This is a genomic window from Variovorax sp. P4_B10, from assembly GCF_056402375.1.
The window spans coordinates 1-54,425 of record NZ_JBFUHN010000010.1; the positions used below are offsets into that span (position 1 = coordinate 1).

Annotated in this window: 56 protein-coding genes (1 of these 56 running past the window's edge); 24 read left to right on the forward strand and 32 right to left on the reverse strand. The window is 67.0% G+C overall.

Annotated features, from left to right (window positions below; all coding sequences use genetic code 11):
- From AC1DXX_RS07135 to AC1DXX_RS07175, 9 genes are all read right to left on the reverse strand, one after another.
- Positions 1 to 92, reverse strand: a 92-nt coding sequence (locus AC1DXX_RS07135) for a GTP-binding protein (RefSeq protein WP_082519739.1), incomplete at its 3' end; no start/stop codon positions are given.
- Positions 93 to 233: 141 nt separating this feature from the next.
- Complete coding sequence (gene fusA / locus AC1DXX_RS07140) at positions 234 to 2,333, reverse strand: elongation factor G (protein ID WP_478133478.1); 2,100 nt, start codon at positions 2,331 to 2,333, stop codon at positions 234 to 236.
- Between the two features lie 96 nt (positions 2,334 to 2,429).
- Positions 2,430 to 2,903 carry a 30S ribosomal protein S7 gene (gene rpsG / locus AC1DXX_RS07145; protein ID WP_013543947.1) on the reverse strand — a complete coding sequence of 158 codons (474 nt, stop codon included), beginning with the start codon at positions 2,901 to 2,903 and terminating at the stop codon, positions 2,430 to 2,432.
- 150 nt (positions 2,904 to 3,053) lie between these two features.
- Positions 3,054 to 3,431, reverse strand: a complete 378-nt coding sequence (gene rpsL, locus AC1DXX_RS07150; RefSeq protein ID WP_013543948.1) for a 30S ribosomal protein S12 — start codon at positions 3,429 to 3,431, stop codon at positions 3,054 to 3,056.
- A 193-nt stretch (positions 3,432 to 3,624) separates the two neighbouring features.
- Positions 3,625 to 4,794 (reverse strand): D-alanyl-D-alanine carboxypeptidase family protein, encoded by a 1,170-nt coding sequence (locus AC1DXX_RS07155; RefSeq protein WP_478133479.1) that lies wholly within the window; start codon positions 4,792 to 4,794, stop codon positions 3,625 to 3,627.
- Between the two features lie 40 nt (positions 4,795 to 4,834).
- Positions 4,835 to 5,467 carry an alpha/beta hydrolase gene (locus tag AC1DXX_RS07160; RefSeq protein WP_478133480.1) on the reverse strand — a complete coding sequence of 211 codons (633 nt, stop codon included), beginning with the start codon at positions 5,465 to 5,467 and terminating at the stop codon, positions 4,835 to 4,837.
- A gap of 70 nt (positions 5,468 to 5,537) precedes the next feature.
- A complete protein-coding gene (locus AC1DXX_RS07165; RefSeq protein WP_478133481.1) occupies positions 5,538 to 5,891 on the reverse strand; it encodes a (2Fe-2S) ferredoxin domain-containing protein in 354 nt (117 codons plus the stop codon).
- Positions 5,892 to 5,926: 35 nt separating this feature from the next.
- Positions 5,927 to 7,051: a VanZ family protein gene (locus AC1DXX_RS07170; RefSeq protein ID WP_478133482.1), complete on the reverse strand. Its 1,125-nt coding sequence runs from the start codon at positions 7,049 to 7,051 to the stop codon at positions 5,927 to 5,929.
- Between the two features lie 5 nt (positions 7,052 to 7,056).
- A complete protein-coding gene (locus tag AC1DXX_RS07175) occupies positions 7,057 to 7,485 on the reverse strand; it encodes a CopD family protein (protein ID WP_478133483.1) in 429 nt (142 codons plus the stop codon).
- 363 nt (positions 7,486 to 7,848) lie between these two features.
- On the opposite strand from AC1DXX_RS07175, the gene hemB reads away from it, so the two are divergent.
- Both hemB and AC1DXX_RS07185 read left to right on the forward strand, forming a co-directional pair.
- Positions 7,849 to 8,838 carry a porphobilinogen synthase gene (hemB, locus tag AC1DXX_RS07180; protein ID WP_478133586.1) on the forward strand — a complete coding sequence of 330 codons (990 nt, stop codon included), beginning with the start codon at positions 7,849 to 7,851 and terminating at the stop codon, positions 8,836 to 8,838.
- Between the two features lie 62 nt (positions 8,839 to 8,900).
- A complete protein-coding gene (locus tag AC1DXX_RS07185) occupies positions 8,901 to 10,079 on the forward strand; it encodes a magnesium transporter CorA family protein (RefSeq protein WP_478133484.1) in 1,179 nt (392 codons plus the stop codon).
- An 84-nt stretch (positions 10,080 to 10,163) separates the two neighbouring features.
- On the opposite strand, the gene AC1DXX_RS07190 is transcribed toward AC1DXX_RS07185, so the two are convergent.
- Positions 10,164 to 10,532: a DUF4148 domain-containing protein gene (locus AC1DXX_RS07190; RefSeq protein ID WP_478133485.1), complete on the reverse strand. Its 369-nt coding sequence runs from the start codon at positions 10,530 to 10,532 to the stop codon at positions 10,164 to 10,166.
- A 245-nt stretch (positions 10,533 to 10,777) separates the two neighbouring features.
- Positions 10,778 to 11,104 carry an alpha/beta hydrolase gene (locus AC1DXX_RS07195; RefSeq protein ID WP_478133486.1) on the reverse strand — a complete coding sequence of 109 codons (327 nt, stop codon included), beginning with the start codon at positions 11,102 to 11,104 and terminating at the stop codon, positions 10,778 to 10,780.
- 108 nt (positions 11,105 to 11,212) lie between these two features.
- Here AC1DXX_RS07195 and AC1DXX_RS07200 point away from each other — a divergent pair, with 108 nt between their 5' ends.
- Positions 11,213 to 12,115: a LysR family transcriptional regulator gene (locus AC1DXX_RS07200; RefSeq protein WP_478133487.1), complete on the forward strand. Its 903-nt coding sequence runs from the start codon at positions 11,213 to 11,215 to the stop codon at positions 12,113 to 12,115.
- A 42-nt stretch (positions 12,116 to 12,157) separates the two neighbouring features.
- Here the strand turns inward: AC1DXX_RS07200 and AC1DXX_RS07205 are convergent, their stop codons facing one another.
- A complete protein-coding gene (locus AC1DXX_RS07205; RefSeq protein WP_478133488.1) occupies positions 12,158 to 12,841 on the reverse strand; it encodes a dienelactone hydrolase family protein in 684 nt (227 codons plus the stop codon).
- 42 nt (positions 12,842 to 12,883) lie between these two features.
- The gene (locus AC1DXX_RS07210) at positions 12,884 to 13,489 is read right to left on the reverse strand and encodes a DsbA family protein (protein WP_478133489.1); all 606 of its coding nucleotides are present in this window, start codon (positions 13,487 to 13,489) and stop codon (positions 12,884 to 12,886) included.
- A gap of 73 nt (positions 13,490 to 13,562) precedes the next feature.
- Between AC1DXX_RS07210 and AC1DXX_RS07215 the strand changes: the two genes are divergently transcribed.
- Positions 13,563 to 14,309, forward strand: a complete 747-nt coding sequence (locus AC1DXX_RS07215; protein ID WP_478133490.1) for an SDR family oxidoreductase — start codon at positions 13,563 to 13,565, stop codon at positions 14,307 to 14,309.
- A gap of 2 nt (positions 14,310 to 14,311) precedes the next feature.
- Positions 14,312 to 14,965 carry a MarC family protein gene (locus AC1DXX_RS07220; RefSeq protein ID WP_478133491.1) on the forward strand — a complete coding sequence of 218 codons (654 nt, stop codon included), beginning with the start codon at positions 14,312 to 14,314 and terminating at the stop codon, positions 14,963 to 14,965.
- A 6-nt stretch (positions 14,966 to 14,971) separates the two neighbouring features.
- Here AC1DXX_RS07220 and AC1DXX_RS07225 read toward each other — a convergent pair whose 3' ends face one another.
- The 10 genes from AC1DXX_RS07225 to purT all read right to left on the reverse strand — a co-directional run bounded on the left by AC1DXX_RS07225 (position 14,972) and on the right by purT (position 25,388).
- Positions 14,972 to 15,433 (reverse strand): EVE domain-containing protein, encoded by a 462-nt coding sequence (locus AC1DXX_RS07225; RefSeq protein WP_478133492.1) that lies wholly within the window; start codon positions 15,431 to 15,433, stop codon positions 14,972 to 14,974.
- A 64-nt stretch (positions 15,434 to 15,497) separates the two neighbouring features.
- Positions 15,498 to 16,661, reverse strand: coding sequence for an ABC transporter substrate-binding protein (locus AC1DXX_RS07230; protein WP_478133493.1), 1,164 nt, complete (start codon positions 16,659 to 16,661; stop codon positions 15,498 to 15,500).
- A 43-nt stretch (positions 16,662 to 16,704) separates the two neighbouring features.
- Positions 16,705 to 18,585, reverse strand: coding sequence for an AMP-dependent synthetase/ligase (locus tag AC1DXX_RS07235; protein WP_478133494.1), 1,881 nt, complete (start codon positions 18,583 to 18,585; stop codon positions 16,705 to 16,707).
- A gap of 4 nt (positions 18,586 to 18,589) precedes the next feature.
- The gene (locus AC1DXX_RS07240; RefSeq protein WP_478133495.1) at positions 18,590 to 19,363 is read right to left on the reverse strand and encodes an ABC transporter ATP-binding protein; all 774 of its coding nucleotides are present in this window, start codon (positions 19,361 to 19,363) and stop codon (positions 18,590 to 18,592) included.
- Positions 19,364 to 19,418: 55 nt separating this feature from the next.
- Positions 19,419 to 20,246 (reverse strand): ABC transporter ATP-binding protein, encoded by an 828-nt coding sequence (locus AC1DXX_RS07245; protein ID WP_478133496.1) that lies wholly within the window; start codon positions 20,244 to 20,246, stop codon positions 19,419 to 19,421.
- Entirely contained in the window at positions 20,246 to 21,322 is a 1,077-nt protein-coding gene (locus AC1DXX_RS07250) for a branched-chain amino acid ABC transporter permease (RefSeq protein WP_478133497.1), read from the reverse strand. The genes AC1DXX_RS07245 and AC1DXX_RS07250 overlap by 1 nt, the downstream gene beginning before the upstream one ends.
- 6 nt (positions 21,323 to 21,328) lie before the next feature.
- A complete protein-coding gene (locus AC1DXX_RS07255; protein ID WP_354370476.1) occupies positions 21,329 to 22,204 on the reverse strand; it encodes a branched-chain amino acid ABC transporter permease in 876 nt (291 codons plus the stop codon).
- Positions 22,205 to 22,219: 15 nt separating this feature from the next.
- A complete protein-coding gene (locus AC1DXX_RS07260; RefSeq protein WP_478133498.1) occupies positions 22,220 to 23,050 on the reverse strand; it encodes a helix-turn-helix domain-containing protein in 831 nt (276 codons plus the stop codon).
- Positions 23,051 to 23,161: 111 nt separating this feature from the next.
- On the reverse strand, positions 23,162 to 24,103 hold the full coding sequence (locus AC1DXX_RS07265; protein ID WP_478133499.1) for an alpha/beta hydrolase: 942 nt from the start codon (positions 24,101 to 24,103) through the stop codon (positions 23,162 to 23,164).
- An 82-nt stretch (positions 24,104 to 24,185) separates the two neighbouring features.
- Positions 24,186 to 25,388 carry a formate-dependent phosphoribosylglycinamide formyltransferase gene (gene purT, locus AC1DXX_RS07270; protein ID WP_478133500.1) on the reverse strand — a complete coding sequence of 401 codons (1,203 nt, stop codon included), beginning with the start codon at positions 25,386 to 25,388 and terminating at the stop codon, positions 24,186 to 24,188.
- A 187-nt stretch (positions 25,389 to 25,575) separates the two neighbouring features.
- Between purT and AC1DXX_RS07275 the strand changes: the two genes are divergently transcribed.
- From AC1DXX_RS07275 to AC1DXX_RS07285, 3 genes are read left to right on the forward strand one after another with little or no spacing between them, the layout of a single operon-like run.
- Entirely contained in the window at positions 25,576 to 26,424 is an 849-nt protein-coding gene (locus AC1DXX_RS07275) for a 3-hydroxybutyryl-CoA dehydrogenase (RefSeq protein WP_478133501.1), read from the forward strand.
- Between the two features lie 34 nt (positions 26,425 to 26,458).
- Entirely contained in the window at positions 26,459 to 27,274 is an 816-nt protein-coding gene (locus tag AC1DXX_RS07280) for a crotonase/enoyl-CoA hydratase family protein (protein ID WP_478133502.1), read from the forward strand.
- 29 nt (positions 27,275 to 27,303) lie between these two features.
- Positions 27,304 to 28,647 (forward strand): serine hydrolase domain-containing protein, encoded by a 1,344-nt coding sequence (locus AC1DXX_RS07285; protein ID WP_478133503.1) that lies wholly within the window; start codon positions 27,304 to 27,306, stop codon positions 28,645 to 28,647.
- A gap of 7 nt (positions 28,648 to 28,654) precedes the next feature.
- Here AC1DXX_RS07285 and AC1DXX_RS07290 read toward each other — a convergent pair whose 3' ends face one another.
- Entirely contained in the window at positions 28,655 to 29,425 is a 771-nt protein-coding gene (locus AC1DXX_RS07290; RefSeq protein ID WP_478133504.1) for a type III pantothenate kinase, read from the reverse strand.
- Positions 29,426 to 29,559: 134 nt separating this feature from the next.
- Between AC1DXX_RS07290 and lysM the strand changes: the two genes are divergently transcribed.
- Positions 29,560 to 30,021, forward strand: a complete 462-nt coding sequence (lysM, locus tag AC1DXX_RS07295; RefSeq protein WP_478133505.1) for a peptidoglycan-binding protein LysM — start codon at positions 29,560 to 29,562, stop codon at positions 30,019 to 30,021.
- Positions 30,022 to 30,280: 259 nt separating this feature from the next.
- Here the strand turns inward: lysM and AC1DXX_RS07300 are convergent, their stop codons facing one another.
- Positions 30,281 to 30,691, reverse strand: coding sequence for a rhodanese-like domain-containing protein (locus AC1DXX_RS07300; protein ID WP_478133506.1), 411 nt, complete (start codon positions 30,689 to 30,691; stop codon positions 30,281 to 30,283).
- A gap of 221 nt (positions 30,692 to 30,912) precedes the next feature.
- Between AC1DXX_RS07300 and AC1DXX_RS07305 the strand changes: the two genes are divergently transcribed.
- The 4 genes from AC1DXX_RS07305 to AC1DXX_RS07320 all read left to right on the forward strand — a co-directional run bounded on the left by AC1DXX_RS07305 (position 30,913) and on the right by AC1DXX_RS07320 (position 35,070).
- On the forward strand, positions 30,913 to 32,022 hold the full coding sequence (locus tag AC1DXX_RS07305; RefSeq protein ID WP_478133507.1) for a TRAP transporter substrate-binding protein: 1,110 nt from the start codon (positions 30,913 to 30,915) through the stop codon (positions 32,020 to 32,022).
- Positions 32,023 to 32,146: 124 nt separating this feature from the next.
- Entirely contained in the window at positions 32,147 to 32,815 is a 669-nt protein-coding gene (locus AC1DXX_RS07310) for a TRAP transporter small permease subunit (protein WP_478133508.1), read from the forward strand.
- A 61-nt stretch (positions 32,816 to 32,876) separates the two neighbouring features.
- Complete coding sequence (locus AC1DXX_RS07315; protein WP_478133509.1) at positions 32,877 to 34,808, forward strand: TRAP transporter large permease; 1,932 nt, start codon at positions 32,877 to 32,879, stop codon at positions 34,806 to 34,808.
- Position 34,809: 1 nt separating this feature from the next.
- Positions 34,810 to 35,070: a hypothetical protein gene (locus AC1DXX_RS07320; RefSeq protein WP_478133510.1), complete on the forward strand. Its 261-nt coding sequence runs from the start codon at positions 34,810 to 34,812 to the stop codon at positions 35,068 to 35,070.
- A 13-nt stretch (positions 35,071 to 35,083) separates the two neighbouring features.
- Here AC1DXX_RS07320 and AC1DXX_RS07325 read toward each other — a convergent pair whose 3' ends face one another.
- The gene (locus AC1DXX_RS07325; RefSeq protein WP_478133511.1) at positions 35,084 to 37,150 is read right to left on the reverse strand and encodes a PEP/pyruvate-binding domain-containing protein; all 2,067 of its coding nucleotides are present in this window, start codon (positions 37,148 to 37,150) and stop codon (positions 35,084 to 35,086) included.
- A 139-nt stretch (positions 37,151 to 37,289) separates the two neighbouring features.
- Here AC1DXX_RS07325 and AC1DXX_RS07330 point away from each other — a divergent pair, with 139 nt between their 5' ends.
- Together AC1DXX_RS07330 and gorA are read left to right on the forward strand one after the other, a co-directional pair.
- Complete coding sequence (locus tag AC1DXX_RS07330; RefSeq protein ID WP_478133512.1) at positions 37,290 to 39,176, forward strand: DUF6600 domain-containing protein; 1,887 nt, start codon at positions 37,290 to 37,292, stop codon at positions 39,174 to 39,176.
- A gap of 97 nt (positions 39,177 to 39,273) precedes the next feature.
- Positions 39,274 to 40,632, forward strand: a complete 1,359-nt coding sequence (gorA, locus tag AC1DXX_RS07335) for a glutathione-disulfide reductase (RefSeq protein ID WP_478133513.1) — start codon at positions 39,274 to 39,276, stop codon at positions 40,630 to 40,632.
- On the opposite strand, the gene AC1DXX_RS07340 is transcribed toward gorA, so the two are convergent.
- The gene (locus AC1DXX_RS07340; RefSeq protein WP_478133514.1) at positions 40,629 to 41,537 is read right to left on the reverse strand and encodes a ketopantoate reductase family protein; all 909 of its coding nucleotides are present in this window, start codon (positions 41,535 to 41,537) and stop codon (positions 40,629 to 40,631) included. The two genes, gorA and AC1DXX_RS07340, sit on opposite strands and share 4 nt — an antisense overlap.
- 66 nt (positions 41,538 to 41,603) lie before the next feature.
- On the opposite strand from AC1DXX_RS07340, the gene AC1DXX_RS07345 reads away from it, so the two are divergent.
- From AC1DXX_RS07345 to AC1DXX_RS07365, 5 genes are all read left to right on the forward strand, one after another.
- Entirely contained in the window at positions 41,604 to 41,726 is a 123-nt protein-coding gene (locus AC1DXX_RS07345; protein ID WP_478133515.1) for a hypothetical protein, read from the forward strand.
- A 90-nt stretch (positions 41,727 to 41,816) separates the two neighbouring features.
- Positions 41,817 to 42,833: a DUF1444 domain-containing protein gene (locus AC1DXX_RS07350; RefSeq protein WP_478133516.1), complete on the forward strand. Its 1,017-nt coding sequence runs from the start codon at positions 41,817 to 41,819 to the stop codon at positions 42,831 to 42,833.
- A gap of 5 nt (positions 42,834 to 42,838) precedes the next feature.
- Complete coding sequence (locus AC1DXX_RS07355) at positions 42,839 to 43,735, forward strand: hypothetical protein (protein ID WP_478133517.1); 897 nt, start codon at positions 42,839 to 42,841, stop codon at positions 43,733 to 43,735.
- 31 nt (positions 43,736 to 43,766) lie between these two features.
- Positions 43,767 to 45,284: an AMP nucleosidase gene (locus AC1DXX_RS07360; protein WP_478133518.1), complete on the forward strand. Its 1,518-nt coding sequence runs from the start codon at positions 43,767 to 43,769 to the stop codon at positions 45,282 to 45,284.
- 100 nt (positions 45,285 to 45,384) lie between these two features.
- Positions 45,385 to 46,395 carry a Bug family tripartite tricarboxylate transporter substrate binding protein gene (locus AC1DXX_RS07365; protein WP_478133519.1) on the forward strand — a complete coding sequence of 337 codons (1,011 nt, stop codon included), beginning with the start codon at positions 45,385 to 45,387 and terminating at the stop codon, positions 46,393 to 46,395.
- 353 nt (positions 46,396 to 46,748) lie between these two features.
- Here AC1DXX_RS07365 and AC1DXX_RS07370 read toward each other — a convergent pair whose 3' ends face one another.
- Positions 46,749 to 47,456 carry an ArsR/SmtB family transcription factor gene (locus tag AC1DXX_RS07370; protein WP_478133520.1) on the reverse strand — a complete coding sequence of 236 codons (708 nt, stop codon included), beginning with the start codon at positions 47,454 to 47,456 and terminating at the stop codon, positions 46,749 to 46,751.
- A gap of 82 nt (positions 47,457 to 47,538) precedes the next feature.
- On the opposite strand from AC1DXX_RS07370, the gene AC1DXX_RS07375 reads away from it, so the two are divergent.
- Positions 47,539 to 48,726 (forward strand): cytochrome P450, encoded by a 1,188-nt coding sequence (locus tag AC1DXX_RS07375; RefSeq protein WP_478133521.1) that lies wholly within the window; start codon positions 47,539 to 47,541, stop codon positions 48,724 to 48,726.
- Between the two features lie 15 nt (positions 48,727 to 48,741).
- Here the strand turns inward: AC1DXX_RS07375 and AC1DXX_RS07380 are convergent, their stop codons facing one another.
- Both AC1DXX_RS07380 and AC1DXX_RS07385 read right to left on the reverse strand, forming a co-directional pair.
- Positions 48,742 to 49,713 (reverse strand): flavin-nucleotide-binding protein, encoded by a 972-nt coding sequence (locus AC1DXX_RS07380; protein WP_478133522.1) that lies wholly within the window; start codon positions 49,711 to 49,713, stop codon positions 48,742 to 48,744.
- Positions 49,710 to 50,366 (reverse strand): glutathione S-transferase family protein, encoded by a 657-nt coding sequence (locus tag AC1DXX_RS07385; RefSeq protein ID WP_478133523.1) that lies wholly within the window; start codon positions 50,364 to 50,366, stop codon positions 49,710 to 49,712. Before AC1DXX_RS07385 ends, AC1DXX_RS07380 begins: the two co-directional genes overlap by 4 nt.
- 111 nt (positions 50,367 to 50,477) lie before the next feature.
- Between AC1DXX_RS07385 and AC1DXX_RS07390 the strand changes: the two genes are divergently transcribed.
- Positions 50,478 to 51,368, forward strand: coding sequence for a LysR family transcriptional regulator (locus AC1DXX_RS07390; protein WP_478133524.1), 891 nt, complete (start codon positions 50,478 to 50,480; stop codon positions 51,366 to 51,368).
- Between the two features lie 8 nt (positions 51,369 to 51,376).
- On the opposite strand, the gene AC1DXX_RS07395 is transcribed toward AC1DXX_RS07390, so the two are convergent.
- Positions 51,377 to 52,063 (reverse strand): hypothetical protein, encoded by a 687-nt coding sequence (locus AC1DXX_RS07395; RefSeq protein ID WP_478133525.1) that lies wholly within the window; start codon positions 52,061 to 52,063, stop codon positions 51,377 to 51,379.
- Entirely contained in the window at positions 52,060 to 52,902 is an 843-nt protein-coding gene (locus tag AC1DXX_RS07400; protein ID WP_478133526.1) for a hypothetical protein, read from the reverse strand. The genes AC1DXX_RS07395 and AC1DXX_RS07400 overlap by 4 nt, the downstream gene beginning before the upstream one ends.
- Before the next feature lie 89 nt (positions 52,903 to 52,991).
- On the opposite strand from AC1DXX_RS07400, the gene AC1DXX_RS07405 reads away from it, so the two are divergent.
- A complete protein-coding gene (locus AC1DXX_RS07405; RefSeq protein ID WP_478133527.1) occupies positions 52,992 to 53,969 on the forward strand; it encodes an ATP-binding cassette domain-containing protein in 978 nt (325 codons plus the stop codon).
- 9 nt (positions 53,970 to 53,978) lie between these two features.
- Positions 53,979 to 54,425, forward strand: partial view of an ABC transporter permease gene (locus tag AC1DXX_RS07410; RefSeq protein ID WP_478133528.1) — the 5' portion only. It continues 396 nt past the right edge of the window; the window shows 447 of its 843 coding nt (coding positions 1-447); the start codon lies at positions 53,979 to 53,981; its stop codon lies off the right edge, out of view.

The following is a 54,425-nucleotide window of genomic DNA, read 5'->3' on the forward strand; positions in this document are numbered from 1 at the left end:
GCAGCCGTCAGCGTGGTCTTGCCGTGGTCAACGTGACCGATCGTGCCCACGTTCACGTGCGGCTTGGTGCGGGTGAATTTACCTTTTGCCATTTTTCAATCCTTGAAAGAGCATTCCCGTGTATTGGTTTTATGTCTGCACCCGATTGCTGGTTCGCCTCGCACGGGAACGTGGCGGCACCGGATCGCAGACAAAGAGAGCCACGCACTGCGTGGCCCTGCATTCTTCAAAACTTACTTGGCGCGAGCAGCCACGATGGCTTCTGCAACGTTGCGCGGAGCTTCGGCGTAGTGCTTGAACTCCATCGTGTACGTGGCACGGCCTTGCGACATCGAACGCAGCGTGGTCGAGTAGCCGAACATTTCCGACAGCGGCACTTCGGCCTTGATGGCCTTGCCGCCACCGATCATGTCTTCCATGCCCTGCACCATGCCGCGGCGTGAGGACAGGTCGCCCATCACGTTGCCGGCGTAGTCCTCAGGCGTTTCGACTTCCACGGCCATCATCGGCTCGAGAATCACGGGGCTGGCCTTGCGGGCGCCTTCCTTGAAACCGAAGATGGCGGCCATCTTGAACGCCATTTCGTTCGAGTCCACGTCGTGGTACGAGYCGAAGTGCAGCGTGACCTTGACGTCGACGACGGGGTAGCCCGCCAGCACGCCCTGGGTCAGTGCTTCCACAACGCCCTTTTCCACTGCGGGGATGTATTCGCGAGGAACCACACCGCCCTTGATGGCGTCGACGAACTCGAAGCCCTTGCCCGCTTCCTGCGGTTCGAGCTTCAGGATGACGTGACCGTACTGGCCCTTGCCGCCCGACTGGCGAACGAACTTGCCTTCGGCATCTTCGACGGTCTTGCGGATCGTTTCGCGGTAGGCCACCTGGGGCTTGCCCACGTTGGCTTCCACGCCGAACTCGCGCTTCATGCGGTCCACGATGATTTCGAGGTGAAGCTCGCCCATGCCGGCGATGATGGTCTGGCCCGATTCTTCGTCGGTCTTGACGCGGAACGACGGGTCTTCCTGTGCCAGGCGTTGCAGGGCGATGCCCATCTTTTCCTGGTCGACCTTGGTCTTGGGCTCGACGGCCTGGGAGATCACCGATTCCGGGAACACCATGCGCTCGAGCGTCAGGATGGCTGCGGGATCGCACAGGGTTTCGCCCGTGGTCACTTCCTTGAGGCCAATACAGGCAGCGATGTCGCCGGCGCGGATTTCGCTCACTTCGACGCGGTTGTTGGCGTGCATCTGCACGATCCGGCCGATGCGCTCTTTCTTGCCGCGCACCGGGTTGTAGACGCTGTCGCCCTTGGTCAGCACGCCGGAATAGACGCGAACGAAGGTCAGCTGGCCGACGAACGGGTCGGTCATGAGCTTGAACGCGAGCGCGGAGAACTTCTCGTCGTCGTCTGCCTTGCGGGTCGTCGGCACTTCGTCTTCGTCCATGCCCTTGACCGGCGGGATGTCCGTCGGTGCGGGCATGTATTCGACGACGGCGTCGAGCATGGCTTGCACGCCCTTGTTCTTGAAGGCCGAGCCGCACAGCATCGGCTGGATTTCGCCAGCGATGGTGCGTTGGCGGATCGCAGCCTTGATTTCGGCTTCGGTCAGCTCATTGCCTTCGAGGTACTTGTTCATGAGCTCTTCGCTCGCTTCGGCAGCGGCTTCGACGAGCTTTTCGCGGTACTCGGCGCACACCTCGGCCAGGTCGGCCGGGATTTCGCCGTACTTGAAGGTCACGCCCTTTTCTTCGTCCCAGATGATCGACTTCATCTTGACGAGGTCGACGATGCCCTGGAAGCGCTCTTCGGCGCCGATCGGGATCTGGATGACGACGGGGTTGGCCTTCAGGCGGTCCACCATCATCTGGCGCACGCGCAGGAAGTCGGCGCCGGTGCGGTCCATCTTGTTGACGAACGCGAGACGCGGAACCTTGTACTTGTTGGCCTGGCGCCAGACGGTTTCGGACTGGGGCTGCACGCCGCCGACGGCGTCGTACACCATGACAGCGCCGTCCAGCACGCGCATCGAGCGCTCGACTTCAATGGTGAAGTCCACGTGGCCGGGGGTGTCGATGATGTTGATGCGGTGTTCGTCGAACGTGCCCGCCATGCCCTTCCAGAAGCAGGTGGTGGCAGCCGAGGTGATCGTGATGCCGCGCTCTTGCTCTTGCTCCATCCAGTCCATCGTGGCGGCGCCATCGTGCACTTCACCGATCTTGTGGTTCACACCGGTGTAGAACAGGATGCGCTCGGTCGTCGTGGTCTTGCCGGCGTCGATGTGCGCGGAGATGCCGATGTTGCGGTAGCGCTCGATGGGGGTCTTGCGAGACATGATTTACTTTCGGGTTAAATGCGTTGAGCGCTGGGCCTTGAGCACGGGCGACATCGCCCGACACTCAATACCCAACGCCCAAGCGAAGTTTGATTCTTAGAAGCGGAAGTGGCTGAAGGCGCGGTTGGCTTCTGCCATGCGGTGCACTTCATCGCGCTTCTTCATGGCACCGCCACGGCCTTCCGTGGCTTCCATCAGTTCGTTGGCCAGACGCAGGGCCATCGACTTTTCGCCACGCTTGCGGGCGGCTTCCTTGATCCAGCGCATCGACAGCGCCAGACGGCGCACCGGGCGCACTTCGACCGGCACCTGGTAGTTCGCGCCACCGACGCGGCGCGACTTGACTTCGACCATCGGCTTCACGTTGTTGATGGCAACGGTGAAAGCTTCGAGCGGGTCCTTGTCAGGATTCTTCTTTTCGATGAAGTCGAGCGCGCCATAAATGATGCGCTCGGCGATCGCCTTCTTGCCGCCTTCCATGATCACGTTCATGAATTTCGACAGCTCGACATTGCCGTACTTGGGATCCGGCAGGATTTCACGTTTGGGGACTTCGCGACGACGTGGCATGTTACTAACCTCTTTGCTTCAGTTGGCACCGTTTCCGGCACCGCGAGAGCCATTCCGGACTCTCACTTACTCGACCCGACAGTGGGTCACTTCGTTCGATGTGCCCGCCAAGGCAACCGAACACCGTTTTTTTCTTGACGACAGGAAGGCTTAAGCCTTCTTGGGGCGCTTTGCGCCGTACTTGGAACGCGACTGCTTGCGGTCTTTCACGCCTTGCAAGTCGAGCGAACCGCGCACGATGTGGTAGCGAACACCGGGCAAGTCCTTGACACGACCGCCGCGAACCAGCACGACGCTGTGTTCCTGCAGATTGTGGCCTTCGCCGCCGATGTAGGAAATGACTTCGAAGCCGTTGGTCAGACGGACCTTGGCAACTTTACGAAGCGCCGAATTGGGCTTCTTGGGCGTCGTGGTGTAGACGCGGGTGCAGACACCGCGGCGTTGCGGCGAGTTCTGCATGGCAGGGCTCTTCGAATTGATCTTTTCGACCGTTCGACCCTGACGCACCAGTTGATTGATGGTTGGCATGAATGAATTAGTCCCAAAACAACCCGGCCCTGGCTGTGAAGCCGCCCTTGTCGTGACACAAGGAAACCGGGAATAACGAAAACGTGAAACCCTTCGGAAAATTCCGAAAAGCCGACGAGTATAGCAGGCGTGCCTGAAACGGCAAAGTCAGGCGCAGCCAGCGTCGGCTGGCCGCCTCAGCCGCCCGGTGCCCTTACTTGATCCAGAGCCGGATGGCGTCCCAGGCGCGGCCGAAGATGCCCGCCTGTTCGACGGCTTCCAGGGCGACCAGCGGCACATCCGCCACCGGCTGGTCGTCCAGGGTCACCTTGAGCGAACCCACGGGCTGGTATTTGGTGAACGGCGCCACCAGCGGGTCGGGGCGGGCCACCTGGGTCTTGATCTTGCTGGCCGTACCGGCCGGCACCGCCACCACGATGGCGTCCGGGCGGCCCAGCTTGAGGATGTTGGCCTTGCCCTTCCAGACCGCGGGCGTGGCGACCGGCTGGCCGGCGTCGAAGAGACGGACGGCATCGTAGGCCGTGTAGCCCCAGTTCAGCAGCTTCTGCGATTCGTTGGCCCGCACGGTCTCGCCCGAGGTGCCCAGCACGATCGACAGCAGGCGGCGGCCGCCGGTCAGGTTCGGGAAATCGCGCTTGGCGGTGGCGATCATGCAGTAGCCGGCAGCCTCGGTATGGCCGGTCTTCAGGCCGTCGACGGTCGGGTCGCGGAACAGCAGCAGGTTGCGGTTGGTGTCGTTGGTCGACGGCGTGCCCGGGTAGCGGTACTTCTTGATCGCGTAGTACTTGGCTTCTTCCGGGAAGTCGCGCACCAGGCGGGTCGCCAGGATGCTCAGGTCGCGGGCCGTGGTGGTGTGGCCGGGTGCGGTGAGGCCTTCCGGGTTCTTGTAGGCGGTGTTCTTCATGCCCAGCGCCTTGGCCTGGGCGTTCATGAGCTCGACGAAATGCTCCACCGTGCCGCCCACGCCCTCGGCCAGCGCCACCGTGGCGTCGTTGCCGGACTGCACGATCAGCCCCTTGATCAGGTCTTCGACCGGCACCTGCATCTTGGGATCGATGAACATGCGCGAACCGGGCATCTTCCATGCGCGCTGGCTGACCGGGATCGTCTGGGTCAGCGTGATCTTCTTGGCACGCAGCGCATCGAACACGATGTAGGCCGACATCAGCTTGGTGAGCGAAGCCGGCTCGACCGGGCTGTCGATGTCCTTCTGCGCAAGGATCTGGTTCGCCGTCACGTCGAGCAACAGGTAGCTGCGCGCGGCGATTTCAGGCGGCGCCGGCACCTGGGCAGCAGCGATCACGCCGACCGAGGCAGCGGCAGTCAGCACCAGTGCGCGGAGCGCATTGAAAAAACGATTCATGGGGAGGATGGAAAGAGACGAAAACAAGCCTGCAAGGCTTTCATTCGATGCCCGCGCGGAGATGGCGGGCAACCAGACTTTTGAGCAGCGGCAATTGTCCGTGAAAGAAATGGCCGCCCCCGGGAATAACCGTGACAGGAAGTGACTGTGGCCGGGCCCAGTCCATCACGGCCGCGAGCGGCACGGTGTCGTCGGCCTCGCCGTGGACCACCAGCATGCGCTCGTGGGCCTCGGCCGGCAGCGTGGCCACGGAAAAGCGCGAAGCGGCCGTGCCGACCAGCACGAGTTGCCGGATGTCGCGCGCGGCCCAGAGCTTTTCGGCCGCGCCACTTGCAACGAAGGCACCGAACGAGAAGCCGGCAATCGCCAGGGCGCCTTCCGGCGCGAGCTGGCCGACGACATTCAGCATGTCCTCCAGTTCGCCGCGCCCTTCGTCGTGCGCCCCCTCGCTGGCGCCGACGCCGCGGAAGTTGAAGCGCACCGCCGTCCAGCCGGAAGCAACGAAAGCGCGCGCCAGGGTCTGAACCACCTTGTTGTCCATCGTGCCGCCGAACAGCGGGTGCGGATGGGCGATCACCGCGATGCCGCGGGGAGCGCCGGCCGGCAGGTCGCGCTGCACCTCGATCACGCCGGCGGCGCCCTGGAGGCTGATCTTTTCGGTCTGGGAGTTCATGGCACTGTGAATGAGCGGACCGGCAGCGCCGGTCGGGAGCACGGTACGAGCGGCGGGCCCGCGGGAAAGTTCAGCGTCCGACGTCGGCGGGCAGCAAAAGCCGCTCGACGACCTGGCCATTCTTCAGGTGCGACTCGACGATCTCGTCGATGTCGTCGGCATCGACGAAGGTGTACCAGACGGCTTCGGGGTACACCACCGCCACGGGTCCGCCGGCACAGCGATCGAGGCACCCCGCCTTGTTGACCCGCACCTTGCCGGGCCCGGACAGCCCCGCCTCTTTCACCTTTGCCTTGCAGCGATCGAAGCCTTCCTGCGCGTTGTGCATCGAACAGGAGTTTTCGCCGTTCTTGCGCTCGTTGAGGCAGAAGAAGATATGGCGGCCGTAGTAGCCGGACGGCGCGGCAGGGGTGGAACTGGGCATCGGTCGATTTTAGTGACGCCCGCCGTGATGCCCCGCTACGGCGCCAGCCGCCCTTTGCGCGACAGGGCGGCCACCACGTAAGCCAGCACCGCGAAGGGCCATGTCCATCCAAGCCATTGGGCCAGCCCGTGGAAGCGGATGAAGCGCCCCTGCTCCCAGGTGGCCAGGGTCTGCGCGAAGTACGCGCTCTCGGGCGCCTGGTTCAGCAGGCTCAGCTGGAGCACAAGCCCCACCAGCAACAAGGCCGCGCACAGGCGGCGCGGCGCGGCCACGAGCAGCGCGCCGGCAATCAGCGCGGCGGCCATGCCGACCAGGACCGGCAAGTCCAGCCACGCCCACGCATGCGCGGGTCCGTAGCTCAAGGCCGCCGACAGTGCCGAGGCGGCGACGCCCGCCAGAAAGATCAGCGGGAGCAGGATCGCACGATGGACGACCGTGCGCGCCACCAGGTAACCCAGCAGGCACGGCACCAGGGCGCCGAGCATCACGCACAGCAGCTCCACCGCCGGCACCAATGGCTCGAGCTCGAACTGGCGCACCGGCAGCCAGTCGATGAAGGGCGTGTCGAGCAGCCATTCGGATATCGCCACCTCGAGCCGCTCGAACACCTGGCCCAGCCCGAAGGTGACGGCCGCAGGGAACAGCAGGGCAAAGGGCCAGAGCGCAAGCAAGACCAGCGCACCGCGGGACTCCTCGACGAACCAGTGGGAGCGCGCGCGGCTCCAGTGGGCCACCGCGCCCAGGCGCTCCAGCGCCACCGCCAGCACGGCACCCAGGACCGTGCCAGCCGTGTTCAGCCCCAGGTCGACATTGGAAGGAATGCGCGCGGGCAGGTAGCTCTGCAGCGTTTCCATCGCGAAGGCAATCGCCGCCCCCGCCACGGTGGCGCGCAGCACCGCGCGCCAGACACCGGCGGTGCGGCGCGTGCGCAGCACCGCCAGCGCGCACAGGAAGCCGAAAGGCACGTAGCCCGCGACGTTGACCGCGAAGTCGAAGCCCGTCCAGTATTTGGGCCAGGGCGCCGACAGGTAGGCCCAGGGCGCGATGCCCTGGTCGCGCCAGTCGGCAAAGGGATAGAGGCTGGCGTAAACGATCAGCGCCGCATAGGCGAGCGCAAGGGGAAGCGCGGCGGACTTGTGCGGCCTCTCCACCGTGTCCATCGGGTTCAGAACGGCTTGACGACGACCAGGATCACGATGCCGAGCAGCAGCAGCACGGGCAGTTCGTTGAACCAGCGGTACCAGCGAWCGTTGCGCTGGTTGCCCCCTGCCACGAAGCGGCGCAGCAGCACACCGCAGCCATGGTGATAACCGATGGCCACCAGCACCAGCGCCAGCTTGGCGTGCATCCAGCCGTTGCCCGGCCCGCGGCCGATGCCATAGCCCAGCCAGAGCCACAGGCCGAAGCCCAGCGCGGGAACGGCCAGGAAGGTGGTGAAACGCAGCAGCTTGCGCGCCATCAACAACAGGCGCTCGCGCTCGGCAACCGACTCCGGGGGCACCATCGCAAGATTGACGAAGATCCGCGGGAGGTAGAACAACCCCGCGAACCAGCTTGCAACGAAAACGATATGGAGAGATTTGACCCAGAGCATGGCGGCAGTTTAGTGGTGCACCGCGCCCTCGCACCGATCCGCCGCGCCCGCAGGCCCTGGACAAAAAAAAGCCCGACGTCTTCACGTCGGGCTGGGAAGCCCTTTTGCTGTCACACATCAAGGCACCCGCTCAGGGAGGAAAAGCGGGGAGCGGCAAGCCGCCCGCTTCAGAATTTAACAAAGACGAAACAAGGTTTCAAGCGACCAGGACACTTTCTTTGTCATTCACAACTAAATATTTAGAACTATTTTTCTACGAGTTTCCGTAGTTGTCAGACAACTGGCCACACGGGCCACAGTACGACGATTGAATGCTTCAGGCACAATTTTCCGATGATGACGCCCCCCTATTCCCCCCTCGCCATGTACCCCGCCGGCCGTCCGAGACGCCTCCGCCGGGACGCTTTCACCCGGAACCTGGTGCGGGAGAACGCGCTGACGGTCAACGACCTGATCTACCCCGTGTTCGTGCAGGAAGGCGAGAAGCGACGCGATGCCGTGCCCTCGATGCCCGGCGTGGACCGCCTGAGCCTCGACCTGCTGCTGCCGGTTGCCGAGCAGTGCGTGGCGGTCGGCATCCCGGTGATGGCGCTGTTCCCGGTGATCGATGCCAGCCTCAAGACGCCGGCCGGCGACGAAGCCTTCAACCCCGACGGGCTGATCCCCCGCGTGGTGGCCGCGCTCAAGTCGCGCTTCCCCGAACTCGGTGTGATGACCGATGTGGCGCTCGACCCCTACACCAGCCACGGGCAGGACGGCCTGCTCGACGACACCGGCTACATCCTCAACGACGCCACCGTCGAAGTGTTGGTGAAGCAGGCGCTCACACAATCGCAAGCTGGCGTGGACATTGTGGCGCCCAGCGACATGATGGACGGCCGCATTGGCGCCATCCGGGCCGCGCTCGAAGCGCGCGGCGATATTCACACGCGCATCATGGCCTACAGCGCCAAGTACGCCAGCGCGTTCTACGGCCCCTTCCGCGACGCCGTCGGCTCGGCCGCCACGCTCGGCAAGAGCAACAAGAAGGTCTACCAGATGGACCCCGGCAACAGCGACGAGGCGCTGCGCGAGGTGGCCCTGGACATCGCCGAAGGCGCCGACATGGTGATGGTCAAGCCCGGCATGCCTTATCTCGACATCGTGCGCCGCGTGAAGGACGAGTTCCACGTGCCGACCTTCGCCTACCAGGTGAGCGGCGAATACGCGATGCTCAAGGCCGCCGCCCAGAACGGCTGGCTCGACCACGATGCCGTCGTGCTTGAAAGCCTGCTGGCCTTCAAGCGCGCCGGCGCCGATGGCGTGCTCACCTACTTTGCACTCGACGCCGCGCGCCTGCTACAAAAACAGTAGCATTCTGTGCCCGCAGCACAGGGGCTGACCGGGTACGCGACAAGAACAACCAAGGCAGGGTCATGCGCATCTTCGAAATCAACCGTTCGCATGTCGGCGAACATCAGGCGCTCACGCCGCTGGCCGTGCCGGGGGCGTGCGCCGCCAGCGGCTATCTCTGGATCTCGCTCACCCGCGAGGAATTTCGCGCTTCCCTGGCGGAGGTCCAGCAGATCCTGCAGACGCTCTGCCAGACCCAGCTGGTCGATCTGCATGTGGCCGACCTGCTCAACGACCAGTTGCCCTCCCACTACGACTACACCTCGAAGTACGACGTGCTGGTGTTCCGGCGCCTCGCAACCAGCCAGGGCCAGGCGGTACTGGGCAACGGCAACGGCAACGGAAAGGGCAATGGCAACGAAGCCCCACCCAGCCCCGCCGCACCCCAGCCCCGCAGGGGGCCACCGGTGCTGCGCCGCGTCGACACCCGGCCGGTCGGCTTCGCGGTGTTCGACCGGGTGCTGCTGTCGGTGCATCCGGAGGACGGCGCTGTGCGCGACGCCTTTGCCGCGCGGCTGCTGGCGGCCGGGTCGTCCGACGACCGCGGCGCACCTGCGCTGGACGTGCGCGCGACCTCCGCGCGCGTGCCCACGGGGCCTTCGGACCTGATGCTGCGCGTCATCAACCAGATCGTCGACGGCTACCTCGACCTTCGGCGCGAGCTCACCAGGCAGCTCGATCACTGGCAGACCGAGCTGATCGATCCGCGCAGCCGCTTCACCAACTGGGGGGCGCTGATGGAGGCGCGGCAGTCGCTGCACCACCTGGACGAGATCTGCGAAGACCAGCGCGCGGCCATGCAGGACTGGATCGACTCGCTCGAAACCCTGCCTGCGCCCAAGGGCGAGGCCGAACAGCGCGAGCGCGAGCTGACCATGATCCGAAGCCGCGACGTGCTCGAACACATCGAGCGCGTGGTGCACCACGTGCACCGGCTCGAACAGAACGCAGAGACCGCCGTGCAGATGCACTTCAGCGTCCAGGGCCACCGCGCCAACGACATCATGCGGGTCCTCACCGTGCTGACCGCCATCTTCCTGCCGCTCAACCTGATCGCAGGCATCTTCGGCATGAACTTCGAGTTCATTCCGCTGGTGCACAAGGCCGACGGCTTCTGGATCGCGATGACCGCGATGCTCGTCATCGCAGTGCTGCTGGTCGTGATCTTCTGGCGCAAACGCTATCTCGCCCGGACGCGATAGCGACAGCCACCCGCCAAACGAAGAAAGGCCACGCTTTCGCGTGGCCTTTCTTCTTGGGCTGCCTGCCCCGAAGGGCGGGCCTGCTTACTTGGCGGTAGCGCCCGTGCCTTGCTGGGCTTGAACGCGTGCGTCCATCGGGTGGGCCATCGTCGAGATGACCTTGCTGTTGACGCGCGAACCGCCCGTCACGTTCTGGTCGGGAGCGTAAGCGGTGCGAACGGCTTCGGCTTCAACGATGGCGCGGTCCTTCGACACGGCGACCGTTTCCGGGCCGCGCGAACCGCGGGTCACGTTCTGGTTCGGAGCCGATGCTGTGCGCACGGCTTCGGCGTTGACGTCATCGCGGCTCTTGGTCGAGACAGCGGTGTTCACGCCTTCGTAGCTTTCGGCTTGGGCGCCGGTGGCGGCCAGGAGGGTCAGGGCAGCAGCGGCGAGGATGTGCGAGGTCTTCATGTCAGTTCCTTGTGTTTCGTCGGATGGTTCGTTGTCCACCAGGCTTGCTCGTTCGCTTGCCTGTGCCGCGAGTTTCGAGCGGAATTCCTTACATAAAACACTCGGATCAGAGACACCGTGTTTCCTCTATTGAAACAATGACGAAACAATGGTGCGTTCGATGCATGTAAACGACCGAAAGCCGGTCCCGCCTGCGCAGGCCCGGCCTCTGGAAACGGGCGTCTTCCGGCCTGCGGACTCGCGCGCTATCGGCGTGCCTTCTGGTACTGCGACGGCACTTCGCTGTTCACGAAGGCGCGGCGGTCCAGGTTCTGGTTCGGCGCATGCGCGGCGGCGACGGCCTCGGCACGGATCGATGCCCGGTCGAGCGCGCTGGGCCGCACCGTCAAAGGCGATGCAACCACGTCGCCATACACATTGCCGCGGCGCGCGGCAGCAGCCCCTTCGGCCGCCAGCTCGGCGCGGTTGCCACCGATGTCGAGCGGCTGCACGGGTTCAAAGCCCTCGGCATGCGCGCCGGCGGCCGTCAGGAACGACAAGGCGGCTGCAGCGATGATCTTCGAGGTCTTCATGGTTCGGCTCCTTCGGCGCGTATCGGAAGTGTCGCGCAGGTTCGTCCGGAAAAACCCGGGAGAATCGAACCAACGCGTTCCCAAAACGGAAACAATGGGCTCTTTGACATGGACAGTCTCGATCTGATCAGAACCTTCCGCGAAGTCGCCTCCCATGGCAGCTTCTCGCAGGCGGCCAAGAGGCTCGACATGTCGAAGGCCACGGTCAGCAAGTACGTGGCCGAGCTCGAGACACGTTTCGGCGTGCGGCTCCTCAACCGCTCCACGCGCTCCGTGAGCCTCACCGACGCCGGGCAATTGCTCCTCGAGCGCAGCACCCCGGTGCTCGAAATGGTGGAACTCACCCAGGCCGAATTGCAGGAGCGCGCCAGCCAGCCCGGCGGCCGCCTGCGGATCTCGGCCCCGCACGGCATGGGCAACGGCGAATTTCCGAACCTGCTGGCCGACTTCATGCGCTACTACCCGGACGTGAGCATCAGCCTGCAGCTCACCAACCGCACGGTCGATCTCGCGGAAGAAGGCATCGACGTCGACATCCGCACCGGCCCCGTAGCAGACGCCAACCTCATCGTGCGCAAGCTGCGGCTCATGGACATGGTGGTCTGCGCCTCTCCGGTCTACTGGAAAAAGCACGGCAAGCCCGAGCATCCGCGCGATCTGGCCGGGCACGAGGCGCTCACGCATTCCCTGCTGGGCGCACAGCCGGTGTGGCGTTTCGACGAGGGCGGGCAACCCCTCGACGTGCAGGTCAAGAGCCGCATGGACTGCACCGAGGGCGCGCCGCTGATCCGGGTCGCGATGCGCGGCTTCGGCGTGATCTACCTACCCTCGATCCTCGTGCAATCGCACATCGACCACGGCGAACTCGTGCCGGTGCTTCAGGGCTACACGCGCAAGGACATGTGGCTGTCGGCCGCCTACCTTCAGCGGCGCCACAACAGCGCCGCGCTGCGCGCACTGCTCGACTTTCTCCAGACCCGCGTGGGCGAGGGGCCGGGCCTCAAGAAATAATAAACCCGGCACGGGCCGGGTTCTTTTGGCGCCGGCCGGAGGTCAGCCGACGTGCTTGGCAAAGAACGCCAGCGTCCGCGTCCGCGCCAGCTTGGCCGCCTCGGCGTTGTACGAACCGCGCTGGTCGCAATTGAAGCCGTGGCCCGATTCGTAGACGTGCACCTCCACCTCGGGATGCGCCTTCCTGAAGGCCTCGACGGTGTCCAGCGGAATCCAGTGGTCCTGGTTGCCGAAGTGCGCCAGCACCGGCACCTTGGGCTGGCGCGCGGTTTCTTCCGGCGTGGTCATGCCGCCGCCGTAGTACGGCGCCGCGGCAGCGAGGCCCGGCAGCAGGCTGGCGGCACGCCAGACCAGCAGGCCACCCCAGCAGTAGCCCACGATGCCGACCTTGCCGGCCTTCGATGCATAGGCGACGGCCGCCTCGATGTCCTGCAGCACGCCGGGGGCGGGCAGCGCCTCGACCGCGGTCTTGAGGCCGAAGCCGGCCTTCATGTCTTCGTCGCTGTAGCCCAGCTCCACACCGGGCTTGACCCGATGAAAGGTCGATGGCGCAACCGCGAGATAGCCGTCGGCCGCATAGCCGTCGGCCACCGAGCGGATGTGCGAGTTGACGCCGAAGATCTCCGGCACCACGACCACCGCGCCGCGCGGCTTGCCCGCGGGCTCGGCCACGTAGGCGGGAAAGCCGAAGCCGTCCTTGGCGGTGAGATCGATGAATTGGCCCATGGTTGTCTTGCTCCTTGATGGCAAATGAATGAATGTCGTGCGCTACTGGCGCAGCGCCCGCTCGACGAAATCGAGCCGGTCCTGCCCCCAGAAAATCTCGCCGTCGATCACATAGCTCGGCGCGCCGAACACCTGGATGTCGATGGCTTCCTGCGTATAGGCCTCGTAGCGCTCCTGCACCGCCTGGCTCTGCGACTGCTCCGAGCGCTTGGCAGGCAGGCCGCATTCGGCAACCAGCGCTTCGAGCACGTTCGGGTCACCGATGTTGCGCTCCTGCACCCACACCGCGGCAAACACCGCGGCGCACATGCGCATGGCGGCCTCGGTGCCGTCGTTGATGTCGACCGCGATGATGAGACGCGCCGCATCGTCGCTGGCGACCGGAAAGAACTTGGGCTTGGGATTCAGCGGCAGGCCCAGATGGCGTGAGCAGCGTGCCAGGTCGACCAGCCGGTAGGCCTGCCGCTGCGGCGCGCGCTTGCCCAGCGGCAATCCGCCGGAAACCGGAAACACGCTCCCCAGGTCGATCGGCCGCACCCGCACCGTGGCGCCGGCCGCTGCTGCAATCGCCCCGAACCGGGTATGACCCAGATAGGTCCATGGGCTCTGGGGCGCAAAGTAGTAGTCGATCGTCTTGCTGGTGCTCATGCGCGTGCCCTCGATGATGTAATCCAAGCCAACGGTTTTAACTGACGCACAGTTTCTCTGCAGGAGGTAGGTTTTGAACCCAGTGCTATTGATCACCGGCGGCGGGCGGGGCATCGGCGCCGCCACGGCCCTGCTGGCCGCGCAGCGCGGCTACGCGGTGGCCGTCAACTACGCCAGCAACTCGCTGGCGGCCGACGAGGTGGTGCGCACGATCCGCGCGGGCGGCGGCACCGCCATCGCCGTGCAGGCCGACGTGGGCGACGAGGCCCAGGTGATCGCGATGTTCGAGAAGGTCGATGCCAAGCTGGGCCGGCTCACCGCCCTGGTCAACAACGCCGGCGTGGTCGACGTGCAGGCGCGCGTCGACGAAATGAGCGTGGCGCGGCTGGAACGCATGTTCCGAATCAACGTGATCGGCAGTTTCGTCTGCGCCCGCGAAGCCGTGCGCCGCATGAGCACCAAATACGGCGGCGCGGGCGGCGCCATCGTCAACATCTCCAGCGGCGCCGCACGCCTCGGTTCGCCGGGCCAGTACGTCGACTATGCGGCCAGCAAGGCCGCCATCGACACCCTCACCATCGGCCTGGCCAAGGAGGTGGGCGACGAAGGCATCCGCGTCAACGCGGTGCGCCCCGGCCTGATCGACACCGAGATCCATGCCTCCGGCGGCATGCCCGACCGCGCCTTCGAGCTCGCACCCACCGTGCCGATGAAGCGCACCGGCAGCCCCGAGGAAGTCGCGGGCGCCATCCTGTGGCTGCTGTCCGACGAAGCCAGCTACACCACCATGGCCCTGCTCGATGTGACGGGGGGAAGGTAGGCATGAGCACCTCGATGGATCTGATCAAGCCGCTGGTCACGCTGGTGGCCATCGTCAACCCGCTGGCCATCGTGCCCTTCTTCATCCACTACACGCAGGGGTATTCCGATGCGCAGCGCCGGCACACGGTGCGCATGTCGGCCTTCAGCGCGTTCGTCGTCATTGCGGTCAGCGCGCTGATCGGGCTGCAACTGCTGGCTTTCTTCGGCATCTCGATCGCAAGCTTCCAGGTCGGCGGCGGCCTGCTGCTGCTCATGAGCTCGCTGTCGATGCTCAATGCGCAACCAGCCGAGAGCAAGACCAATGTGGAGGAACTGCGGGCTACCGAGGTGAAAGCCTCGATGGGCGCGTCCATCGCGGTGGTGCCGCTCACCATTCCGCTGCTCACCGGGCCGGCCACGATCTCGACCGTGGTGATCTACGCCGACAAGGCACAGCACCTGTGGGAACTGGCGGTGCTGGTGGGCTACGGCGTGGTGGTGGCGCTGGCGACCGCGCTGGCCTTTTCGCTCGCCCAGCCGATCGCGCGCGTGCTCGGCAAGACGGGCATCAACATCATGACGCGGCTGATGGGCCTGATCCTCGCGGCGCTGGCGGTCGAGGTCATGGCGGACGGGCTCGGCAAGCTGTTCCCGATCCTGTCCAAGGTCGCCTGACCGGGCTCAGCCCAGCATCTTCTCGATCACCCGCCAGTGCGCGGGATCGACCGGCGTGATCGACAGGCGATTGCCCTTGCGCAGCACGATCAGCTCCGCCAGTTCGGGCCTGGCGCGCAACTCGGGCAGTGCCAGCAGCCGGGTCTTGCGCACGGCCTGCACATCGACCAGCAGCCAGCGCGGGTCTTCCTTCTTGGCGCCCGCGTCGTAGTACGGCGACTTCGCGTCGAACTGCGTTGGATCGGTCTTGATGCCCGAGGCCACGCGCGCGATGCCGGCAATGCCCGGCTCCGGACAGCTCGAGTGATAGAACAGCACGCCGTCGCCGATCTTCATGCCGTCGCGCATGAAATTGCGTGCTTGGTAGTTGCGCACGCCGGTCCACGCCACGGTGGCGCCGGGCGCGGCGAGCGCATCGTCGATAGAGACCTCGTCGGGTTCGGATTTCATCAACCAGTACTGGGGCATGGCACTCTCGCGAGGGGTTTGGCGACGAAATATAGCCGCCCTCCCCGGTACTGGCGAGTCGGTCTTACGGCGTGACGTAATCCGAGACGACGACCCACTTCCCGTCCTTGATCTGCGACAGCCGCGACAGGTCGTTGCCCAGGCGCTTGGTGGCGGTGTAGCTGCTCTTCGGGCTGCCGAACATGTCGGGCTCGAAGGTCATGCTGTCCATCGCCTTGATGAAGCTGTCGGTCGTCAGGTTCGGGCCGGCCTTCGTCGCCGCCTTGATGAACGAATCGATGATCACGTAGCCGTACACCGAGAACACCGTCGGGTCTTCGTTGAACTTGGTCTTGTACTTGTTGGCCCAGAAGCGCAGCGGCTGCGACTGCTCGTCGGTGTAGGGGTTCTGCACCGTCATGGTGGCGTAGATGCCGTCCATCGCCTTGCCGCCCAGCTTGTGGATTAGGTCGGTATAGGACGCGCTCGAGCCCAGGAAGGTCGGGTTGAAGCCCGTCTTGCGCGACTCGCCCACGGTGCCGATGGTCTCGCGGATGATGGTGCCGAGCACCACGAGGTCGCAATTGGCGGCCTTCATCTTGGCGACCTGCGAGCTGAAGTCGGTGGCGCCGCGCTTGAACGAGGTCTTCTCGGTCAGCTCCAGGCCCGCCGTCTTGAGGCCCGCTTCGGCGCCGCGCTGCACCTCGAGCCCGAACTCGTCGTCCTGGTAGATCGTGCAGACTTTCTTCGCGCCCTTCTCCTTGATCATCTTGGGCAGCGCCAGCCTGATCTGGTCGTAGTAGGTGGCCGCGAACGAGTACTTGAGCCGGTTCAGGGGCTCGTACATTTCGCGCGCCGCGGTGATCGGCATGTAGTTGACGATGTTCTTCTCGAACTGCACCGGCATCGCCGCCATGTTCTGCGCCGTGCCGATGTGGCCGGCCATGATGAAGATCTTTTCCTGGTTGACCAGTTTTTGCGCCGCAAGCACGGCCTTCTTCGGGTCGTAGCCCGAGTCCTCGACGAAGAGCTTGAGCTTGCGGCCGTTGACGTTGCCCTGCTCGTTGAGTTCGTCCACGCGCAGCTGCATGCCGTTGCGCGCCTGCTTGCCGAAGCCCGCGAGCGGACCCGACAGATCCTGGATCGTGCCGATCCGGATCTCGTCCTTGCTCACGCCCTGTTGCTGCGCGGACGCGAACGTCGCGATCAGGCCCAGCACGGCCAGAGTCGTCACTGTCTTGAGCTTCATGCGGTTGTCTCCTCGGGTTGACACACAAAAAACGGGCAGCCGGTCAGCGGTACATGGCCTCGATGCGGTCGGCGTACTTGGTCTGCACCAGCTTGCGCTTGAGCTTCATCGTCGGCGTGAGCTCTTCGTCCTCGGCACTCAACTGCGTTTCGAGCAGGAAGAACTTCTTGATCTGCTCGACCCGCGCAAACTTGGCATTGACGCGGTCGATCTCGCCCTGGATCAGGTCCAGCACCTCTTGCGCACGCGTGAGGCTTTCGTAGTTGCTGAATGGCACATCGTGGTCCTGCGCAAACTTCTCGACGTTCTCCTGATCGATCATCACGATCACCGTCAGGTAGGGCTTCTTGTCGCCGATCACCACCGCATCGGTGATGTAGGGGCTGAACTTGAGTTCGTTCTCCAGCTCGCTCGGCGTGATGTTCTTTCCACCTGCCGTGATGATGATGTCCTTCATGCGGTCGGTGATGCGGAAATACCCTTCCGCGTCGACCAGGCCGACGTCGCCGGTGTGCAGCCAGCCGTCGGCGTCGATGGTTTCGGCGGTCTTTTCGGGCAGGTTGAGGTAACCCATGAAGACATTGGGGCCGCGCACCAGGATCTCGCCGGTCTGCGGGTCGAGGCGCACCTCGTTGTAGCTGGTGGCCGGGCCGATCGAGCCCGGGCTGATGCGCGACGGCGGCACGCCGGTGGAGGCACCGCACGATTCGGTCATGCCCCACACCTCCAGCATGGGCACGCCGAGCGCAAGGTACCAGCGCACGAGATCGGGCGAAATCGGCGCGGCGCCGGTCACCAGGAATCGCGCGCGGTGGATGCCGATGAGCTTGCGCACGTTGTCGAGCGCCAGCCAGCGCGCGATGCGGAACTTGAAGCGCAGCCCCGCTCCTACCGGCTTGCCCTGGAGCACGCGCTCGGCGATCTGCTGGCCGACGCCGATGCTCCAGCCGTAGGCGGCCTGCTGCAGGCGGCTGGCTTCCTTGAGGGCGATCATCACGCCCGAATAGAACTTCTCCCACACGCGCGGCACGGCGGTGAACACCGTGGGCGAAATCTCGCGCACGTTCTCGGGCACGGTCTCGGGGTTCTCGACGAAATTGAGGATCGAGCCGGTGTACATCGCGAAGTATTCGCCGCCCATGCGCTCGGCGATGTGGCACAGCGGCAGGAAGCACATGCGCTCGTCGGTCTCGCCCTGGGCCAGCAGGGTGTTGTAGCCGCGCATGGTGTAGACCAGCCCGCGGTGGCTGTGCATCGCGCCCTTGGGCTTGCCGGTAGTGCCCGAGGTGTAGACGAGGATGGCAAGGTCCTCGGGCCGGCAGCCGGCAATGCGCTGTTCCAGCGCCTGCGGGTGGGCCTGGAGGTGGTCGCGGCCGAGCGCGCGCAAGGCGTCCAGGCTGATGACGCCGGGGTCGTGGAGGTCGCGCAGGCCTTCCATGTCGAACACGATCACCTTGCGCAGCAGCGGCAGCTGACCGCGCACTTCCAGCGCCTTGTCGAGCTGCTCGTCGTCCTCGACGAAGAGCACGGTGGTGCGCGAGTCTTCGCAGAGGTAGGTCACCTGCGAGGCCGCGTCGGTGGGGTAGATGCCGTTCGACACGCCGCCGCAGCTGAGCACGGCGACATCGCACAGCACCCATTCGATGACGGTGTTGGAGAGGATCGACGCGCACTCGCCGTGCCCGAAGCCCAGCGCCAGCAGGCCGCCCGCAATCTCGCGCACGGCCTCGGCGGTCTGCCGCCAGGTCCAGGTGCGCCAGATGCCGAACTCTTTCTGCCGCATCCAGACCTTGTCGCTGCGCAGTTCCACGGCCTTCCAGAACACGGCGGGAATGGTGTCGCCGGGCACGACGACGTCGAGCCGGGGCTGCAGGTGCGCGAGGTCCCAGAGACCGGCAGGAGCGCGCAGGGCCAGTGTGCTCATGTCCTCATCTCCAGTTCTTCTTCTTTTTCCAGCGCCGCTCGCCGCGCACGCCGTCGTCTTTCACGCCGAGGTAGAACTCCTTGATGTCTTCTTTCTCTCTCAGACGGTCGCAGGCATCTTCCATCACGATGCGGCCGTTCTCCAGCACATAGCCGTGATCGGCGGCGTTGAGCGCCATGTTGGCGTTCTGCTCGACCAGGAGGATGGTGGTGCCGCGCTCGCGGTTGATGCGCACGACGATCTCGAAGATCTCCTTGGTCAGCTTGGGGCTGAGGCCAAGGCTGGGCTCGTCGAGCAGGATGAGATGCGGCGCGGCCATGATGGCGCGCGAAATGGCGAGCATCTGCTGCTGTCCACCCGAGAGCAGGCCGGCGTCCTGCGTGGCTCTTTCGCGCAGGATGGGGAAGTAGGTGTAGACGCTCTCCATGTCTCGCGCCACGCCATCGCGGTCCTTGCGGGTGTAGGCACCCATGAGCAGGTTGTCTTTCACCGAGAGCAAGGGGAAGACTTCACGGCCTTCGGGCACGTGGCTCAAGCCCTGCTGGACGATGTGGGCCGGGTCCTTGGCGGTGATGTCCTTGCCCTGGAATTCGATGCTGCCTTTTCGGGGGTCGATGATTCCCGAGATGGTCTTGAGGATCGTTGTCTTGCCCGCGCCGTTGGAGCCGAGAACTGTCACGATCTCGCCCTGCCTGACTTTCAGGCTCACGCCGCGGATGGCCTTGATGGGGCCGTAGGCGCTTTCCACGTTGAGCAGCTGGAGGACGACGTCGCTCATTGGGTAACCTCCGCGCTGCGCGCTGCGGTATTCGCCTTGGGAGCGGCCCGATGGCTCATGCCGCCACCCTCCTCAAGCTGCTCACGTCGTCCACGGTCCCGAGATACGCCTCGATGACACGCTCGTCGGCCTGCACCTCGCGCGGCGTGCCGGTCGCCAGCACCTCGCCCATGTTCATCGCCAGCACGCGGTCGGACACCTTCGACACGAGCGACATGTCGTGCTCGACCATCAGCACCGACACGCCCAGCTCGTGCTGGATGTCCTGGATCCAGAACGCCATGTCGGCCGTCTCTTCGACATTGAGCCCCGACGACGGTTCGTCGAGCAGCAGCAGCTTGGGCTCGGTGCACAGCGCACGCGCCAGCTCCACCACCTTGCGAACGCCGTAAGGCAAACCGGCCACCATCGAATCGCGGTGGTGCTGAAGGTCCAGAAGTTCGATCACCTGCTCCGCCTTCTCGCGCGCCTGGATCTCGGCACGCCGCGTGGCGGGCGTGAAGAACACCTCGCTCCAGAAACCCGTCTGCCGGTGCGTGTGCCGACCGATCAGCAGGTTGTGCAACACGGTCGCGTGCTCGAAGAGCTCGATGTTCTGGAAGGTGCGCGCGATGCCCAGCGCCGCGATGGTGTGCGGGGCTTGCTGCGTCAGCGCAAGCGCTCCGGCCGCCTCGCCGTGCCATGTGATCTCGCCCATGGTCGGCGTGTAGATGCGGCTGATCAGGTTGAACACCGTGGTCTTGCCCGCACCGTTCGGGCCGATCAGCGTGAACACCTCGCCGCGCCGCACGTCGAAGCTCACCTTGTTGACCGCGAGCACGCCGCCGAAGCGCACGCTCAGGTCTTTCGCCGAAAGAAGAATGTCGCCGCTGCCGTTGCTCATCATCTCAACCGGTCTGATTTGGTGAACGACTTCTGCCGCTTGAAAAGGCCCTTGCGGTAGAACGGGAAGAGCTGCAGCCAGGTTCGGATCTTGAGCCAGCGGCCGTACAGGCCCAGCGGCTCGAACAGCACGAAGGCGATCAGCACGAGGCCGTAGACCAGCCCCTGCAGGCCGGGCGCCTGGCCGACGACGGCCGGCAACCAGTCCTTGCCCATCGAGATCAGCTGCGGCATGGCAATCAGGAAAATGGCGCCCAGGAACGCGCCGTGCACCGAGCCGAGCCCGCCGATCACCACCATCAGCAACAGATCGATCGACTGCAGGATGTTGAACTGGTCGGGCGAGATGAAGCTCAGCTTGTGCGCATACAACGCACCGCCCAGCCCCGCGAGCGCGGCCGAGATTGCGAACGACATCGTCTTGTAGCGCGCCAGATGGATGCCCATGCTCTGCGCAGAGATTTCGGAATCGCGAATGGCGACGAAGGCGCGGCCGGTCGGCGAGCGCAGCAGGTTCAGGATGCCGAGCGTGCTGAGCACCGCCACCACCAGGCACAGGAAGTAGAAGCCGTCGCCCGATCCCAGCGACCAGCCGAAGAGCTGCGGCGACTTCACATGCAGCCCCGCATTGCCGCCCGTGACGCTCTCCCAGCGCGCGAACACCTCCTCGACGATGAAGCCGAACGACAGCGTCGCGATGCCGAGGTAGATGCCTTTCACGCGCAGCGCCGGCAGGGCGACCACCACGCCCACCGCCGCCGACAGCGCCGCAGCCGCGAGCAGCGCAATCGGGAACGGCACGCCCATGTTGGTCAGCACGCCCTGCGTATACGCCCCCGCCCCCAGGAACGCCGCATGCCCGATGGAGAACTGCCCCGTGAACCCCGCCAGGAGCATCAACCCCAACCCGACGATGCCGTAGATCAGCACGAAGGTCAGCTGCGCGAGCCAGTACTCGTCGATCACCCACGGCGCGATGACGAGGAACGCCACAAGCAGGCCGTACCAGAACACATGGCCGCCGTGCCGGGCGAGCCGGATGTCCTGGTCGTAGCTGGTCTTGAAAACGAAGCGCATATCGAGCTAAACCTTCTTGCGCAGCTTTTCGCCAAAGAGACCGTTGGGCTTGATCATGAGCATCAGCAGCACCACGATGTAGGGTGCCGTGTCCTTGAAGCCGTCGGGCAAATAGAAACCCGCGAACGATTCGACGATGCCGATCACCAGCCCGCCGACGATCGCGCCCGGCAGGCTGCCGAAACCGCCCACCACCGCGGCCGGAAAGGCCTTGAGCCCGATGAAGCCCATGTTCGCGTGCACGAAAGTGATGGGTGCGAGCAGCATGCCGGCGATGGCCGCAACCGCCGCCGCCAGCCCCCACACCAACCCGTTGAGCCGCTTCACCGGAATGCCCATGTAGTAGGCCGCGAGCTGGTTCTGCGACGACGCCTGCATCGCGATGCCGAGCTTGCTGTAGCGGAACATCGCGAACAGCAGGCCGCACAGGATGGCCGTCGCGATGATGATCGCGAGCTGCTCGAGGTTGACCACCAGCCCGCCCAGCTTCCAGATCTGGTCCTTGTAGGGCACGGCCAGCGTGTGGGTGTCGGTGCCGATGCCCGGCACCATGGTGATGAGGCCGCGCGCCACGTACGCGATGCCGATGGTCAGCATCACGATCGAGAACTGCGGCTGCCCGAGGATCGGGCGGATCACCACCAGTTCGAGCAGCACGCCGAAAGCCGCCATCGCCACCACCGCCAGGATGGCCGCGAGCCAGAACGGCAGGCCGAACAGCGACATGCCGGCAAACGCACCGAAGGCGCCGAGCATCATCAGGTCGCCCTGCGCGAAGCTCACGGTCTCGGTGGCCTTGTAGATCAGCACGAAGCCCAGCGCGATCAGCCCGTAGATGCAACCTTGCGCAATGCCCGACAGCAGGAGTTGGAGGATCTGCATGGGGCCCTTCTGCGCCTAGTGCCTGAAGCCACCGGCCGCGTCGTGCAGCGCAAGGCGGCGCGAGCCGGCCAGGATGTCGCTGGGTTTCAGGCCGTAGACCTGGCGGATCGAATGGCTGAAGTGCGTCGAGTCGGGGTAGCCGGTGTCGAGCGCGATGTCGGTCAGCGTGGTGGTCTGGCGCACATGGCGCAGCAGGCTGCGCGCGCGCTTCCAGGCCCGGAACGCGCGGAACGCCATGCCGGTTTCCTGCTTGAACAGATGCAGGAATCGCGAGAACGACAGGTGCACCGAGGCCGCGCAGTCTTCGGCCGAGGTGGGCGCGGCCGGGTCGGCGACGAGGGCGTCGATGACCTTGCGAATGCGTGCATCGATCGTGCGCGGTGCGAGCGCCTCGCCGAAGAACAGCGTATCGAAGTCGAGGCCATCGAAATTCGTGCCGCGGTCCGAAGCTGCCAGCAGGTGCGCATGGACATCGCGCACACGCTGCACGAAGTACGGCGCATCGACCGGGCCGCAGTGCTGCATGAAGGCGGGCATGCGCGCGGGGTCGATCGACTCCGATTCGATCAGCAGGTTGAAGATCAGCGGATGTTCGCTCTCCACATGGTGCGGCACCTGTGGCGGCACCACGATCAGCTCGCCCGTCTGCCAGGCGCCGCCGCCGATGCGAATGCGAATCGGCGGCACGCCCGCGGGCGCCACGTACACGCCGTGCCCGCCCATCGTGCGCTCGGCGGCGGCGCCGAGCAGCCCGGCGTAGAACACGCGCTGCGGCGTCAGCCACATGAGGCGTTCGCCCTGCCGTACGCCACCGTTTTCCGGCGGCGCAGTCCTCGTTCGCTGCATGGTGTTTGTCTCCTGCATCGGGTCAACTGCCAACCGGGGGATGGCGTCGCGTTCGCTGGATCGTAGCGGCGCGAGCCGGCTGCGCGGCATGCATTTGCGCGGGGACTTTCCCTAGGCCGCGGCCAATGCGCGCCGCAACTCGGTGGCGCAAAGCGCGACGGCGGTGTTGGCTTCGTCGAGCACCTTGCCCATGGTGACGAAGCCATGGATCTGGCGCTCGAAGCAGACGTAGTTCGCGCGGTTGCCCGCGGCGGTGAGCGCCTCGGCATAGGCCAGCCCTTCGTCGCGCAGCGGGTCGTAGCCGGCGGTGATCACCAGCGCCGGCGGCAGGCCCGACAGGTCGGTGTGCAGCAGCGGCGAGGCGCGCCAGTCGAGGTCGTGCTTCGGGTCGGTGATGTAGTGGTCGTGGAAGTACGTCATCGTGTCGCTGGTCAGCAGGTAGCCCTGCCCGTTCGCCTGGTGCGACGGGTGGCCGCGGCGCATGTCGGTGGCGGGATAGATCAGCAGCTGGAAGACGATGGGCAGGTCACCCGCATCGCGCGCCGCGATCGCCACCACGGCCGCGAGGTTGCCGCCGGCGCTGTCGCCCCCGACTGCGAGGCGGCTTGCATCGAGCCCCAGCGTCGCGGCCTCGCGGCGCACCCAGCGGGTGGCGGCCAGCACGTCGTCGACGGCGGCGGGAAAGCGGTGCTCCGGGCCCATGCGGTAGTCGACGGCGACCACCGCGCAGCCCGCGCCGTTGGCCAGCTCGCGGCACAGCACGTCGTGCGTGTCGAGGTCGCCGATGACCCAGCCGCCGCCGTGGTAATACACCAGCACCGGCAGCGGACCGGCGCCCGAGCCCAGCGGCCGGTAGAGGCGCACGGGGATGGTGCCGTGCGGCCCTTCCGCCGCGAGGTCGCGCACTTCGGCCACCTCCGCCGGCAGGGGCTGCGTGGCGGCACGGCGCTCGCGGTAGAAGGCCCGCGCATCGGCGGGCGACAGCGTGTGGGTCGGCGGGATGCCGCGCGCCTCGATGAAGTCGAGCAAGGCGCGGGCCTGGGGGTGCAGCATGGTGTCTCCGGGGGGCGAGTGGATGTCCCTCGATCTTCCCGCACCATGCCCGCGCCCGGCGGGCGCGGCTTGCGGAAACTGGCTAAGCGCGGCGCGGCTTCACGCGCGAGGCGGCTTCCTTGGCGAGCTTGCGGGCCGTGTCGGTGTCGGCCGCATGCACCAGCGCCACGCCCATGCGGCGCTTCGTGAAGCTCTCTGGCTTGCCGAACAGGCGGATGTCGCTGCCCGGCACCTGCAGCGCGTCGGCCACGCCGTCGAAGGCGATGCCGGTGGCGTCGACGCCGCCGTAGATCACCGCGCTGGCGCCCGGGCTCTTGAGCGAGGTGTCGACCGGCAGGCCGAGGATGGCGCGCGCATGCAGTTCGAACTCGTTCTGCCACTGGGTGGCCATGGTGACCATCCCGGTGTCGTGCGGGCGCGGACTGACTTCGCTGAACCAGACCTCGTCGCCCTTCACGAACAGCTCGACGCCGAACAGGCCCTGGCCGCCGAGGTCGGCCGTGACGGCCTGCGCGATCTGTTGCGCCTTCTGCAGCGCGGCCGGCGCCATGGGGTGCGGCTGCCAGCTTTCCACATAGTCGCCGCTCACCTGCACGTGGCCGATGGGGTCGCAGAACTGGGTCTGCACGGCGCCGGCGGCGTCCTTGGCGCGGACGGTCAACAGCGTGATCTCGTAGTCGAAGTCGATGAAGCCCTCGACGATCACGCGCCCGTGGCTCACGCGGCCGCCGGCCATGGCGTAGTCCCAGGCCTTCTGCACGTCGGCCGGGCCGTCGATCTTGCTCTGGCCCTTGCCGGAGCTGCTCATCACGGGCTTGACGATGCAGGGGTACCCAATGCCACCGTCGATGGCGGCCTGCAGCTCGGCCAGCGAGTCGCAGAACTTGTAGGGGCTGGTGGGCACGCCCAGCGTTTCGGCGGCCAGGCGGCGGATGCCTTCGCGGTCCATCGTGAGGCGGGCGGCGCGGGCGGTGGGAATCACGCGAACGACGCCTGCGTCTTCGAGCTGCTGCAGCATCGGCGTGGCGATGGCCTCGATCTCGGGCACCACGAGCGTGGGCTTTTCGGCTTCGATCAACGCCCTGAGCTGCTCGGGGTCGCTCATGGTGATGGTGCGCGCATGGTGCGCCACCTGCTGGCCGGGCGCGTTCTCGTAACGGTCGACCGCGATGGTCTCGACGCCGAGGCGCTGCAGGGCGATCAGCACCTCCTTGCCGAGTTCGCCCGAGCCGAGCAGCATCACGCGGGTGGCGGAAGGGGAAAGAGGGGTACCGAGGGTGGTCATGGTCGAGACAGGAAAGAAGGAGGAAAAAGCAACCGCAGCACTGTAAGCCACCCGTGAACCGCCCGTGTCACGCGCGGCAACGGCGCCCCGGCGGGGCTGCTTCACAATCGATGTCCTGCCGCGGTGGCCGCCTGGCGCCCCACCCGCTCCCCCTTCCCCTTTTTTTTGTTCTTCAAGGAGTTTTCTCATGACTATCCAGACCGTCGGCATCATCGGCGCCGGAACGATGGGCAATGGCATTGCGCAGGCCTGCGCGGTGTCCGGCGTCAACGTGGTGATGATCGACGTCGCCCAGGCGGCTGTCGACAAGGGCCTCGCCACCGTGTCGGGCAGCCTCGACCGGCTGATCAAGAAGGAAAAGCTCACCGCCGAGCAGAAGACCGCGGCGCTCGCGCTGATCAAGGGCTCGACCAACTACGACGACCTCAAGGGCGCGCAGCTCGTGATCGAGGCGGCCACCGAGAACCACGCGCTCAAGCTCAAGATCCTCAAGCAGGTCGACGAGCTGCTGGCGCCCGAGGTGATCATCGCGTCGAACACCTCGTCGATCTCGATCACCCAGCTCGCGGCCGCCACCTCACGTCCCGACCGCTTCATCGGCATGCACTTCTTCAACCCGGTGCCCATGATGGCGCTGGTGGAGCTGATCCGCGGCTACCTCACGAGCGACGCCACGCACGACGCCGTCAAGGCGCTGGCCGAGAAGCTCGGCAAGTCGCCGATCACGGTGAAGAACGCGCCGGGCTTCGTGGTCAACCGCATCCTGGTGCCGATGATCAACGAGGCCTTCTTCGTGCTGTCCGAAGGCATCGCGACCGCCGAAGACATCGACGCCGGCATGAAGCTGGGCTGCAACCAGCCCATCGGCCCGCTGGCGCTGGCCGACATGATCGGCCTGGACGTGTGCCTGGCCGTGATGGAGGTCTACCTCGATCAGTTCGGCGACTCCAAGTACCGCCCCTGCCCGCTCTTGAAGGAAATGGTGGCGGCCGGCCAGCTGGGCCGCAAAACCGGCCGCGGCGTGTATACGTACTGATCCGGCGTCAAACAAAAACAAGGAGACAAACGACATGACCGCCACGCCCACCACCCCACCCGCAGAAGGCTGCATCGACACCCAGGTGATCGACCACGTGCTCTTGATCGGCATCAACCGCCCCGCCAAGCGCAACGGCTGGACGCCGCCGATGTTCAGGCAGCTGGCCGAGGCCTACACCCGGCTCGACGACGACCCGGCGCTGCGCGTGGGCGTGCTGCATGCCTTCGGCGACCACTTCACGGCCGGGCTCGACCTGCCGGCGGTCACCGAGTACATGAAGCGCGGCGAGAAAGCGATTCCGGCGGGCCTGGTGGAACCGCACGACTTCGGCCTGCCCGACTACCGCCGCCGCACCAAGCCGATGGTGGCGGCGGTGAAGGGCATCTGCTTCACGGTCGGCATCGAGCTGATGCTGGGCGCGGACATCGTGGTGGCGGCCGACAACTGCCGCTTCTCGCAGATGGAAGTGCAGCGCGGCATCATGGCCACGGGCGGCGCCACGCTGCGCATGGCCGAACGCGCAGGCGTGGGCAATGCAATGCTGCACCTGCTGACGGCCGACGAGTTCGACAGCGTGGAGGCGTACCGGCTCAACTTCGTGCAGAAGGTGGTGCCGGCCGGGCAGGAGCTCGACGCGGCGCTGGCCATCGCGCAGCGCATCGCGGCGCAAGCACCGCTGGCGGTGGTCGCCACCCGGCTCAATGTGATCAAGGCCATCGAACACGGGCCGCTCGCGGCCGTGTCGGAATTCATCGAGACGCAGAAGCGCCTGTCGAACAGCGAAGACGCCGCCGAAGGCGTGCGCTCCTTCGTCGAGCGCCGGCCGGCGCGGTTCAGCGGTCGTTGATGATGAATTCTGCCGGAGCCTTGTTGACCATGTCCCTCTTCCAACGCACCCAACGCACGGCGCTCGCCGCCGCCTTCACACTCCTTGCCGTGAACACCTCCAACGCCCAGACCGCCGCGCCTGCCGCGCTCCCCGATCCCGCGGCCACCTCGGTCGAGGCCCTGGGCTGGATGAAGGGCTTTCCGCCCCTGCCCGAGAAGCAGATCACCTTCGACAACCCGGCCGGCGGCGCATTTCCGCGCACGCGCTGGAGCTTCTCGCATGTGCGCGAGACGGTGCCCACTGCCAACGTGTGGCGCGGCAGCGGCGCGGCCAGCCCGCTGCCGGTGGCGCTGCGCAACGACATCGAGGCCGTCAGCTTCAAACCCCTGGGCAATGCAGGCAACGACGAGACGGTGACCTTCGCCCAGATGATTCCGCGCACCTACACCGACGGCATCCTCGTGCTGCACCGCGGCCGCGTGGTCTATGAAAAGTATTTCGGCGCGCTCACGCCCGACCGGCCGCACATCGCGATGTCGGTCACCAAGTCCTTCGTCGGCACGCTGGCGGCCATCCTCGCGGACGAAGGCCGGCTCGACCCGTCGGCGCCGGTCACCCGGTACCTGCCCGAACTCAAGGACACCGCCTACGGCGACGCCACCGTGCGCCAGGTGATGGACATGACCATCGGCGTGCACTATTCGGAGAACTACGCCGACCCCAAGGCCGAGATCTGGGACTACGCGCGCGCCGGCGGCATGCTGGTGCAGGGCGCGAACTACACGGGCCCCAAGTCGTTCTACGAATTCCTCGCCACGCTGAAGAAGGAAGGCGCGCACGACGCCGCCTTCGCCTACAAGACGGTGAATGCCGAGGTGCTCGCCTGGATCCTGCGCCGCACCAGCAACCAGTCGCTGGCCGATCTGCTGAGCGAGAAGATCTGGCGCCGCATCGGCGCCGAGCAGGACGCGTACTTCATGGTCGATCGCATCGGCACCGAATCGGGCGGCGGCGGGTTGAACACCGTGCTGCGCGACATCGCGCGCTTCGGCGAGACCATGCGCAACGGCGGCCGCGCGTCCAACGGGCAGCAGGCCATTCCGAAGGCGGTGGTGGAGGACATCCAGCGCGGCGGCGACCCTGCCAAATTCGCCAAGGCCGGCTATGCGCTGCTGCCGGGCTGGTCGTACCGCAACATGTGGTGGGTCACGAACAACCCGCACGGCGCCTACATGGCGCGTGGCATCCACGGCCAGAGCATCTATGTCGATCCGAAGGCGGAAATGGTGATCGTGCGCTACGCCGCGCACCCGGTGGCGGCGAATGCGGGGAACGATCCCTTGACGCTGCCTGCGTTCCAGGCGGTGGCCGAGGCGCTGATGCGCCCCTGATCCGCCCTTAGCCTCGCTCTTTGGCGATCACCAGCAAGCCGTCCATGATCAGGCTCTCGACCAGCTCGAAGTCCCCGTTCATGACGGGTGCCATCTTCCACCCCGCGCCGCCGGTCATGTAGCAGGCCGGCTCGGCGCCGCAGTGCGAACGCACGTGCTGCACCATGCGTTCGACGGCGCCGGCGATGGCGTAGGTACCGCCGCTGGTCAGCGCATCGCTGGTGTTGGTGGGAAATTCGCGCACCTCGCCGGTGGGCACATGCAGCCCGGCCGTGCCCGACTCCAGCGCGCGCAGCATGATGCCGTGGCCCGGCAGGATCAGCCCGCCCAGGAACTTGCCGCTGACGTCGATCGCCTCCACCGTGACGGCCGTACCGATCAGCACCACCACCATCGGCCGCGCCGGCCCTTGCGCGAGCATGCGATGGCGCGCGCCGATCATCGCCACGAAGCGGTCGGCGCCCAGGCGCGTCGGATGGTCGTAGCCGTTCACGATGCCGGCCTCGGCCGCGCTCGACACCACCCACCGCGGTGCGCAGTCGAAGCGCTCGACGATCTGCTCCTCGGCGCGGCGCCGCAGGGTGTCGCCGGCCACCACGCAGCCCAGCATGGCGCCGGGTGCCGGCAGGTCGGCCCAGGGGCCGTCGGCCAGCCGTTCGATGTGGTCGAGAAATTCCGCACCCTGCGCCTGCAACGCGGCGCCCGGATGCGCCCCGTCGTAGAGCGCCCATTTGAGGCGGGTGTTGCCGATGTCGATTGCAAGGAAGGGGGATGCCATGCGCGGGATTATTGCGACTTTGTGGTTATTCCTGCTGGCACGCTGTCGACACACGCGGCGTGGGCCTACGCCGGCGCCCCGCGTTCCACCGCTACATTCGCAAATTCCATCCACCACGGCACAAGGAGAACACCATGGGATTGCTCAGTTTCATCAAGGAAGCCGGAGAAAAACTGTTCGGCGGATCGTCGGCCCAGGCCGCCACGCCCGACGCGAACGCGGCGGCCGCCGCGGCCATCAAGACCTACATCGAGACGCAGAACCTCGGTCTCACCGGCCTCGAGGTGACTTACGTTGCAAGCACCGGCGTGGTCACCCTCGCCGGCCAGGCGCCCTCGCAGGAAGCCAGCGAGAAAGCCTCGCTCGCCGCGGGCAACGTGGCGAACGTCACGAGCGTCGACAACAACCTGGTCGCACCGGCCGCGCCGCCCGCCCAGTACCACGACGTGGTGAAGGGCGACACGCTCTCGGCCATCTCGAAGAAGTACTACGGCGATGCCAACAAGTACAACGCGATCTTCGAGGCGAACAAGCCGATGCTGAGCCACCCGGACAAGATCTATCCGGGCCAGAAGCTGCGCATCCCGGCGCTGTGAGCTGATCCTTTTCGCAGGCGCAACGACAAGGCCCACCGTTTTCGGTGGGCCTTTTTCATTTCTTTCGGGGGCGCTTTTGCTCGGGACGCGTGCACAGGCCACCGGGTACTCCCCTCCGCGAATGTCCCCCGCTTCGCTCCTCCTTTATTTCGCTGCGGGGAGTACCCGGTGCCCTGCGCACGAGGGCACGCTGCCGGTTTGCGGCTGAACAACGACTGCTCTGAGCGATCACGCTGGCGGTGTGAGCGCGCCCCGAATCCTAGTTCTGCCTCCACGGCAGCCCACGCTTGCGCCAGCCGCCGATCTGCCCCCGGTGCCCGTGCTCGTCCGGATTGCCCTCGAAGCCTTCGAGGATGTTGTAGGCCTCCAGGCCCAGTTCGGTGGCGCGCTTCGCGGCGGCGATGGAGCGCACGCCGCTTCGGCACAGCAGCACCAGTTTCTTCCGGCCCTCGCCGGCGGCGCGGATGCCGTCGTCGAAAGCCGGGTTGAGCGCCATGCCCGGCCACTGCTTCCAGGCCAGGGGCACGGCGCCGGGCACGTAGCCGACCCATTCGCGCTCGGCGTCCGTGCGCACGTCGACCAGCACGGCCTCGCCGCTCGCCAGCCATTGCGCAGCCTGCTCGGGCGTCACGTCGCCGGCGTAGCCCTTTTCCCCAACGGGTTCAGTCATTTCTCTGCGTCCTTCCAGTCAATAGGGTTACTTCAAAGGCAGCGGCCACCTTCACGTTGTCCCGTGCCGCGCCGGATGGTGGAATTTTTCACCAGTTCGTGAAAACCCTGTTTGTCGCGCTATCCCGCGCGCCAAAGATGCGGCTTGGGCCTGCCGAACATTACGCCAGGAAGGCGGGCAGGGTTTCTTCGGTCATCAGAACTTGTATGGAGAGAGACAACATGACAGACAGCAAATCACCCCGCCGCCGCAACCTGCTCAAGGGCGCGGCCGTGGCCGCAGGCGCCATGTCGGCGCCGATGGTCAGCATGGCCCAGACCACCTCGCTGCGCTTCCAGAGCACCTGGCCGGCCAAGGACATCTTCCACGAATACGCGAACGACTTCGCCAAGAAGGTCAATGACATGGCCGGCGGGCGCCTCAAGATCGAGGTGCTGCCATCGGGCGCGGTGGTGCCGGCGTTTCAGCTGCTCGAAGCGGTGAACAAGGGCACGCTCGACGGCGGCCATGGCGTGGTGGCCTACCACTACGGCAAGAACTCGGCGCTCGCGCTGTGGGGTTCGGGCCCGGGCTTCGGCATGGACGCCAACACGGTGCTGGCCTGGCACAACTACGGCGGCGGCAAGGTCCTGCTCGAGGAGATCTACAAGAGCCTGAACATGGAGGTGGTGTCGTACCTCTACGGCCCGATGCCCACGCAGCCGCTGGGCTGGTTCAAGAAGCCGGTGGCCAAGGTCGAGGACATGAAGGGACTCAAGTTCCGCACCGTCGGGCTGGCCGTGGACATGTTCACCGAGATGGGCACGGCCGTGAACCCGCTGCCCGGCAGCGAGATCGTGCCTGCGCTCGACCGCGGGCTGATCGATGCCGCCGAGTTCAACAACGCATCGAGCGACCGCACGCTCGGCTTCCCCGACGTGGTGAAGAACTGCATGCTGCAGAGCTTCCACCAGTCAGGCGAGCAGTTCGAGGTGCTGTTCAACAAGGGCAAGTACAGCGCCCTGTCGCAGGAGCTGCGCTCGATCATCGACTACGCCGTACAGGCCGCGAGCGCCGACATGAGCTGGAAGGCGGTGCAGCGCAACTCGCAGGACTATGCCGACATGAAGAAGGCCGGCATCAAGTTCTACAAGACGCCCGATGCGGTGCTGCGCGCGCAGCTCGCGGCCTGGGACAAGACGATCGCCAAGAAGGCCGAGGAGAACCCGCTCTTCAAGAAGGTGCTGGAGTCGCAGCGCGTGTTTGCCGAGCGTGCGCTGCAGTGGCAGAACGACTACGGGGTCGACTTCAAGATGGCCTACAACCACTACTTCAGCAAGAAGAAGGGCTGACCCCCAGTCTTCGCGCACTTCGTGTCGCGCGCGCCTTCCCCCTTCCAGGGGGCAACACCTGTGGCCCGGCGAAGCCGGTTCCACGGTGTTTCACGACCGGTCTTGCTTACCGATATGCCATGACATGAACATTCAACGCTTCCTCCACACCGTCGACAGGTTCAGCATGATCGTCGGCAAGACCTTCTCGTGGCTCATCGTGGTGTTGATGCTGCTGGTGTGCGGCGAGGTCTTCAAGCGCTACGCGCTCAACGCGCCCACCGCCTGGATCTTCGACGCCAACAACATGCTCTACGGCACGCTCTTCATGATGGGCGGGGCCTACACGCTGTCGCAGGCTGGCCATGTGCGCGGCGACTTCCTCTACGGCAGCATGAAGCCGCGCACGCAGGCCGCGCTCGACCTCGTGCTGTTCGCGCTCTTCTTCCTGCCGGGCGTGGTGGCGCTCACCTGGTCGGGCTGGACCTACTTCGGCGAATCGCTCGCGATGCATGAGCAGACCTTCAATGCCGACCCCATCCCTCTCTATCCCTTCAAGTTCGTCATTCCGGTGGCCGGCGCGGTGCTGCTCATACAGGGCATTGCCGAGATGGTGCGCTGCGTGCTGTGCCTGAAGACCGGCGCGTGGACGCCACGCCTGAAGGACGCGGAAGAAATGGACGTGGTCGGCGAGCAGCTCGCCGGCAGCAGCTATGTCGACGAAGCCGACAAGCGCGAGGTGATCGAGCGGGCCAAGGCCATCGAGCAGGCCGCGCAGCAGCGCAAGAGCGACACGACGGGAGGCACCAGATGAGCGCCGCGCCGGGCCGCCCCAAGCAAGCTCGCACCGAAGTGCGAAACACGGAGGTTACCGAATGAGCGAACCCGCACTCGGCCTCTCGATGCTCGGCCTGATCGTGGTCGTGATCATGCTCGGCTTTCCCACGGCGTTCACGCTGATGGGGCTGGGCATGTTCTTCGGCTTCATCGCCTTCTACGACCCCGCGTCGCACTGGCTCGACAACAAGATCTTCGACCTGATGGTGCAGCGCGCCTTCGGTGCCATGACCAACGAGACGCTGCTGTCCATCCCGCTGTTCGTGCTGATGGGCTATGTGATGGAGCGCGGTGCGCTGGTCGACAAGATGTTCCACAGCGTGCAGCTCGCCTTCCGCCGCGTGCCGGGTTCGCTCGCGGTGACGACGCTGATCGTCTGCACCTTCTGGGGCATCGCGAGCGGCCTCGTCGGCGCGGTGGTGGTGCTGATGGGCGTGATCGCGATGCGGCCGATGCTCAACGCCGGCTACGACACGCGCCTCGCAGCCGGCGTGATCACGGCCGGCGGCACGCTCGGCATTCTGATTCCGCCCTCGGTGATGATCATCGTGTACGCGGCCGTCGCCGGACAGTCGGTGGTCAAGCTGTATGCGGCGGCGATGTTCCCAGGCTTCTTCCTCGCCTTTCTCTATTTGATCTACGTGATCGGCTGGGCCGTGCTGCAACCGAAGGTCGCGCCCAAGCTGCCGGCCGACGAGCAGCGCGCGCCGATCTCGCCCTGGGTCGCACACATCGCTGCCAGCTATTCGCCGCGCATGCTGCCTGCGCTCGCCGCGGCCGTGGTGTCGCCGGCGCGCGCGCTGCGCGGCGCGGCCGACGGCGTGCGCATCACCTGGTGGATGCTGCTGCGCAGCCTGCTGAGCGCGCTGGTGCCGCTGGCGCTCGCGGCCGTGACGCTGGGCTCGGTCTGGTGGTACGTGGCGATCTACTCGCAGAAGGACAACAACGCGCCGGTGGCGGAGCAGCAGGCGACACAGAAGGCCGCGGGAACGGCTGCGGCGCTGCCCGAGGCTTCCTCCGGGACCGGGCTCGCCGAGCCGCCGACATCCGAAGAGCCGAAGGAGCCCGCATCGGAAGGCGGCCTGCAGGAGCCGCCCGGCGGCGTCGAGGAGCCACCCGGCAGCGAAGCCGCTTCCTCGGCCCCGACGGCTGCCGAGGGCGGCCTGCAACAGCTCGGCGAAGCGGTCGATGCGCCGAAGACCGCCGCGGTGCCCGAAGCCTTCTACACGGGCTTCCTGGTGGCCAGCCTCTTCACGCTCGTGCTGCTGGCCTGGTACTACTGGCGCATGGATGCGGAGCAGTTCGAGATCCTGCGCATGCTGGTGTCGTCGGTGATGCCGCTCGCCACGCTCACGCTGGTGGTGCTGGGCGTGATCCTGTTCGGCATCACGACCGCCACCGAGTCGGCTGCAGTGGGCGCGGCCGGCGCCTTCCTGATGGCGTGGCAAGCCGGCACGCTGAACTTCAAGAAGACCAAGGAGGCCGTGTTCCTCACGCTCAAGACCACCTCGATGGTCTGCTGGCTGTTCGTGGGCTCGGCGCTGTTCTCGGCGGTGTTCGCGCTGCTCGGCGGCCAGCGCATCATCGAGCAATGGGTGCTGGGCATGGACCTCAGCCCGCTGCAGTTCCTGCTGCTCTCGCAGGCGATCATCTTCATCCTCGGCTGGCCGCTCGAGTGGACCGAGATCATCGTGATCTTCGTGCCCATCTTCCTGCCGCTGCTCGCGCACTTCCAGATCGACCCGCTGCTGTTCGGCGTGCTGGTGTTCGTGAACCTGCAGGCGGCGTTCCTGTCGCCGCCGGTGGCAATGTCGGCCTTCTACCTGAAGGGAGTGTCGCCACCGCACGTGACGCTCAACCAGATCTTCGCGGGGATGATGCCGTACATGCTGATCGTGATCCTGTGCATGGTGTTCATGTACATCTGGCCGGGGTTGACGTTATGGTTGCCGCAGTATTTGTACGGCTGACATGGAAGACAAGGCCGAGATTTTTTGCCCGCATTGCGAATTCAGGCCGCAGCCCGAAGACCGCTGGGACTGCGTTCCCAGTTGCGGGACCACATGGAACACCTTCTGGACCCGCGGCGTCTGCCCGGGTTGCGGCGTGAAATGGCCGAAGACGCAATGCCTGGCATGCGGTGAATGGTCACCGCACGAAGCCTGGTACCACTACAAGGACCCCGGTGAGTCCCAGGACGTCGGGCAGATGCTTGAGAAAAGCGCGCGCTGAACGCGCTTACCCCTCAACGCCGCCGTTCCACATACGGCCGCGCCTGCAACAGCACGATCCTGTCCCCCACCGTCGCCCACTCGATGTCCTGGTCGACCGCATTGAACGTGCGCTTCACGGCCGCCCCCACGTTGGCAAGCCGCACCACCAGCTCGTCGGTCAGCACGTTGCGGCCAAGCTCCACCGGCACCTCCTTCACCCCGCCATCCTTGTCGAGCTGCAGCGCGGTCTCTTCGGCCGACCGGCTCAGCACCTGGATCGCCTTCGACCAGCTCGAATACATCACCTGCTCGGCCACGCGCTGCCCCTCGACCACGCGGATGCCGATGCCGCGCTTGGCCGAGATGTAGGTGACGTGCGGGTGGCCCGCGTCGAAGGGGTCGCGCGTGATCATCACGCCGGCGTTGGTCGAGTCGATGGCGGTCTGCACGAACACGCCCATCAGCACCGACTCGGCGCCGAAACCCGCGGCGCTGCGCGCCTCCCAGGCCTCGGGGTTGAACACCGAGGCCCAGACCTTCTTCACCGCCAGCTCGAGCGCGTCGCCGGTCTTGACGTTGGGCACCGTGGTGTAGAGCCCCGCGCCGCTGAAGCCGGGCAGGTCTTCGGAGTTGGACGAGCTGCGCACGAACACACCGCCGCCGCCCAGTTGCGACTGCCATGCGGCACGCCAGGCCGCCGCGGTGGCGGCATCGACAGGCCATTTCACGATCTCGTCGCGCAGTTGCGCCAGCGCCTTCTGCCGCTGCTGCGGATCGCTCGCGAAACCGGGCTGCTGCTGCATGCGCGCCAGGCGATCGGCCAGGCCGTTCGTTCGCATGAAGCGGTCGTAGTGCGCGAACGGAATGCAGAAACCGTCGGGCACCGTGGTGGACGGAATGCGCGCGGCCAGCATGGCGCCGAGATTGGCGGCCTTGGAACCGCATTGCGCGCTGTTGCGCGCGCGCAGCGAGGCCAGCGGCAGCAGGCGGGTTTCGCGCAGGTCGGGCTTGACGGCCCTGTCGCTGCCGGGCACCGCGCCGGTGGCTGCGCTGCGCACGGCACGCGGCGGCAGTGCCGCGATTTCATCCGCCGTGAGGCGGCGCAGCTGGTAGCCCGAGGCCGCCACCTTGAGCGCCACCCATTGGCCCGCATGCTCGCGCAGCACGGTCGCCGCATCGCGCACATAGGCGTTGGGAATGCCCCAGCCCTTGGCCAGCAGGTTGACGTGCGAGAGCGCGGTCGAGGGCCGCTCGGTCAGCACGCCGGCCACGGGCGGCAGGTTGATCGGCACCTGGCGCAGCACGGCAATGTCGTCGGGCAACAGCGCGTTCAGGCCCGAAGCGTCGTCCACGATGCGCACGCGGCCGGTGGCGGTGCCGAGGTTCATCGGCATGTAGGGCTGTTCGCGGATCAGCGCCTCCTGGCTCACGAAATCGATGCCCGCTTCCTTCGCGACCCGCTCGTGCAGGGTGGAGTTGGTCTTGAACTTCACGGGCGCGAAGAAGCTGGCCTTCACCTGGGCGTCCGCCTGCCGCAGCAGCGGCACGGTGAGCTGGTCGCCCTCCCAGAACTCGTAGGTGAAGCTTCCGATGTTCTGCTGCCAGCTCAGCGTGCCGAACAGGAATCGGCGATCGGGCACGAGGTAGTTGCGGTCGATCTCGCGTTTGCCCGCGCGCGGCGAGAGCCCTGTGTCGCGCACGAAGCGCACATGCAGCTGGTAGCGCGGCGTGTCGATGTAATAGGTGCGCACCGGCCTGGCCTGGCGGTCGACGACGAAGAGCACGTGGGCGAGCTGCATCGGCGTGCCGACATCGTAGACGCGCGCCAGCCTGGCGAAGTCGCCCTGGCTGCCCAGCGCCGGCAGTGACGCCGGCATCGCGGGGCGGGGGACGATCTGCGCGGCAGGTCCCTCGGGTTGCGGCTGGTTCTGCTGCTGGTAGTAGGAGGGCTTGCGCGCGAGTTGCGCGCAAGCCGGCGCGGCCATCAAGGCCATCGCCCCGAGCGCAAGCATGGCCATCCCGCCGGTGCGCAGCCAAGCGCCGCTATTTTTCTGGTAGCGCACTTCACCCGATGGACGGGCATTGCAATCGTTTTTCATCCTGGATCCCTCATTACAAGCAGTTGCCGAATGTGCGCGCGCTTCACCAAGCAGGTGGCAAGCACTGACAGCGGCAGCGGATTCTCGCGCGTTACAAAAATGCATCGCTTCACCCGGTCCCGGGAACCAGAGACAAACCATGAACAGCCCCGCCTCTTCGCCTCTTCATCGCCCGCTGCACCGATGGCTGCTCGGTCTGGCGCTGCTGTGCCTCGGTGTCGCAGCCAGCGCCCAGCAGGATCCGCCGGGTCGCGTGGCCCGCCTCAGCCTCCAGCAGGGCACGGTGAGCTTCTCGCCGGCCGGCGAAGAGAGCTGGTACGACGCACAGCCCAACCGCCCCCTCACCACCGGCGACCGGCTCTGGGCCGACCGCAACGCGCGCGCGGAAATCCACATCGGCTCGGCGGCGCTGCGGCTCGACGGACAGACCCATGTGGAGTTCTCGGAACTCGACGACGACACCGTGCGGCTCACCTCGAACCAGGGCAACCTGCAGTTGCGTGTGCGCGACGACCTCGCAGGCCAGCGCGTCGAAGTCGACACCGGCAACCTCGCGGTGGTGATCGATGCGCCGGGCGAATACCGCATCGCCGCCGACCCGGCCGCCGGCACCACCTGGATCGCGGTGGCCTCGGGCCACGTCACGCTGTATGGCGAGAACGGCGAATCGCAATCGCTGGATGCGCGCCAGCAGCTCACCGTGTCGGGCCGCAACCTGGTCGCCGTGGCCGGCGCCCCGTCGCAGGCCGTCAGCTTCGACGCCTGGGTGGCCGAGCGCAACCGCATCGAGGACCAGTCGGTCTCCGCGCGCTACGTGTCGCGCGAGGTGGTCGGCTACCAGCAGCTCGACAACTACGGCGACTGGCAGAACGACGCCACCTATGGCGACGTCTGGTTCCCGCGCAATGTGGACGCCGACTGGGCGCCTTACCGCGACGGCCAGTGGGTGAACGTGGCGCCCTGGGGCCTGACCTGGGTCGATGCCGCGCCCTGGGGCTTCGCCCCCTTCCACTACGGCCGCTGGGTGCGCGTGGGCCCGCGCTGGGCCTGGGTGCCCGGCCGGCCCCAGGCGCGGCCGGTGTATTCGCCCGCGCTGGTCGGCTTCGTCGGCGGCAGCGGCGGCGCGAATGCAAGCTTCCAGATCGGCAGCGGCCGCAATGGCGTGGGCTGGTTCCCCTTGGCGCCGGGCGAGCCATGGCGGCCCGGCTACAGCGCGAGCCAGCGCTACCTGGACCAGGTGAATCGCATGGCGCTGCGCAACCGGCAGGCCAACGATTTCTATGCCAACCAGCAGATGCCGGGCGCCGTGACCGTGCTGCCGGCCGACCGCTTCGGCCGCGGCCCCTTCAACCGCCGCGACCTGGTGCGGCTGCCGGACGATCGCTTTGCGCGTGTTCCGGTGATGCCCACGCCGGGCATCGCCATCAGCGGCTCCGGCGGCGGCTTCGGCCGGCCGGCCGCTGCGCCGCCGCCGGCGGCGGCGCTGATCGGGCGGCAGCAACAGATGCAGTTCCAGCAGGCGCAACAGCTCCAGCTGATGCAGCAGCGCGCGGCGCAGGCGCAGGCGGCGCAACAACAGCAGCATCAGCAGATGGAATGGCAGCGTCAGCAGGGCGCGCGTCAACAGCAGGAGCCGCGCCAGCAGCAGGAGTGGCAGCAGCAACAACGGCTTCAGCGCCAGCAACAACAACAGGAGGCGCTGCGCCAGCAACAGGAGATGCAGCAGCGTGCCGCCCAGGCACAAGCGCAGCAGCAGCAAGTGCAGATGCAGCAACAGCGCGCGGCGCAACAGGCGCAGGCCCAACAGCAGCTGCTTCGCCAGCAGCAGGAAGCGCAGCAGCGTGCCGCGCAGGTGCAGCAGACCCAGGCCCAGCAACAGAACGCGATGCGTCAGGCCCAGGAAGCCCAGGTGCGCGCAATGCAGCAGCAGCGCGGCTTCGCACCACCGGCACAACCGGCGCAACCGCAACAGGGGCCGCGCGGCGACGACAACCGGCGGCTCTGGACCACGCCGGACCAGCGCTGACCGTTCTGCCGCGCGGTGACGGGCATCGCGCGCAAGCCCCGAAGGCAGCACTGCCTTCGGCCGACCGCTACAGTCGGCCGCAAGGAGCTTCTTTCTCATGCCCACATTCGACTTCGATCTCTTCGTCATCGGCGGCGGCAGCGGTGGCGTGCGCGCCGCGCGCATGGCCGCGCAGACAGGCGCCCGCGTGGCGTTGGCCGAAGCGGCCGAACTCGGCGGCACCTGCGTCAACGTGGGCTGCATCCCGAAAAAGCTCTACAGCTACGCGGCCGGCTATGCCGAGTCGTTCGAGGAAGCCGCGGGCTACGGGTGGAAGCTGGCCTCCGAACCGCAGTTCGACTGGGCACACCTCAAGTCGCAGCGCGCAAAAGAGATCGGGCGGCTCAACGGCATCTACGCCTCGCTGCTGAAGAACTCGGGCGTCACCGTGATCACCGGATGGGCGCAACTGGTCGACGGCCACACGGTGGAAATCGACGGCAAGCGCCACACCGCGCGCCACCTGCTCGTGGCCACCGGCGGCACGCCCTTCGTGCCGGACATTCCGGGCCGCGAGCACATCGTGACATCGGACGCGATGTTCGATCTCGATCCCTTTCCGAAGCGGCTGCTGGTGGTGGGCGGCGGCTACATCGCCTGCGAGTTCGCGTCGATCTTCAACGGCCTGGGCGCCAAGGTGACGCAGCTGCACCGCCGCGCACACCTGCTCACCGGCTTCGACGACGACGTGCGGCAGTTCCTCGCGAACGAGATGGGCAAGGCGGGCGTCGAAGTGCGCCTGAACTGCGAGGCCTCGTCRATCGCGCGCGGTGCGGACGGCCTCGTCGTGACCCTCGCGCGCGGACAGCAGATCGAGGCCGACGCGGTGCTGTTCGCCACCGGCCGCGTGCCCAACACACAGGGCCTCGGCCTCGAAGCGGCGGGCGTGAAGCTCGACGAGAAAGGCGCCATCGCAGTCGATGCGCACTACCGCAGCTCGGTGCCGTCCATCTACGCGGTGGGCGATGTCTCCACGCGCGTGCAACTCACGCCGGTAGCACTGGCCGAGGCGATGGTGGTGGTCGATGCGCTGTTCGGCAAGGGCAAGCGCGGCATGGACTACGAGTTCATCCCGACGGCCGTGTTCACCCACCCGAACATCGGCACCTGCGGCTACACCGAGCTCGACGCGCGCGCGAAGTTCGGCGAGGTCACGGTGTTCTCCAGCGAGTTCAAGTCGCTGCGCCACACGCTCTCGGGCCGCAGCGAGCGCACCTTCATGAAGCTGGTGGTGGACAAGAAGAGCGACCGCGTGGTCGGCCTGCACATGGTGGGCGCGGATGCGGGCGAGGTGGTGCAGGGCTTTGCGGTGGCGATGCGCGCGGGGGCGACGAAGGCGCTGTTCGACAGCACGATCGGCATCCACCCGACTGCCGCCGAAGAGTTCGTGACGATGCGCGAACCGATGCCAGGCTAGCCGCCGGTCTTCTGCTGCTTGCTTTCGAGCAGCTTCACCATCACGAACAGCACGCGGTTCGCGGGCGTGGGCACGCCGAGCGCCTCGCCGCGCCGCACGACCAGGCCGTTGAGGTGGTCGATCTCGCTGAGCTTGCCGCGTGCGAGGTCCTGCGCGGTCGATGAATACTGCGAGGGCATCGACAGCGCGATGCCGCGCACGGCGGCGTCGGTGTCGCCCGGAATGACGACGCCTTCGGCCTTCGCCACGGCCATGCACTCGGCGACCACATCGCGGATCACGTCGGCCACGCCCACGCCCTTCACGAGTTCGCCGTAAGGCAGCTGCGACACCGCCGACAGCGCGTTGTAGGCGCAGTTCAGGATCAGCTTGGCCCAGAGCGAGCCGCGCACGTTGTCGGAAATCTGCATGGGCACGCCGGCGGCGGCCAGATGCTGCGCCACCTGTTCGCTGGTGCGCGAAGGCGCGATCACCAGCTCGCCGCGGCCGTGGTGCTTCACGTGGCCGGGGCCGGCCATCTCGGTGGCCACGTAGACCACGGCGGCGGCCACGTCGTTGGACGGCAGAACCGAACGCACGCGCTCGTCGTTGTCGACACCGTTCTGCAGCGTGAGCACCAGCGCATCGGGTGAAAGATGCGGCTTGATCTGCGCCGCGGCCGATTCGCTGTCGGTGGACTTCACGCAGAACAACACCAGGTCCGCGCCCTGCACGGCGCTCGCTTCGGTGCTCGCACCGAGTCGCACGTATTCATCGAAGGTTTTTGTTTCCAGCCGCAGCCCGTTTGCGCGAACGGCCTCCACGTGCGAGGGCCGGCCGATCAGCACCACCTCGTGCCCCGCGCGCGCCAGCATGGCGCCGTAGTAGCAGCCGACTGCGCCGGCGCCCATGACTGCGACTTTCATCGGTTCACTTCCTTGGTTGTTCAGCTGCAGAGATTAACGAAGACCGGTGCTTCATGCGTCCGCACCGTGCGACTCCAGCCCCTTCGTCCGTCAGCCATTCGCGAAACGCCGCGAACGCCGGCAGGCGCGGTGCAGGCGGCCGACGTGAACGACATGCTCACCAAGGTGCTGGCCTCGCTGCTCGGCTGAGTCGCGGCCGGCAACGGCCCGGGGAACCGGATTGGGCACAATGCGCGCGGCCCAAAAAATCTCCAACCCATTCGCCCCGAGGTTCCTGTCATGAGCGTTTCCGCCCTGCGCCTGCGCGAAAGCCTGTCGGTCGCCTTCCAACGCGCCAGCGGGAGCGAACAGCGCACCGAGCAGCTGGGCGCTCCGGCAACCAGCGGCGACGACGCACCGGCCGTCTATGGCTACCTCGGCGACATGCAGCTGCGCTTCATGTTCACCGCCTCCGATGGCACCAACGCCATCGTCAAGCAGGGCGACCTGGTGCGCCTGAACCTGACGCCGCAGCTCGCGATGCCGCAGGTGGCCGTGAACACGCGCCGCGCGCGCGGCGCGCCCAAGCCCGCGCTGTTTGGCCAGGGCGTCTACCAATTCGCAGGGCGCGGCGACATGGACACCGACGCCAGCTACATGCTGGACCGCGGCTTCTGGCGCACGCAGCTGCAGGCCTTTCCCAAGGGCGTGGTCGCGGCCATCCCGCGGCGCGGCAGCCTGTTCTTCGCGGATGCCGGCGACAGCGCCGCGACGGAAGAACTCGCGCGCATGGCTTCACGCCTGCACCATGYGGCAGGCGAGCACCGGGTATCGAATTTTCTGTACATCTTCGGCGCGCGCGGCTGGGAAGTTCTTGGCGCCCTGCCCGCCGAGGCGCCTGCGCCCACCGCCGCCGCGGGAGGCCGCGCCAGGCCGGCCAGCCGCCAGCCGGCCCGCGAATCCGACGACCTGTACGACGAACAGGAGCTGTCGCTGTCGCTCGTCGCCAGCGGCCAGAAGACCGTCATCTACTGCCTCATCGCGAACTTCGTCCTGTCGGCCGCCGCGCGGGGAGGATCGATCCCGCCGCTGATCGCCTCGGCGCTGTACATCGCGACGGCGGTGGCGAGCCTGTTCGGCATCGTGCGCATCTGCTCGGGGCTGGGCCGGGGCACCTCGGACAAGGTCCTCTTCATGGTGCTGGCCTTCGTGCCGCTGGCCAACCTGGTCGCGCTGGTCTACCTGAGCTCGAAAACCAACCGGCTGCTGCGCGCCAACGGGTGGCGGGTGGGCCCGCTGGGTGCGAAGGCATCGTGACGAACATGTTCTCCATCCCTTCCGGCCAGCAGTTCAGCCTGTGGCTGAGCTATTCCCTGGTGTTGCTGATGCTGCCCGTGTGCGCCRTGGTCGCCGGCGTCGTGGTGGGCATCGCGAACCGGGACCAGGCGCCCGAGGACGGCAGCCTGGTGCGGCAGTTCCTGTTGTTCCTCGCGATCTTCGCGGCGGCGACCTGGGGCATCAGCCGGCTGCCTTCGATCCAGTCGCGCATCAATCCCGAGGTCAAGGTCCGGGAACAGCTGAGTGCGAACCCCGCCTACGAAGCCATCCTGAAATATGCGCCGAGCGATGCGGCCAAGGTACAGGCGGCGCTGGCCAGCGAAGTCGGCAGCGGGGTGAAGCTCGAGGACGCCTTCGTGCGCATTCGCCCCCTGTTCGCGACACTGGTTCGCGAGCGGCTGGGCTTCGTCGACCAGGCCACGGCCGTGGCATGGGCGCACGTCATGCGCGACACGCTGCAGCAGATGAAGGCGGCCGATCCGCAGAAGTGCCTCCGCACGCTGTATCCCGAGCCGGGCGTGCCGCATCCGCTGTCGGAGCGGGTGCTGAACGACGCCGGCGCTGCGGCCTTCCTGCAGGCGGTTGCGGATGTGTACGCCTCCGCTGACGCAGGCATGCGCCGCGACACGGTTCGCACCGATCCGCGTGTCGACCTGCAGGCGCTCCAGACCGAGTACCGCCTGGTGCAGGAGCAGGCGAAGGGCGAGTTCGGCGACGACGCGGGCCGCACCAAGGACCGCCCGTGGCGCGAAGCGAATCCGGCCACCTATTGCGACATCGTGCTGCGCAAGATGCAGCTGATGCTGCAGCGTGAACCGGCCATGGCGGGCTCGCTGCTGCGCCAGTATTTGCGCGGCGACTTTCACCGCGATATCGGCTGATCGGATCGGGCAGGCGTTGCACAATGCCGACATGCCCTACATGCCCACTTTCGTCGCTCCCGCCCGCTTCACCGACGCCGCCGCCGCACTCGACCAGGTCAAGGCCATCTACCAGGGCGGAATCGCCCACCTGCGCGAGTCGATGCTGCGCTTCGTGGCCGGGGAGGCGCTGCCGGGCCGGGTGCGGGCCTGCTACCCCTTCGTGCGGGTGCACACCCACACCGTCTCGCGCCACACGCCGCCGGCCAACGCGGGCCTGAGCTACGGCTTCGTGGCCGGACCGGGCCGCTACGAGACCACGCTGACGCGGCCCGACCTGTTCTCGCGCTACTACCTCGACCAGTTCCGCCTGCTGCTCGAGAACCACCAGGTCGAGCTCGAGGTGGGCACCAGCACGCAGCCGATCCCGATCCATTTCTCCTTCGCCGAGAACGACCACATCGAAGGCACGATGAGCGAAGACCGCCGCGCGCTGATGCGCGACGTGTTCGACCTGCCCGACCTGGGCGTGATGGACGACGGCATCGCCAACGGCACCTTCGAGGCGCGCGACGGCGAGGCGCAGCCGCTGTCGCTCTTCACGGCCGCGCGGGTCGACTACTCGCTGCACCGCCTGCGCCACTACACCGGCACCGCGCCCGAGTGGTTCCAGAACTTCGTGCTGTTCACCAACTACCAGTTCTACATCGACGAATTCGTGCGCCTGGGCCACGAGGCCATGGCCGACGAGAACAGCGAATACATCGCCTTCATCGAGCCCGGCAACGTGATCACGCGCCGGCGCGGGATGGATGCCGGCACGAGCGAGACCTTCGCCCACCTGTTCGACGGCAGCCAGGGCACCGCGCCGCCGCGCCTGCCGCAGATGCCGGCCTACCACCTGGTGCGCGAGGACTACAGCGGCATCACCATGACGAACATCGGCGTGGGTCCGGCCAACGCCAAGACCATCACCGACCACATCGCCGTGCTGCGCCCGCATGCCTGGATGATGCTGGGCCACTGCGCGGGCCTGCGCAACACGCAGCAGCTCGGCGACTACGTGCTGGCCCACGCCTACGTGCGCGAGGACCATGTGCTCGACGAGGAGCTGCCGCTGTGGGTGCCGATTCCGGCGCTGTCGGAGATCCAGCTCGCGCTCGAAAAGGCCGTGGCCGACATCACCCGCTACGAAGGCCCCGACCTCAAGAAGATCATGCGCACCGGCACCGTCGCCAGCACCGACAACCGCAACTGGGAGCTGCTGCCCGGCAACCAGCCGCAGCGCCGCTTCAGCCAGAGCCGGGCGGTGGCGCTCGACATGGAAAGCGCAACCATCGCAGCCAACGGCTTCCGCTTCCGCGTGCCCTACGGCACCCTGCTGTGCGTGAGCGACAAGCCGCTGCACGGCGAGATCAAGCTGCCCGGCATGGCCAACCATTTCTACCGCGAACGCGTGGAACAGCACCTGCGCATCGGCATGCGGGCCATCGACATCCTTCGCGAAGAAGGCTCGACCCGGCTGCACAGCCGCAAGCTGCGCAGCTTCGCGGAGGTCGCTTTTCAGTAATAGTTGGCATTTCCTAGGGTTTTCACCTACTTTCCCGCGTAGGCGGCTGGCACATTTCGCGGACATCATCCGGTTACCTTTTTGAACAACTGGAAACAAAATGCCTAGATCGTTGCCTGCGAGCCTTTCTCGCCGCCAGTTCAGCGCATGGATGGCAGGGGCAGTGGCCGCCGCTGGCGCCGGGCATGCCGCCCTGTGGTCCCGGCCGGCCGGCGCCGCCGAGCCACAGCTCGTTTCCAAATTGCGCATCGTCATCCCGGCCAACGAAGGCGGCGGCTGGGACCAGACCGGCCGTGCGCTCGGCGCGGCACTGCTCGCCTCGGGTGCGGCGGGCGACGTGGTCTACGAGAACATCGGCGGCAAGGGCGGCACCATCGGCCTGGCCAAGTACGTCGAGAAATACGATGCCGACCCCGACACCCTGCTGATGAGCGGCATGGTGATGGTCGGCGCGGTGGCGCTGCAGAAGCCCGCCGTCACCATGGCGCAGGTCGCTCCGGTGGCGCGGCTCACCAGCGACTACGAGGTGGTGGCGGTCAAGGCCGACTCGCCCGTCAAGACGCCCAAGGACCTGATCGCCCAGCTGCGCGCCGATGCGGCCAAGACCGTCATCGCCGGCGGCTCGGCCGGCGGCGTCGACCACATGTACGCGGGCATGCTGGCGCGCGTGGCCGGCAACGCCGCGGGCCTGGTCTATCAGCCGTACTCCGGCGGCGCGCAGGTGGTCGAGGCGCTGGAAACGGGCAAGGCGGTGGCCGGCATTTCCGGCTACAGCGAATTCAGCGAAGGGCTGGCCAGCGGCAAGCTGCGCGCGATCGGCGTGTCGTCGAAGCGGCCCTTCCTCGGCATTCCCTCGGTGCGCGAGCAGGGCGTGGACGCCGACCTCGCCAACTGGCGCGGCGTGCTGACCGGCAAGAAGGTGCCCGCCGACCGCAAGGCCGTGCTGCTCGAAGCCGTGCGCCGCGCCACGGGGGCGGACGTCTGGCAGAAGACCATCAAGCGCAACAACTGGGATGCGTTCTGGATGGCGGGCAAGGATTTCGAAAGCTTCCTCGAGTTGGACCTGGCGATGGCCGGGCCGATGATCTATCTGCTCAAGCTCAAAGCTTGAGAGTCTGTTGGGGCTGCGCTGGGGTGCTGCTGTTCGGGGCGCGATCACGCCGACGGGGTGCCCTGCTCCGCGAATGTCCCCCGGCGCGGCCTAAGGCCGCATGCCTCCTCCTTTATTTCGCYGCGCAGGGCACCCCATCGGCGTGATCGCTCAGAGCAGTCGTTGATCGGCTCGCACAAGCGCTGCGTCCATCGTGCACAGGGCACCGGGTGCTCCCCGCAGCGAAATAAAGGAGGAGCGAAGCGGGGGACATTCGCGGAGGGGAGCACCCGGTGGCCTGTGCACGCGCCCCGAACGGGCCGAGCAACTCACCGACAGGCATCCGCCTCGCGAACAGGCTCTGACGACGGCCTTCAGGCAAACAGCTCAGGCATCTCACGCAGCGCCTTGGGCGTGAGCGCCAGTTCCCGCCCGTCGAGCGCCTGCCGCACCCAGCCGCGGCGCAGCGACAACTGAAGCCAGGCGGCACCGAGCGCGCCGCCCAGATGCGGACGGCGCTCGCTCCAGTCGAGACAAGCGCAGGCAAAGCGCCGCCGCGAGCGGCGCACCGCATCGACCTCGACGCCCAGGCTTTCCAGCGCGATCGCGCCTTGGGACGTCAGCTCGTACGAACCGCTCTGCAGGCCGCTGAGCCAGCCCTGGGCATGCAGCCGGTCGTGCAGCGCGACGCCGGCCGTGCCGGCCATGTGGTCGTAGCAGGTGCGCGCGGTGCGCAAGCGGCTCGGCGTGCTCGGCTTGAACTCCGCGGCACGCGGCGCGCCGGCCACCACCATCAGGCTTTCGAGCGCGGCCGCGACGTTGTCGCCGGCGAGGCGAAAGTAGCGGTGCTTGCCCTGCACCAGCAGCTCGACCAGCCGCTCTTCCTTCAGGCGCGCGAGGTGCGCGCTCGCCGTGGAGGCCGCCACCTCGGCGACGGTGGCGAGCTCGGTCGCCGTGCGCGCATGGCCGTCCATCAGGCAGTTCAGCATGCGGGCCCGTGCCGGCTCGGCGATGGCGCCGGCCAGGCGGGCGAGCTGGAAATCCGCGTTCGGCGATGAGGATGAAGAAGAGGTCGCGTCCATGCGCCAATCGTAAGACGCTGCCGCAATCGACACTTCGTTCGCCGGCGAAGTGTGGTGGCGGCTTCGATTGCACACTGCGGCCATGAACCCAAGCCCCACTTCCTCCGCCGGCATGCCCGCCGACATGCCCATCGACCCGGTCGCGGCCGTCACGCATGCCGACCCCTATCCCTGCTACGCCGAGCTTCGCGCGGGTCCGCCGCTCGTGTGGAACGAGAAGCTGCGCCTGTGGGTCGCGAGCCGCGCGGACGTCATCGAGTCGGTGCTGCTCGCGCACGGTGCGCTGCGCGTGCGGCCGGCGGCCGAGCCGGTGCCGCGCGCCATGGCGGGCAGCGCGGCCGGGGAGGTGTTCGGCCACCTCGTGCGCATGAACGACGGCGCGGCGCACCAGGCGCACCGGCCCGCGCTGCAGCGTGCACTCGCCGGGCTGGACCTGGATGCCGTCCGCGCGGCCGCCCTGCAGATCGCGCACGACGTGCCGGTGCAGCCCTTGTCCGACGCGCTGTTCTCCATGCCCGTGCAGGCGGTCGCGCACCTGCTCGGTTTTGCCGACGAGGCGCTGCCGCAGGTGGACCGCTGGATGCGCGACTTCGTCGCCTGCCTGTCGCCGCTCTCCACGGCGGACCAGCTGCAGGGTGCGAGCGCTGCGGCGGGTGAACTCATGACGCGGTTCCAGGCCTTGACCGCCAGCGCGCCGCCACGCAACGCAACGCTGCTCGCGGCCGTGCTGGCGGAGAGTGCAGCCAGCGCGCCGCCGCTCTCTCGCTCACTGCTCGCCAACCTCGTCGGGCTGCTCTCGCAGACCTGCGACGCGACGGCGGGCCTGCTGGGCAACAGCCTCATCGCGGTGATGCGCGAGCCTTCGCTGCGTGAAGCTGCACGAACGCACGACGGATTGCAGGCCATCGTCGAAGAGACGGCGCGGTACGACCCCTCGGTCCACAACACGCGCCGCTTCGCGGCCGAACCCGTCACCATCGCGGGCACGACGCTGGCGGCGGGCGATGCGGTGCTGCTGGTGCTGGCCGCAGCCAACCGCGACCCGGCCTTCAACCCCGACCCCGACCGCTTCATGCTCGTGCGCGCACGGCGCCGCATGCTGGGCTTCGGCCACGGCATGCACGCCTGCCCGGGCCAGGCACTGGCCTGCACATTGGCCGCCGCGGGGCTCGAAGCGGTGCTGCGCCGCACGCCCGACCTGGATGCGGTGCGGGCGCGCGGCTGGAACTACCGGCCCTCGGTCAACGGGCGCATTCCCGCCTTCCATTGACGGGGCCGAAGGCGTTCAGGTGCGCGCGGGGGCCCAGATCCCCGTGCGCGCCAGGTGCGGCGACAGCTCCGCATCGCCCCAGCGCAACGGCAACGCGCCCGGGCGGCGCAGCGCATGTTCGACATGCAGCCGCAGCAGGCGCTCGGCGCCTTCGAACCCGGCAAGCTCGGGGCCGTCCAGCACGACCTCCGCCGTGGCCACCACGTGGAGAAGCTCGCCGCTGTCGTGGTCGATGAACAGCAGGCCCGCGCGCGGATGGGCCATCAGGTTGCCCAGCGTGTTGAAGAAGCGGTTGCCGTTGAAGTCGGGCACGGTGAGCACGCCACCCTCATCGACGCGGACGAAACCCGGACGGCCGCCGCGATGGGATACGTCGACGCCATGCGACCTCGCATCGGCATCGTCGCCGGCCGCCGCGCCTTCGGGATACGCCGTCGCGATGAAAAGCGTGTCTGCGCTGCCGATGAGCCGCTGCGCCGCCAGGTCGAGCGCGTCGAGCCGCTGCACGGGCGGACTGTCGTAGCGCGCGGCCTCGAACACGGGCTCCCGCGCCTGGATGTACCTCGGGCAGTTGCCAAAGCTCTGCTGCACCTCGACCATGAAGCCTGCGGCGTCGAGCGACGCGACCGTGCCGTTCATGCGGTTGCGCCGCCGCGTGTGCGGCTCGATGCCCAGCAGGCCGAGCGAAGCGCCCAGCGCGAGCTGGCCGGCCAGCGGATCGCCGGCCGCCGGCAGCGCGTCGATGCGCAGGTGCGTCGCATCGGGTGAATGCGCGAAGCCTGCGGGCGCCGCGAGCACGCTGGCCCAGGGCTGCAGGTTGGCGTCGAGGCTGCCGACCACGAGGAACGGCAATTGCGCGAAGAACTCGCGGTGCTGATCGGGCATGTAGTCGCGGATCACGCGCGGCCCTGCGGCCGCCATCTGTTCGCGCGAACCGGCCTGCACTTGCAGCGCGCGCTCGCCGGCGTGGAATGGCGCGGCGATCATTCAACTGCCGCCAGTCCGACCGGCGTGCGCACCATCGGCACGAAACCAGGCAAGGCCTCCACGCGTGCGAGCCAGGCGCGCAGATGCGGATAGGGTTCGAGCGACACGCGGCCTTCGGGCGCATGCGCGACGTAGGCGTAGTTCGCAATGTCGGCCAGCGTGGCGGACGGGCCGGCCAGAAAGGGCTGCTGCGCCAGGTGCATCTCCATCACCGAGAGCAGCGCGTGCGAACGCGTCACCGTCTCGGTCGGATCGGCGGCCAGGCCGAACAGCGCCATGACGCGCGCGGCAGCAGGGCCGCTGGCCAGCGGTCCGGCCGCCACCGAGAACCAGCGCTGCACCCGCGCCGCGCCCACCGGATCGCGCGGCATCCAGCGCGCCGGGTCGGGTGCATAGCGTTCGTTGAGGTAGACCAGGATGGCATTGGAATCGGCCTGCGTCACATCGCCGTCCTCGATCACCGGCACCTGGCCGAAGGGGTTGCGCGCCAGGAACTCGGGCGTGCGGTTGGCGCGCTGGCGCAGGTCGAGCTCGATCACCTCGAAGGGCAGGCCGAGCATCGAGAGAAACAGCCGCACCCGGTGCACATGGCCCGAGATGGCACTGCCGTAGAGCTTGATGGGTTGTGCGGGGCGGTTGGCAACGGTGTTCATGGGGCGTCCTTTGAAATGGCTGGGGTGCAGCCCCCATTCTTCTCTCTTGCAACAAATGAATGAATAGCCATTTTTGGATTTGAATACTGCGTTTTCCGGTTTAATTGCGGCATGGATCGTTTCAAGGCCATGCAAACCTTCGTGCAGATTGCCGAGCAAGGCAGCCTGACCCGCGCCGCCGAGGCGCTCGGCAGTTCGCTGCCCGCGGTGGTGCGCTCGCTCGCCGCGCTCGAGGCGCACCTGGGCGTGCGCCTGTTCCACCGCACCACGCGGCGCCTGTCGCTCACCGAGGAAGGCCGCAACTACCTGCCCAGCGTGCGCGAAGTGCTGCTCGCGGCCGACGCCGCAGACCTCGCGCTCACGGCCGAGGCCCGCGAGCCTGCGGGCCTGCTCACCATCACCGCGCCGGTGCTCTTCGGCCACATGTACGTGGCGCCCGCCATCACCCGCTTCATGAAGCGCTACGACAAGGTGCGCTGCAGCGTGCTGCTGTACGACCGCACGGTGAACCTGCTGGAGGAAAACATCGATGTCGGCATCCGCATCAGCCCGCTGCAGGATTCGTCGCTCGTGGCCCAGACGCTCGGCACCATCCGGCGCGTGGTGGCAGTAAGCCCCGATTACCTGGCGCGCCACGGCACGCCGCAGCATCCGCGCGACCTCGATGGCGCACCCTGCGTGCGCGGCCGCATCGACGCGCCACCGCAGTGGACGTTCCACGAGGGCGGCAAGACCCTCAGCGTGACGCCGAGCAACCGCCTCGAGTTCAACCACCTTGCACCCGCCATCGAGGCTTGCGCCGCGGGCATGGGCTTCGGCACCTTCTTCTCGTACCAGGTGCTGCCGCTTGTGGCGCAAGGACGCTTGAAACTGGTGCTGGAGGACTTCGAACCGCCGCCGCGGCCGGTGAGCGTGATCTATCCGAACGCACGGCTGCTGCCGGCCCGTACGCGGGCGTTCATCGACTGGATGAAGTCCGAGTTCACCGGACTGCGGATGTAGCTGCGCAGCTACAGCACGGCGGCGGACGCAGGCAGCGGCTTGCCCTCGCACAACGCCGCGGCGTCCGTCGACATGCCGCGCACCGCCTCTTCGATGCCGAGGTTCAGCGCCGCCATGAACTCGCCATTGCCGCTGGCCCAGTTGGTGCGCGTGCCCATGCCGTGGTACTGGCGCGAGACGACCGCGCCGCCGGGCAGGCGATAGCTCACCTCGAGCACGACGTGCGAAACGAGGTTGAGCCCCGCGGACCAGGCATGCGCGAGGCGCAGCGCCACCTCGGCCGTGACCTGCCGTGCGGCATCGGGCGAAGCCGGTGCGCCCGCGACGGTCCCGAACCCGTAGCGCTTCGCCGACAGCAGCGCGTCCCGTGTCCATGCCCCTGCATCGCCGCTCCTGAGCGACTGCACCGACCTCGGCGTGGCATGGACGGTCGGCATCATCAGGGTCAGGTTACCGGCATTCGCCTTGTTGCTGCGGGTGTCCTCGATCTTCGGAAGGTAGAGCGTGCAGCCCGGCGCGACCCGAAGGGATTCGACCGGTGGGCTGTTGGGGCGCTGCGCCGGCTCCGGCGCCTGTTCATAGACCATGCTCAGCGGCTCGCTCTCGGTCAGCGCGTGCGAGATGCCGGGCATGGCGCAGAGCGCGGACAAGGCTGCGGCGGCCATGGCGGCGCGTTGTTGTTGTTGCGGCTTCATGGCGCGGTGCTCCGGACCGTGTACATCGCGCCGTCCTGGTCGCGGAACACGACGCGACCGGGCTGCTCGTCGAAGCTCTGGCCGGCCAGGGTGACCCACGACCCGTTGACGTTGAAGCGGGAGGTCCTGATCGCGCCGGAGCGGGCACCGGCGAGGTCCATTCCCAGCACATGCAGGGTTTGCTTCACCGAATCGCGCATGACGGCCTTGAGCGCCTGGCCGTCGTTGGCGGTCAGCCGCCGGACGACCGTGGCGCGGGTGCCGCCGCCGACCGGGGTCTGGAAGATCGTGGCGGAACGGTACGAGGGCTCGCTGTTGCCGGCCTGCCAGAGAAAGGCCGACGTTCGCGTGGTGAAGGCCCCGAGCCCGGGCTCGAGCGCGTACTGCAACAGCAGCACCATGTAGGCGGGACCGGTCTTCGTGGCGGCGATGCGGGCCTCCTGCTCGGCCTTGAGCGGCATGCCTGCGAGAACCTGGGACGACGCGATCTTCAAGGGGAACGACGTCGGCTCGGCCAGCAGCTCGGCGAACGCCCGGGCGGCTTCGACGCGGTAGTCGTAATCGAGCAGGGGACCGACGGTGGCCTGTACCTCGGCGCTCATGTCCTTCTGCCGCGACTGCTGTACCGACGAATCGATCAGCGCGCCGATCAGGCCGCCGCCGGTGGCGGCGCTCACGCCGGGCGCCTGCGCCGAGAACATGAAGCTCTCCTGCGCGACGACCACCCGCACATCGACCTCCCGGACCTTCGCCCGGTCCGCCGCCGCGAGCGGCCGATGGAATTGCGCGCAGGCGCCGAGCAGCAGGACCACCGACAGCGCCAACAGGAAACGCAGCATCTTTGGGCCTCCCCCCGCAATATGCAACCGGGCGTCGATTGTGCCGGGAACTGCTCGCTACAGGCGCGGGTTGTCCATCGGTTGAAGCGATGGCGGCAGGCGCGGCGGGCCTGCGTCAGAATGCCTGCGTGCCCTCCTCGTCCTCCACGCCCCTCTTCCACGCCAGCCACCTCCACAAGCGCTACGGCGACACCACGGTCGTCGACGACCTGTCGTTCGAGATCGCGCCCGGCGAGTGCCTCGGCGTGATCGGCCCGAACGGGGCCGGCAAGACCACCACGATCCGCATGTGCCTGGGCCTCACCACGCCCGACGGCGGCGACATCTCCGCGCTGGGCCTGCAGATGCCGCGCGATGCGCTGGCCATCAAGGCGCAGCTCGGCGTGGTCACGCAGTTCGACACGCTCGACCCCGATTTCAGCTGCGCCGAGAACCTCGTGGTGTACGGCCGCTACTTCGGTTTCAGCAAGGCGCATGTGCGCGAGCGCGTGCCGCAGCTGCTGGAGTTCGCGGCGCTCTCGCACAAGGCGGATGCGAGGCCGGGCGAGCTGTCGGGCGGCATGCGGCGGCGGCTGTCGCTGGCCCGTGCGCTGGTGAACGACCCCAAGCTGCTGCTGCTCGACGAGCCGACCACCGGGCTCGACCCGCAGGCGCGGCACCTGATGTGGGAGCGGCTGCAGGTCCTGCTGCAGCAAGGCAAGTCCATCCTCCTGACCACGCACTTCATGGACGAGGCCGAGCGCCTGTGCTCCCGCCTGCTGGTGCTCGACCATGGCCGCAAGATCGCGGAAGGACGGCCGCGCGACCTGATCGCCGAGCACCTGGAGCCCGATGTGGTCGAGGTGTATGGCAACGGCGCACTGTCGCTGGCCGAATCGCCCGAACTCAAGGCGATGGCGGCGCGTGTGGAGGTGAGCGGGGAGACGGTGTTCTTCTACACGCAGGATGCGCGGCGCCTGCTCGATGCATTGACGCGGCACAGCGGCCTGCGCACCTTCCATCGGCCCGCGAACCTCGAAGACCTTTTCCTCAAGCTCACGGGTCGGCAGATCCGTGAAGACGGCTAGGCCCGGACCATGAATACGACAACCGCAACCACGGCTGCAGCAGTGGCAGCACCGCCCCCGCCTTCCGTGTGGCGTCCGCCAGAAATCTCGCTGCGCTGGTGGCCCGTGTTCCTGCGCAACCTGCTGGTGTGGCGCAAGCTCGCGATCCCCAGCCTGATCGGCAACATCGCGGAGCCCTTGATCTGGCTCGTGGCCTTCGGCTACGGGATGGGCGCGCTGGTGGGGCAGGTGTCGGTGGACGGCGTGAAGGTGCCCTACATCCTGTTCCTGGCCAGCGGGTCGATCTGCATGAGCGCGATGAATGCGGCCAGCTTCGAGGCGCTTTACTCGGCCTTCTCGCGCATGCATGTGCAGAAGACCTGGGACGGCATCATGAATGCGCCTGTCGGTCTGGACGACATCGTGCTGGCGGAGATGCTGTGGGCCGCCTTCAAATCGATCTTCACGGTCACGGCG

Bases quoted from the DNA above. Each gene is read 5' to 3' on its own strand.
- AC1DXX_RS07390 (WP_478133524.1), top strand. From the start codon at position 50,478: ATGGATCGTTTCAAGGCCATGCAAACCTTCGTGCAGATTGCCGAGCAA.
- AC1DXX_RS07190 (WP_478133485.1), bottom strand. From the start codon at position 10,532: ATGAAGACCTCGCACATCCTCGCCGCTGCTGCCCTGACCCTCCTGGCC.
- AC1DXX_RS07280 (WP_478133502.1), top strand. From the start codon at position 26,459: ATGACCGCCACGCCCACCACCCCACCCGCAGAAGGCTGCATCGACACC.
- AC1DXX_RS07330 (WP_478133512.1), top strand. From the start codon at position 37,290: ATGAACAGCCCCGCCTCTTCGCCTCTTCATCGCCCGCTGCACCGATGG.
- AC1DXX_RS07290 (WP_478133504.1), bottom strand. From the start codon at position 29,425: ATGGCATCCCCCTTCCTTGCAATCGACATCGGCAACACCCGCCTCAAA.
- AC1DXX_RS07210 (WP_478133489.1), bottom strand. From the start codon at position 13,489: ATGAGCACCAGCAAGACGATCGACTACTACTTTGCGCCCCAGAGCCCA.
- AC1DXX_RS07165 (WP_478133481.1), bottom strand. From the start codon at position 5,891: ATGCCCAGTTCCACCCCTGCCGCGCCGTCCGGCTACTACGGCCGCCAT.
- rpsL (WP_013543948.1), bottom strand. From the start codon at position 3,431: ATGCCAACCATCAATCAACTGGTGCGTCAGGGTCGAACGGTCGAAAAG.
- AC1DXX_RS07405 (WP_478133527.1), top strand. From the start codon at position 52,992: ATGGCGGCAGGCGCGGCGGGCCTGCGTCAGAATGCCTGCGTGCCCTCC.
- AC1DXX_RS07245 (WP_478133496.1), bottom strand. From the start codon at position 20,246: ATGAGCAACGGCAGCGGCGACATTCTTCTTTCGGCGAAAGACCTGAGC.
- AC1DXX_RS07275 (WP_478133501.1), top strand. From the start codon at position 25,576: ATGACTATCCAGACCGTCGGCATCATCGGCGCCGGAACGATGGGCAAT.
- AC1DXX_RS07230 (WP_478133493.1), bottom strand. From the start codon at position 16,661: ATGAAGCTCAAGACAGTGACGACTCTGGCCGTGCTGGGCCTGATCGCG.
- AC1DXX_RS07205 (WP_478133488.1), bottom strand. From the start codon at position 12,841: ATGGGCCAATTCATCGATCTCACCGCCAAGGACGGCTTCGGCTTTCCC.
- AC1DXX_RS07375 (WP_478133521.1), top strand. From the start codon at position 47,539: ATGAACCCAAGCCCCACTTCCTCCGCCGGCATGCCCGCCGACATGCCC.
- AC1DXX_RS07250 (WP_478133497.1), bottom strand. From the start codon at position 21,322: ATGCGCTTCGTTTTCAAGACCAGCTACGACCAGGACATCCGGCTCGCC.
- AC1DXX_RS07300 (WP_478133506.1), bottom strand. From the start codon at position 30,691: ATGACTGAACCCGTTGGGGAAAAGGGCTACGCCGGCGACGTGACGCCC.
- AC1DXX_RS07385 (WP_478133523.1), bottom strand. From the start codon at position 50,366: ATGAACACCGTTGCCAACCGCCCCGCACAACCCATCAAGCTCTACGGC.
- AC1DXX_RS07400 (WP_478133526.1), bottom strand. From the start codon at position 52,902: ATGCTGCGTTTCCTGTTGGCGCTGTCGGTGGTCCTGCTGCTCGGCGCC.
- AC1DXX_RS07225 (WP_478133492.1), bottom strand. From the start codon at position 15,433: ATGCCCCAGTACTGGTTGATGAAATCCGAACCCGACGAGGTCTCTATC.
- AC1DXX_RS07155 (WP_478133479.1), bottom strand. From the start codon at position 4,794: ATGAATCGTTTTTTCAATGCGCTCCGCGCACTGGTGCTGACTGCCGCT.
- hemB (WP_478133586.1), top strand. From the start codon at position 7,849: ATGTACCCCGCCGGCCGTCCGAGACGCCTCCGCCGGGACGCTTTCACC.
- AC1DXX_RS07185 (WP_478133484.1), top strand. From the start codon at position 8,901: ATGCGCATCTTCGAAATCAACCGTTCGCATGTCGGCGAACATCAGGCG.
- AC1DXX_RS07360 (WP_478133518.1), top strand. From the start codon at position 43,767: ATGCCCTACATGCCCACTTTCGTCGCTCCCGCCCGCTTCACCGACGCC.
- AC1DXX_RS07325 (WP_478133511.1), bottom strand. From the start codon at position 37,150: ATGAAAAACGATTGCAATGCCCGTCCATCGGGTGAAGTGCGCTACCAG.
- AC1DXX_RS07370 (WP_478133520.1), bottom strand. From the start codon at position 47,456: ATGGACGCGACCTCTTCTTCATCCTCATCGCCGAACGCGGATTTCCAG.
- AC1DXX_RS07265 (WP_478133499.1), bottom strand. From the start codon at position 24,103: ATGCTGCACCCCCAGGCCCGCGCCTTGCTCGACTTCATCGAGGCGCGC.
- AC1DXX_RS07200 (WP_478133487.1), top strand. From the start codon at position 11,213: ATGGACAGTCTCGATCTGATCAGAACCTTCCGCGAAGTCGCCTCCCAT.
- AC1DXX_RS07395 (WP_478133525.1), bottom strand. From the start codon at position 52,063: ATGAAGCCGCAACAACAACAACGCGCCGCCATGGCCGCCGCAGCCTTG.
- lysM (WP_478133505.1), top strand. From the start codon at position 29,560: ATGGGATTGCTCAGTTTCATCAAGGAAGCCGGAGAAAAACTGTTCGGC.
- AC1DXX_RS07195 (WP_478133486.1), bottom strand. From the start codon at position 11,104: ATGAAGACCTCGAAGATCATCGCTGCAGCCGCCTTGTCGTTCCTGACG.
- AC1DXX_RS07285 (WP_478133503.1), top strand. From the start codon at position 27,304: ATGTCCCTCTTCCAACGCACCCAACGCACGGCGCTCGCCGCCGCCTTC.
- AC1DXX_RS07240 (WP_478133495.1), bottom strand. From the start codon at position 19,363: ATGAGCGACGTCGTCCTCCAGCTGCTCAACGTGGAAAGCGCCTACGGC.
- AC1DXX_RS07310 (WP_478133508.1), top strand. From the start codon at position 32,147: ATGAACATTCAACGCTTCCTCCACACCGTCGACAGGTTCAGCATGATC.
- AC1DXX_RS07340 (WP_478133514.1), bottom strand. From the start codon at position 41,537: ATGAAAGTCGCAGTCATGGGCGCCGGCGCAGTCGGCTGCTACTACGGC.
- AC1DXX_RS07255 (WP_354370476.1), bottom strand. From the start codon at position 22,204: ATGCAGATCCTCCAACTCCTGCTGTCGGGCATTGCGCAAGGTTGCATC.
- AC1DXX_RS07320 (WP_478133510.1), top strand. From the start codon at position 34,810: ATGGAAGACAAGGCCGAGATTTTTTGCCCGCATTGCGAATTCAGGCCG.
- AC1DXX_RS07160 (WP_478133480.1), bottom strand. From the start codon at position 5,467: ATGAACTCCCAGACCGAAAAGATCAGCCTCCAGGGCGCCGCCGGCGTG.
- AC1DXX_RS07235 (WP_478133494.1), bottom strand. From the start codon at position 18,585: ATGAGCACACTGGCCCTGCGCGCTCCTGCCGGTCTCTGGGACCTCGCG.
- AC1DXX_RS07170 (WP_478133482.1), bottom strand. From the start codon at position 7,051: ATGGACACGGTGGAGAGGCCGCACAAGTCCGCCGCGCTTCCCCTTGCG.
- purT (WP_478133500.1), bottom strand. From the start codon at position 25,388: ATGACCACCCTCGGTACCCCTCTTTCCCCTTCCGCCACCCGCGTGATG.
- AC1DXX_RS07380 (WP_478133522.1), bottom strand. From the start codon at position 49,713: ATGATCGCCGCGCCATTCCACGCCGGCGAGCGCGCGCTGCAAGTGCAG.
- AC1DXX_RS07260 (WP_478133498.1), bottom strand. From the start codon at position 23,050: ATGCAGCGAACGAGGACTGCGCCGCCGGAAAACGGTGGCGTACGGCAG.
- AC1DXX_RS07315 (WP_478133509.1), top strand. From the start codon at position 32,877: ATGAGCGAACCCGCACTCGGCCTCTCGATGCTCGGCCTGATCGTGGTC.
- AC1DXX_RS07365 (WP_478133519.1), top strand. From the start codon at position 45,385: ATGCCTAGATCGTTGCCTGCGAGCCTTTCTCGCCGCCAGTTCAGCGCA.
- rpsG (WP_013543947.1), bottom strand. From the start codon at position 2,903: ATGCCACGTCGTCGCGAAGTCCCCAAACGTGAAATCCTGCCGGATCCC.
- AC1DXX_RS07220 (WP_478133491.1), top strand. From the start codon at position 14,312: ATGAGCACCTCGATGGATCTGATCAAGCCGCTGGTCACGCTGGTGGCC.
- AC1DXX_RS07305 (WP_478133507.1), top strand. From the start codon at position 30,913: ATGACAGACAGCAAATCACCCCGCCGCCGCAACCTGCTCAAGGGCGCG.